We start from the raw sequence: 56,598 nt of genomic DNA, 5'->3' as shown, positions 1-56,598 counted from the left end.
CGTCACGCCCCGATGGCGGTGGAGCGCACCTTTTTCTTCTTGTCGCCGAGCTTGAGGAAATTGACGCCGATCTGGTCGCCATTGACCCAGGCCAGCTCGCAGCGCCGGTACGCAAGTCCGGTGGACGACAGCAGGAGAAAAAATTCCTTCAGATGGAGGCCTTCGACCGAGCCGTCGATGGTCAGCTTGGCGCCGGTATCGGAAACGTCCTCCATGGTGCAGTCACGCCGCCAGGTGCCGTCGATGCCCATCATCTGGGCCGGAACCCCGCGCTCGAAAACGACCCGGTTATTGCCGCGCTGATCCGCTTTCGCCGTCATCACCCTTGCTCCAGCCCCGTAACGATCCGGCTGCCTCGCGGCCAGAATAGCGACATCTTGGCTAACGGCTGGTAAATCGGGCCCGGATCAGGGTTGCGGCGGCGGGACGTTGGCGAGATACCAGTCGCGCAAAGAGCCGAGCGCGGGATGCGCCAGCGAGCGTTGGAGATAGGTCCAGATCCGCGGCTGGTGACGCAGATAATGCGGCTTGCCATCGCGGCGATTCAGCCGGGCGAAGGTGCCGAGCAGGCGGGTATTCCGCTGCGCCGACATGATGGCGTAGAGCTCGGCGAAGCCGGCGGCGTCGAAGCTTGCGTCGCTGGCGCGGCGTGCCTTGATATAGCGCGACAGCAGCGTCAGCTCGAGGCTTTCGGGCACGTCGATGCGGGCGTCCTGGAGCAACGACACCACATCGTAGGATTTCGGTCCAAGCACGGTGTCCTGGAAATCGATCACGCCGACGCGTTCGATGCCGCTGCGATTCCCAAGCCAGATCAGATTGGGCGAGTGGTAGTCCCGGATGATCCACGTCCGCGGCGCCGCCAAGGGCTTCTTCAGCAGCTCGCGCCACATCGCGAGAAACTCGGCGCGCGCCTCTTGGCTGAGCGGAGCATTGCGATCGGGCAGATACCATTCCGGCATCAGGCCGATCTCGATCAGCAGCGCCTCGGCGTCGAAGACCGGTATCTCGTAGCTCTGGCCGGCGAGCGGTAAGGTTTCCGGCAGCGTCCTGCCGTGCAGCATGGCCAGCACATCGATCGCAGCCTCATAGCGTTCGGGAATCGGGCGCGGCGGATCGCCTTCGATCACGCCTTCGCTGCCGAAATCTTCGGTGATCAGAAAGCCGTGGTCGAGATCCGAATGGTGGATCGCGGGCGCAGAGATTCCCTGTGCACGCAGGCCTTCGTCGATGGCGACGAAGGGCTTTACATTTTCGGCGAGATGCACTGCGGCGCTGTAGGACTTTCCGTCATAAAGGGCGGCGCCGTCGGGGCGCTGCGGAAAGTTCATGAGAATGACGGTCTCGCCGTCGCGCAGCAGCCGCGCATAGGAGCGGGTCGAGGCATCGCCGGCCATGCGCCGACGCGTCGCGTCGAGATAGCCGGAGGCGTCGAGGAATTCGCGCAGGGCCTTCAGTCGCACGACTTGCGCGGCGCCCTTGCCGTAACCGGTGATGTCGGCCGCGCGCGCATTCGAGCCCAGCGCCGGCCGGTGCGTCAGCGCGATGTCGATGCGGTCTTCGGGCATCGCCGACGGCGCACGCTCTGGCCATTCGATCAGAACGAGGGTTGCGTCCGGCAGCGGCGACAGCCCGATCTCCTCGAGCTCGCTCTCGTCCTCGACGCGGTAGAGGTCAGCATGCATCACCGGGAAGGGTGGCAGCTCGTAGCCCTGCACCAGCGTGAAGGTCGGGCTCGGAACTTCCAGCGTCTCGTCACCGGCGAGATAGCGGATCAGGGCGCGCGCGGCTGCGGTCTTGCCGGCCCCGAGATCGCCAGTGAGCGTGACGGCGTCGCCGGGGCCGACCAGCAGCGCGAGGTCGGCCATCAATTGCGCGGTAGCCGTCTCGTTGTGGAGCGCGACGGAGAATGTGGTTGCTTCGGTCATTCGGCGGCGTCGCGATGCGCCGCCTGGTCGGTCGGGAAGTCGCAGATCACGACCGTGCCCCGGCCGACGATCGAGTCCACCCGTACTTTGCCGCCATGCAGCTCGACGAAGGAGCGCACCAGCGACAGGCCGAGCCCGGCGCCGCGGTGACGCGAGCCCTGCGAGCGGCTTTCGAACCAGTTGAACACCTTGTCCTTCATGTCGGCAGGTATTCCAGGCCCTGAATCTGTCACGGTGAAGACCACGCTGCGCTCGGTGCGGCGTGCGCTGATGCCGACGGTGGAATCCTGTGGAGAAAACCCGACTGCGTTGGCAAGGAGGTTATAGAGCACCTGCACCACGCGCTTCTCGTCGCCGATGAAGCTGCCGATGTCGGGCGCGATCTCGACCTTGAGGCGGATGCGGTCAGTGGCGAGGCGGTCCTGGATACCCTCGGCCGCGAGCTCGATGGCCTTGCTGACGTCGACCGGGCCGAGTTCCAGCTTCATCGCGCCGGCGTCGATGGTGGCGAGATCGAGGATGTTGTTGGTCAGCGCCAGCAGCGCATTGGTCGATTTGGTGACGTAGTCGAGATATTCGGCCTGCTTCGGCGTCAGCGGTCCGGTCGAGGGATCGCTGAGGAAATGCGCGAAGCCGATGATGGTGGTAAGGGGAGAGCGCAGCTCGTAGGAGACGTGGTGGACGAAATCCACCTTCATCTGGTCGGCGGCCTCCAACGCCTCGTTGCGCTCGCGCAGCGCGCGTTCGACATTCTCGGTGTCGGTGATGTCCTGGAACGTCAACATGGTCGCGCCGTCATGCAGCGGGCGGATCATGCCATCGAGCACGCTGCCGTCCTTGCGTTCCAGCTTCAGCGGCACGTCGGCGCGGTTCTCGATCGAGGTGATGGCTTCGCGGATCTGGCGCCAGACCACGGGATCATCGTAGAGCTGATGACACCAGCCTTCGACCGTCTGGATGTGCGGTTCGTCGCGCATGGCATCGCTGGACAGCTTCCACATCCGGACAAAGGCCGGGTTGAACAGCTGCGCCTTGCCGTTGCTGCCGAACACCGCGACGCCTTCCGCGAGGCTGTCCAGCGTCTCGCGCTGAACCCGGATCATGCCGTCGAAGCGGCGGGCGAGCTCGAGGCTCTCGGTGACATCGTCGAACAGATAGGTGACGCCGCCTTCGGGATTCGGCGTGGTGACGACGGAAAGCGCGCGGCCGTCGGGAAGGTACCAGGTGTCCTTGGCGGTCTCGACCGCGCGATAGGCTTCGTGCAGCTTGGCCTTCCAGGCGCGGAAGTCCGGCTGCTCCGGCAATTTGCGCGCGGCGCGGAGCTGGTCGAGCACACCGGAATCATCAGGGTTGGCGTCGAGGAAGGTGCGGTCGAGGTCCCACAGCCGCCGATAGGAATCGTTGTAGAAGGCGAGGCGCCGCTGGCCATCGAACACGGCAACGCCCGAGGAGAGCTGGTCCAGTGTGCGGCGATGCGCTTCCGCCATGCGTACGAGGGCCGAGCTCAGCGCGTCTGCCTCGCTGGCATCGATGGCGACGCCGACACTGCCGCTGCCGACATTGACCGCGCGCACGTCATACATGCGCCGCTCACCACCGATCACGATCGGCAGCCGCGAGGTGAAATTGGCGGCGTCCTTCAGCCCTCGGTCCATCGCGGTGCGGTTGGCGCTGTCGAGCAGCTCGAGCTTGCGCTCCTGGGCATCGATGATGCTGTTCGCCTCAGTCGCTCGGACATAGGCGGGGTTGGCGTAGGTCAGTGCGCCATTCTCCCCCTTGGCCCAGATCGGCCAGGGTGCTGCGGCGGCGAAGCCGCGCAGCATCTCGGTCTCGTCGGAGAGCGCCTTGTAACGCAGATTGGTCTCGGCCAGATCGCGCCGGAGCCCGGAGAGTTCGCGAATCCGCACAATGGCCTGGCCGCCGATGGCGCGGCCGATGGCCTCGAGCGTGTGGCCATGCGCAGTCGTCAGCGTCAGCTGGAACCCATCGCCGCGCTCGCGCAGCGCATCGACCGCATGATCCATCTGGAGCGCGGGTTCCGGCGGCAGCCAGGTTCCGAATGCGAGCACGCGTTGCGGCGAGGAATCGCGCGGCAGCACCATGGAGATGTCACCGGAAATCTGCGCGCGATTGTCGCCGGCCGCCCAGGAGATCAGGATCTGCGGCTCGGCGAACAGCAGGGCGCCGAAGCGATCGGCCTGAAGTTGCAGTTCCCCGATTCGCGCGCGCAGCCGCGCCTCGTTCTTCGCCGTGCGCACGCGCGTGCGCATCAACAGGATCGCGGCCATCACCGAGAAGCCGAGCAGGGCCAGCGCAGTGGCGAGCACCGCGAGTTCCTGCCGGTTGAAATCCAGCATGATGGAGAGAGTGTCGACGAGGTCGGCGGCCTCAGCCGGCGCAGCCGGCAGCAGCGCCGCCAAAGCGCCTCCCAACAAGCCGTTGCGCACCAACGATGTGCACGACAGCAGCGTCCGACGCATCGACACGATCACGCCTGACATAGTTGCCCCAAGATCGCACGGATTTGCGCGCGGCGACCCCCGTCGCGCGCGAATCAAAAGACAATACCCTCACCGTGACTCCGCCGGTAAGAGTCCAGATCGTGAACGCAAAGGCGGCCCCCCAAAAATGCCGGGCACGTTGTTCCAACGCACGTAGTTCTTCGGGTGATTCGGCCGGAGCTATCGTGCCTTAGCGGCCGGTCGAGCCGAAGCCGCCGGCGCCGCGATCGGTCGTCGACAAGGTCGCCACGGGAACCAGCGCGGCCTGCACCACGGGCGCGATCACCATCTGTGCGATGCGCTCGCCGCGCTTGATCACGAAGGGCGCCTGGCCATGATTGATCAGGATCACCTTGATCTCGCCGCGATAGTCCGCGTCGATCGTGCCGGGCGAGTTCAGCACGGTGACGCCGTGCTTGGCCGCAAGCCCCGAGCGCGGCCGCACCTGCGCCTCGTGCCCGGCCGGCAAGGCGATCGCGAGGCCCGTCGGTACCGGCGCATATTGACCGGGCGCGAGCGTCAAGGGCTCGCTGTCCGGAACCGCAGCCATCAGGTCGAGGCCGGCGGCCTCGGCGGTCTGATAGGCGGGCAGCGGCAGGCCATCGGCATGCGCGAGGCGTTGCAGTTCGACCGTGACTTTCGTGCTCAAGATGCCGGCTCCCGGGATTTGTCGGTCACGGTCCTTGCGACATGCGCGACCAGTTCGATGGCGACCTGTTCCTTGGTCATCACCGGCCAGGAATCAACTGCAAACTCGCCGTCCTTCGCGCCATTCTTGCGGCTGATCAGGTGCACGGTGTTGCGATCGCCGCCCATCACGCCGGTGGCCGGCGAGACGTCGTTGGCGACGATCCAGTCGCAACCCTTGCGGGCAAGTTTTGATTTGGCGTTGTCGATGAGATGCTCGGTCTCGGCGGCAAAGCCGATCACCAGCGGCGGGCGCTTGTCGGCCAGCTTGGCGATGGTGGCGAGAATGTCGGGGTTTTCGACGAGCTGAAGCGGTGGCATGCCGGCCGAGGTCTTCTTCAGCTTCTGTTCGCCCTCGTTGGCGACGCGCCAGTCGGCGACCGCGGCGGCGAAGATCGCGACGTCGACGGGAAGCGCCGCCTGCACCTGCTCCAGCATCTGCCGTGCCGATTCCACATGCTTCACCGTCACGCCCTGGGGATCGTCGAGGTCGACCGGACCGCTGACCAAGATCACCTCGGCGCCCGCGGCCTGCGCGGCGGCGGCAATGGCAAAGCCCTGCTTGCCGGAGGAGCGGTTGGCGATGTAGCGCACCGGATCGATCGGCTCATGCGTGGGACCTGCGGTGATGAGCACGCGCTTGCCGGCGAGCGGGCGCGGCACCGGCGGCCGCAGCAGCCGCTCGGCGGCATTGGCGATCTCGATGGCTTCCGACATGCGGCCGATGCCAGCCTCGCCGGCTTCCGCCATCTCGCCGGAATTGGGTCCGATCAACACCGCACCGTCGCGCTGAAGCTGCGCGACGTTGCGGCGTGTCGCCGCGTTGTTCCACATCAGCGGATTCATCGCCGGCGCCAGCAACACCTTGCGATTGGTGGCGAGCAGGATGGCGCTGGCGAGATCATCGGCATGACCGTTTGCCAGCTTGGCCAGGAGATCGGCGGTTGCCGGCGCCACCACGATCAGGTCGCAGTCGCGCGCCAGCCGTATATGGCCGGCGTCGAACTCGCTCTGCGGGTCGAACAGGTCGGTGTAGACGCGCTCATGCGACAGCGCGCTCACCGCCAGCGGCGTGACGAATTGCTGCGCCGCCTTGGTCAGCACGCAGCGAACCTCGACGCGGCGTTCCTTCAGCCGGCGGATCAGGTCGAGCGATTTATAGGCCGCGATACCGCCGCCGATGATCAGGGTGACGCTGGCTTCGGGAACGGCGCTGGTACGTTGTTGTGTCGGAGCTGAGGAGGATGCCGCAGGTGGGACCGCAAACGGCGTCAGCGGCTCCTCGCGGCCCTCGATCAGCTCCCGCAGGATGACCCGGACCTCTTCCTCGACCGACCTGCGGTTCTTGGCCGAGCGCAGCCGGAGATAGGTTTTGACGGCATCGTCGAGCTTGCGGATGGTCAGGCTTGCCATGACGCCCTCCAACACGGAATGATCGCGATGCTATCATTCGTGTGATTGCAGTGCAATCATAGATTCCGGACGGCGATCAGGATGCCGATGAAGGTCGCGGCGATGATCCAGAGCGCCACGGTGCGCCAGCGGTTCTTGCGGCCCTCGCTGCGGCCCATCGCCGCGATGCTCTCCGGCGACAGCCTTATGCCGTCCCGCGTCATGGTCTCGAGCTGCTCCAGCACCTTCACCGACCGCTCGGCGATCTCCGGCAGCCGCATCAGCACCCGCGCAATGTCCCCGGTGCCCGCCAGCGCGCCCTGGACCCGGCCGATCGGACCGAGGTTGCGCTCGATCCATTCGCGCACCACGGGGTCGGCAATCTTCCAGATATCCAGCTTGGGATCGAAAGCCCGCGCCACCCCCTCGACCACGACCATGGTCTTCTGAAGCAGGATCAGCTCGGGCCGCGTCGTCATGTCGAACAGGCCGGTGACCTCGAGCAGCAGCGTCAGCAGCCGCGCCATCGAGATTTCCTCGGCGGTGCGGTTGTGGATCGGCTCACCGATGGCGCGGATCGCTTGCGCGAAGTTCTCGACCGAATGATGCGCGGGCACATAGCCGGCCTCGAAATGCACCTCGGCGACGCGGCGATAATCGCGGGTGATGAAGCCGAGCAGGATCTCGGCGAGGAAGCGCCGCTCCTTCATGCCGAGCCGGCCCATGATGCCGAAATCGACTGCGACGAGACGGCCGGCATCGTCCAGGAACAGATTGCCCGGATGCATGTCGGCGTGGAAGAAGCCGTCGCGCAGCGCGTGCCGCAAAAAGCTTTGGATCACCTTGCGGCCGAGATCGGGCAGGTCGACCTGCGCCTCCGCAAGGCGCTTGTGATCGTTCAGCGCGATACCGTCGATCCACTCCAGCGTCAGCACGTTGTGTGTGGTGCGGTCCCAGTCGACGGCCGGCACGCGAAAATCAGGATCGTCGCGCGTGTTCTCCGCCATCTCCGACAGCGCGGCGGCTTCGAGCCGGAGGTCCATCTCCATCGCGACCGAGCGCGACATGGTGTTGATGACTTCGACGAGGCGCAGGCGCCGCGCCTCGGCCGAATAGGCTTCGGCCTTGTGCGCGACGAAGAAAAAGTCGGAGAGGTCGCGGCGGAAACGTGCGGCGACATTGGGCCGGAGCACCTTGATCGCCACCGGCCTACGGATGCCGCCCCGCAAGACCTCGCCGCGATGCACCTGTGCGATCGAGGCGGCCGCGACCGGCGGGCCGAAGCTTGCAAACACATCCTTCAGCGGCCGTTCCAGCGATATCGTGATCGTGGCTTCCGCTTCGGCTTGCGAAAACGGCGGCAGGCGGTCCTGGAGGCTTTCGAGGTCGCGCGCGATGATGACGCCGACGACGTCGGGGCGCGTTGCCAGGAACTGCCCGAGCTTGAGATAGGCCGGGCCCATTCGGGTGAGGGCGCGCGATATTCGCGGGCCGTGCTTGACGCCGCGCCGCTCGATCAGGCGCGCAAGCTTCAGCGCGAGTTGCCCGGGCGGCGGCACCAGGCTCGGATCGACCGAACCGAACACGCCCTCGCGCGCGAACACGAACGCGGCGCGGATCAGGCGCGAAATGTGGGTGATGGCAGAGATCACAAACGCCAGCCTGAATGCAGTGCGACGATACCCCCGGTGAGTGTCTGCCAGCTGACGCGAGAAAAGCCGGCGTCGCGGATCATGTCGGCGAAGGCGCCGGGCTTTGGAAACTTGCGGATCGATTCGACCAGGTACTGGTAGGACTCGGCGTCGCCCGTGACCATGCGGCCAAGCGGCGGGATCACCTTGAACGAGAACAAGTCATAGAGACGATCGAGCCCGGGCATTTCGACGGTCGAGAATTCCAGGCATAGGAAGCGGCTGCCCGGCTTCAGCACCCGATAGGCCTCGCGCAGCGCCAGATCGATCCGCGGCACGTTGCGGATGCCGAAAGCGATCGTGTATGCGTCGAAGCTGCGATCGGCAAAGGCGAGTGCTTCGGCGTTGCCCTCAACAAAATCGACCTGAGTCTCGAGATGCCGCTTGGCGGCGCGCTCGCGGCCGACGGCCAGCATGTCGGTGTTGATGTCGCAGACAGTGGCGTGGAAGCCAGCGCCTGCCGCCTTGGCGGCGCGGAACGAGATGTCGCCGGTGCCGCCGGCGACGTCGAGCAGCGCGAACGGCCGATCGCTCCTCGGCGGGTCGAGCGCGTTGATCATGATGTCCTTCCAGACCCGGTGCAGGCCACCGGACATCAGATCGTTCATCAGATCATAGCGCGCGGCCACGCTGTGAAACACGTCGTTCACCAGCGTCTGCTTGTCCCCTAAGGGCACGTCCCTGAAGCCAAAATGCGTGGTTTCGCCCGGCCGATCCATTACTCTACTCCACTGGCGGACCATAGCGCGCCCGCCGCAATGGCGCTATCACACCGCTCTCATAAGGTGAATGCCCGACCATGCCTGAATTGCCCGAAGTCGAGACCGTCCGCCGCGGCCTTCAGCCCGTCATGGAGGGAGCGAAAATCCTCAAGGCGGAGGCCCGGCGGGCGGATTTGCGCTTTCCGTTCCAGCCGGACTTCGTCGCGCGGCTCAAGGGGCAGGTCGTCACCGGCCTCGGCCGCCGCGCAAAATATCTCATGGCCGATCTCGCCTCCGGCGACGTGCTCTTGATGCATCTGGGCATGTCGGGTTCGTTTCGTGTCATCAGACCGGACAACGACGCGCAGCCTGGCGAGTTTCACTATCCGCGAGCCAAGGATTCCGCGCACGACCACGTGCTGTTTCGGATGTCCTCCGGAGCGGACATCGTCTTCAACGACCCGCGCCGCTTCGGTTACATGAAAGTGATCGCGCGCGATGCGCTTGATGAAGAGCCGCTGCTGCGCGGACTCGGTCCCGAGCCGCTCGGCAACGAGTTCGATGCCGCGATGCTGGCGCAGTCCTGTGCCGGCAAGACCACGAGCTTGAAGGCGGCGCTGCTCGACCAGCGTGTGGTGGCGGGGCTCGGCAACATCTATGTCTGCGAAGCGCTGCATCGCTCGCACCTTTCGCCGCGCCGGATCGCCGCGACGCTATCGACCAAGAAGGGTGAGCCGACGGACCATGCCAAGCGCCTGGTCGGCGCGATCCACACCGTGCTGAACGATGCGATCAAGGCCGGGGGCTCGAGCTTGCGGGACCATCGCCAGACCTCGGGCGAGCTCGGCTATTTCCAGCACTCCTTCAAGGTCTACGACCGCGAAGGCGAGAAATGCACGATGCCTCGCTGCGGCGGCACGATCAAGCGGTTTACGCAGAATGGCCGGTCGACCTTCTGGTGCCCGAAATGTCAGAAATAACTCGGCCATGCTGATCGAGGTGTGGTGCGCTCCCTCTCCTGCAAGCTTTGCGGGAGAGGGTCGGGAGCTCGCGGCTACATCGGTCTCACCAACTGCCATCAACGCCTGGGACACGAGAATGGAGATGCTTGCAGCACCCTACTTCCGCACGCAGATCACGCGTACGACCGCGGCTTTCGCATCCGTCGATGTGCCATTCGCCGCAACACCGTTCGCCTTGAGGAAATCGCGCACCGTCTCGGCGGCGATCATCACCCCCTGTGACGCCGGCACCGATGTGGCGGGACCCGCGACCGTCGCCGGCTTCAGCAGCGCGATGCCCGCAAACCTGCCGTCGGCGCCGATGGCCGGGCTGCCGGAGAAGCCGAGCGCCGGCGGAGGCGACAGCGCGGAATTGCTGTTTGTCACCGGTGCCAGCGCAGCCTTGAGGCTCGACACGCCGGTGGCGCCGCCCTGGCTCTGTGGATCGGCGATGCCGATGACATCCGCACTCGCCTTCGCTGCGTCGCCGGCGAGGCTGAGCGGCTTCAGGCCGCGTGCGCCGTAGACGTGCAGGAGCGCCAGATCGTGCTCCTTGTCCTCGGCGAGACGGTCGGCACTGCCATAGCCGCCGATCGTGATGGTGAGACAGCCATCGGTGACGAGGCGGTCGGCGACGATCGCGCCATCATCGCTGACGACAATTCCGGTGCCGTAGTCGACGGTCTTGCGCGGCGGCGGCGCGGCTTGCGGCCCCGACGGAAACGCATTGAAGGCGCTCGACATCGCGATCACGACCGGCTCGACAACGTTCTCGGCTGCCTGGTCGTAGAGGATCGTCATGGTGCGAACCTCGTCGCCTTTGAAGGTGCCGCGGACGTAGAACTTCTTCAGACCCTGCAATCCCGACAGCACGAAGAAGTCGGGCTTCACCACAGTGTAATCGACCTTGCGCCCAGACGGCTCCTTCTCCAGATCGGCGAGCCTCGCCGATGTCGGATTCACCTCCTGGCGGCGGCTGAGCAGCACCTGAACCGTGCCGGTCGGGGAAGTCCATTTCGCGCCGCTGGCGTCGCTCGCCTGCTGCGGCACCAGCTTGCCGGGGATGCCGAGCCGGGCGCCGGTGGTCGGCTCGGTCACGATCTTCCAGCCGACGCTCTCCTGTTTCTTTCGTGCCGCCTCAGCCAGCGCGGCGCGCTCCTGCGCATTGAGCACGCCGGTCGGCTTGCTGCCCTTGGCCTTCTGGTACTCCTTGATGGCATTGACCATGCGCTCACTGGCGTCGCCGGTGATGGCGCCATTATACTGGCCGACCCAGGCGAGGTCTGACTGAAGCGCCAGCCGCTCAGCTCTTGCCATGGCATCCATTGTGGCCGACGGAGTCTGCATCGCGGGAGGCCGGGTCGGTACGGTCTGGACCGTCTTCGGCTTGGTACCGGGGACCTGTGGCGCCGTCATCTGGGCGTTCGCGCCTGTGGCGGCCGCAAACATCAGTGTTGCCGCAAGCATCGATCTCATGACAAATCCAGCCAGCCCATTGAACGCCATGTCATTGAAGCACATCTCGTTGGTCGCGAACAATCTCGCGGTGGTTCAGACGGTGCCGCTCATCCTGAAGGAGCCGCGCAAGCGGCGTCTCGAAGGATGGCCGCAGGCGAGATCCGGGCCTTCATGGTTCGCCGGGCGATGCGAAGCATCGTCCGGAGAGCGCGTTCCGCGCTCCGCACCGCGAGGGTCGATAGCGAGGGTGTAGAGAGGCGTACGACGATGCTGAGCCCGGACGAACTCGAACGCTATGCCCGTCATATCGTGCTGCGCGACGTCGGCGGTCCCGGACAGGCTGCGCTGAAGCGGGCCTCGGTGCTGGTGATCGGCGCCGGCGGGCTCGGCGCGCCCGCCTTGATGTATCTGGCCGCCGCCGGCGTGGGCACGCTCGGCGTGGTCGATGACGACGTGGTGTCGCTGTCCAACCTCCAGCGACAGGTGATCCATACGACGCCCGACATCGGCCGGCACAAGGTCGAAAGCGCGGCCGAGCGGATCGCGGCACTCAATCCACATGTCCGGTTCGTCGGCCACGCCACCTGGCTCAACGCCGACAATGCACTCGGCCTGATCGGCGATTACGATCTCGTGCTCGACGGCTCCGATAATTTCTCAACGCGCTATCTGGTCTCGGACGCCTGCTTCTTTGCAAAGCGGCCGCTGATCACCGCGGCGCTCGGAACCTTTGACGGCTCGCTCACCACCATCCGTGCACATGAGATGAACGAGCAGGGCGAATTCAATCCGACCTATCGCTGCCTGTTTCCCGAGGCGCCGCCGCCTGGCACGGTGCCGGCCTGTGCGGAGGCCGGCGTCATGGGGGCGCTGGCGGGCGTGCTCGGCTCGATGATGGCGCTGGAGGCGATCCGCGAGATCGTCGGCTTTGGCGACGGCCTCATCGGCCGCCTCCTGATGATCGATGCGCGCGCGATGCGCTTCGAAACGCTGCGCTATGGGCGCGATCCCGCCAATCCGCTCAACGGCGATGGGCCCGTCATCACTGATCTCAGCGCTCATCGCACCTGATCGCCGCTACCGCGTGGCCGGCTTCTCGCTGTCGAGATGCGCCATCTGTTCGGCCGCATAGCGCGTGCCGGCGGCGACATCCGGCGGAAATGCCTTTGCCAGCGCTGCGAGATGAGCCTGTGTCAGCGTCACCTTGGTTGCGCCGAGTGCTTCGGCCAGACGGGTGCGGGTTCTCGCGCCGACCAGCGGTACGATCTCCTGGCCCTGCGCCGCCACCCAGGCGATCGCAACCAGTGCCGGCGTTGCGCGGATGTCGTTCGCGACCGCGCGAAGCTGCTCCACCAGCGCGAGATTGGCGTCGAGGTTCGCGCCCTGGAAACGTGGTGTCATCAGCCGGTAGTCCTTGCCGGCCTTGCCGCTGTCCTTCGTCCAATGGCCGCTGATCAGTCCACGCGCCAGCACGCCATAGGCCGTGATGCCAATGCCGAGCTCGCGGCAGGTCTTGAGGATATCGCGTTCGATGCCGCGCTCGATCAGCGAGTATTCGATCTGGAGGTCGGCGATCGGGTGCACGGCATGCGCGCGGCGGATGGTGTCGGAGCCGACCTCGGACAGGCCGATATGCCTGATGTAGCCGGCCTTCACCAGTTCGGCGAGGCCGCCGATCGTCTCCTCGATCGGTACGTTCGGATCGAGCCGGGCCGGGCGGTAGATGTCGATATACTCGGTGCCGAGACGTTGCAGCGAATAGGCCAGGAAATTCTTGATCGCTATGGGGCGGCAATCCATGCCGGCGAATTCGCCGGCCGGGCCGCGCAGCGCGCCGAATTTGACGCTGATCTGGACCTTGTCGCGCGAAGTATCCTTCAGCGCCTCGCGGACCAACATCTCGTTGTGGCCCATCGCGTAGAAGTCGCCGGTATCCAGCAGCGTGATGCCGGCATCGAGTGCCGCATGGACCGTGGCGATGGCCTCGCCGCGATCGGCGGGGCCGTAGACCTCTGACATGCCCATACAGCCGAGCCCAAAGGCGGAAACCGTGGGGCCGGTTGAACCGAGTTTGCGCTGTTCCATGATGGCTCTCCTCGAAAGGTGCGGCAGGCTGAATGCGCCGCGTGACGAGGCCAGATATGCCCTTGGTCCATTGCCCCGATAAGCTGGACAATCCAGAATAGCTTGTTCATTCTGGCGAATAATGGCCGAGCCTGACCTGCGCGATCTCGATGTCTTCGTGGCGGTCGCCCGCACCCGCAATTTCCGGCGTGCGGCGCAGGATATTCGCGTGTCGGTGTCGAGCCTTAGCCAGCGACTACGGGACCTGGAGGAGCGCCTCGGCGTCCGCCTGATGAACCGCACCACCCGCAGTGTCGCGCTGACCGAGGCGGGCGAACTGCTGCTATCGCGCGTCGCACCGGCCTTGCGCGACGTCGGCGATGCCTTGGATCTGGTGCGGGGCCTGCGCGAGGTCGCCTCGGGCCGCCTGCGTATCAATGCGCCGCCGCCGGCGGTCGACCTCGTGCTGGCGCCGATGGCGGGGCCGTTCCTCGCAGCATATCCGCAAATCGATCTCGACATCGTCTCCGAGAGCGGTTTCGTCGACATCGTCAGCGCCGGCTACGATGCCGGCGTGCGCTATGGCGAACATCTCGCGCAGGACATGGTGGCGATTCCGCTAAGCGGCTCGCAGCGCTATATTGTCGTCGCATCGCCCGACTACGTCGCGCGCCGCGGCAGGCCGAAACATCCGAGGGACCTGCTCGACCATGATTGCATCCGCGCACGCTACTCAAGCGGCGTCATGCACGATTGGGAATTCGAGAAGGCCGGCCAAATCGTGAAGGTGGATCCGCCGGCCAAGCTGATTTCGACCAATATGAATCTTTCCATGCGCGCTGTACTCGACGGCGCCGGCATCTGGGCAACGCTCGATGGCTACGTCCATGACGCCGTGAAGTCCGGCGCGCTGGTCAGCCTCATGGAGGACTGGTGCGAGCCGTTTCCCGGACCGTTCCTCTACTATCCGAGCCGCCGCCAGGTGCCGCCGGCGCTGCGGGCCTTCATCGATTTCGTCGCAGGTTGGCGGAAGCGCAAGACGGATCGATCCTAGAGCATGCTCGGCAGCACGCGATCCGGCGGCTTGTGGGCATCGAGGAAGGTGCGGATGTTGATGATGACCTTCTCGCCCATCTCGACGCGGCCTTCGATGGTGGCGGAGCCCATATGCGGCATCAGTGTCACCTTGCCCGCCTTGGCGAGCCGCACCAGTTTTGGGTTGACCGCAGGCTCATGCTCGTAGACATCGAGGCCGGCGCCGCCGAGCTCGCCGCCTTCGATCAGCTTTATCAGCGTGTCCTCGTCGGTCACTTCGCCGCGAGCGGTGTTGACGATGTAGGCGTCTTTCCGGATCAGCTTCAGTCGCCGCGCCGAGAGCAAATGATAGGTCGCCGGCGTGTGCGGACAGTTCACCGAGATGATGTCCATCCGCGCCAGCATCTGGTCGAGGCTCTCCCAATAGGTCGCGCCCAGCTCTTCGGCGATCTTCGGCGCGACCGGGCGGCGGTTGTGATAGTGGATCTGCAGGCCGAAGGCGCGGGCGCGGCGCGCCACCGCCTGGCCGATGCGGCCCATGCCGATGATGCCGAGCCGTTTTCCCCCGATGCGATGGCCGAGCATCCAGGTCGGCGACCAGCCTGCCCAGGGCTTTCCTTCCGTCAGGATCGAAGCGCCTTCTATCATCCGCCTGGGTACGGCGAGGATCAGCGCCATGGTCATATCGGCGGTGTCTTCGGTCAGAACTTTTGGCGTGTTGGTGACGGTGATGCCGCGGGCATGCGCGGCTTCGACGTCGATATTGTCCACGCCATTGCCGAAATTGGCGATCAGGCGGAGCTTGCAGTCTGGCTGATTGATGACATCGGCACTGATGTGGTCGGTCACGGTCGGAACCAGCACGTCGGCGGTGCGCGCGGCTTCCGCGATCTGCTCGGCCGACATCGGCGTATCGTCGAGATTGATCCGCGCGTCGAACAGCTCGCGCATGCGCGTCTCGACCGAGTCCGGCAGCTTGCGCGTCACAACGACGAGGGGCTTTTTCTTCACCGACATGTCCTGCCCTCATGAGGCGTCGCAGCCCGCCTCTGTCACCAAAAGCTGGCCGTTGAGGCCTCATTAACCCGGTTGTTCGACACTGCCCTAGCCGTGTCGTCCCCGGCGTTTCCTTCAAGCTCTCCCGATATTTCCGGCCGGAAAATCGGGGCAAACTGGTTGTTCAAGCGTCCGTCCTCTCTAGCAGAAGGCCGGGCCAAGACAAGAACCACGGGTCAGGGCTTGCGGACCTCGTTCTGGGGAACACCCGCGTGGGGCGGGACAGGGGCTGACGCGGCAGGGTTTTGGATTTTGGGGTGAGGACCCGCCTCGGGCGGGTCTTCGACAGGAGACGGGTTGATGGCGTTGGGGCGTTTTTGTTCGGTGATGGCGCTCGTTTGCACCTGGTTGAGCGCCTCGGTCAGCCCCTCGCATTCGGCGAAGGACACCACCCCCCAGACCGCCAGCGGACTGCCGGTGCCGCGCTATGTCAGCCTCAAGTCGGATCACGTCAACGTTCGCGCCGGCCCGACCAAGGACAATGACGTGGCCTGGGTCTATACCCGCGCCGGCCTGCCGGTGGAAATCACTGCTGAATTCGAGAACTGGCGCCGGGTGCGTGATTCCGAAGGCGCCGAGGGCTGGGTCTATCACTCGCTGCTGTCGGGCCGCCGTACCGCGGTCGTCACCATGAAGCACAAGGACGACCTCGCGCCGATCTACGACCGTCCCGATCCCGACAGCGCGGTCGCAGCCAAGCTCCAGGCCGGCGTCGTCACGCAAGTGAAGAAGTGCAGCGCAGGCTGGTGTCACGTCACCGGCAGCGGCTTTGACGGCTGGATCCAGCAGGAGCGCCTCTGGGGCGTGTACTCGGACGAGCAGGTGAATTGACGCCGCAGGCGTCGTCCAGGACGGCTGGGCAAACGAAAAATGGCCGGGACAAGCCCGGCCACGACGATCTCAGATTTATCTCAGCAAATCTCAGCGCTTCTTGCGCAGGCGCACGACCATGTCGATGCGCGAGATCTCGTAACCCTCGGGCACCTCGGGCATCTTGGACAGCGCCAGATGCGGATCCTCGATATCCACCAGCTCATGGCTGTTCTCGAGGTAATAGTGGTGGTGGGTGGTGACGTTGGTGTCGAAATAGGTCTTGGTGCCGTCGACGCTGACCTGACGGAGCAGGCCGGCATCGGTGAGCTGGTTCAGCGTGTTGTAGACGGTCGCCAGCGACACCGGAACCTTGGCCAACGTCGCTTCCTCGTAGAGCATTTCAGCCGTGAGGTGGCGCGCACCCTTGCCGAACAGGAGCCAGCCGAGCGCCATGCGCTGGCGCGTCGGACGGAGCCCGGCGGACTGGAGCATTTCGTTGACGTCGTGCCACGGGCAACCGGTCAGGGCCGGCTGGCGGCCGGACAAGAGGGCTGCGGAATGGACGTCGTCGTCGTGAGGGGGCGCGGTATTCTCGCTCATTATCCAGATTTCGGGCGCGCGTGAACTATATGTCTCTTGCAATATAAGGACAGAAAGATGCAGGTGCAAGTTTCTCGCAAGTAGAGAGGTTCTAATCAAGCTTGGAACCGCGCGAAGCGCCGGTCATTTTACCTTCATAGACGCGCTTTGCCACTCGAAATGGCCTGTGTTAGAGAGCGCGCGGTTCCGCCTAGCCGATTTGGCGCAGCCAAGCATGGTGGCCCGGTCCGCAGTCCATCCGGGCTTGCGGGAGGTGCCCCTGACGATGGCAATTGGCGTTGCTCTCCGACCGAGACGGGGCCCATTTTCGCCAAAAAACGCCGCTCAATCGGGATTAGAACAGAGGCTCGTGCATGCTGAACAGGCGCAACGGTTACGAATACGAAGATCTGCTGGCGTGTGCCCGCGGCGAAATGTTCGGCCCGGGCAATGCCCAGTTGCCGCTGCCGCCGATGCTGATGTTCGACCGCATTACGGAAATTACCGACAATGGCGGGGAGTTCGGCAAGGGCCTAGTGCGCGCCGAACTCGACGTGAAGCCCGACCTCTGGTTCTTCGGCTGCCACTTCAAGAACGATCCGGTGATGCCCGGCTGCCTCGGTCTTGATGCGCTGTGGCAGATGGTCGGCTTTTATCTCGGCTGGAGCGGCGGCGAAGGTCGCGGCCGCGCGCTCGGCCTCAGCGAGCTGAAGTTCGGCGGCCAGGTGCTGACCGACGCGCGCAAGGTTGTGTACAACGTCGATATCAAACGCGTGATGCGCGCAAAGCTCGTGCTCGGTATCGCCGACGGGTGGCTTTCGGTCGATGACCAGATTATTTATCGCGCCAAGGATCTGAAGGTCGGCCTGTTCAAGCAGGGCACGAGCCTGGGCTGAGCGCATCACCAAGAAGGCAACGATTGAGGCGAGGCTGTCATGAGGCGGGTTGTGGTCACCGGGATGGGCATCGTCTCGTCGATCGGAAACAACACCCAGGAAGTGCTTGCGAGCCTTCACGAGGCGAAGTCGGGCATTTCGCGGGCTGAGAAATATGCCGAGCTCGGCTTCCGTTCGCAGGTACAAGGCGAGCCCACACTCGATCCATCGACGGTGGTCGACCGCCGCGCCATGCGTTTCCTCGGTCAGGGCGCGGCGTGGAATCACGTCGCGATGGAGCAGGCGATCCAGGATTCCGGTCTGTCGCCCGACGAAGTCTCCAACGTCCGCACCGGCATCATCATGGGCTCCGGCGGCCCCTCGGCGCGAACCATCGTCGAGTCCGCCGACATCACCCGCACCAAGGGGCCGAAGCGCGTCGGCCCGTTTGCGGTGCCGAAGGCGATGTCCTCCACGGCCTCCGCGACGCTGGCGACCTGGTTCAAGATCAAGGGCGTGAACTACTCGATCTCCTCGGCCTGCGCGACCTCGAACCATTGCGTCGGCAATGCCTACGAGACGATCCAGATCGGCAAGCAGGACGTCATCTTTGCAGGCGGCTGCGAGGAGCTGGACTGGTCGCTATCGGTGCTGTTCGATGCCATGGGTGCGATGTCCTCGAAGTACAATGACACGCCCGCCACGGCCTCGCGTCCCTACGACGTCAATCGCGATGGTTTCGTCATCGCCGGCGGCGCCGGCGTGCTGGTGCTGGAAGAGCTCGAGCATGCCAACGCGCGCGGTGCGCGCATCTATGGCGAGATCGTCGGTTATGGCGCGACCTCGGACGGTCACGACATGGTCGCACCATCAGGCGAAGGCGCCGAGCGCTGCATGCGCATGGCGATGTCGACGGTGAAGACCAAAGTCGACTACATCAATCCGCACGCGACCTCGACGCCTGCCGGCGATCCGCCGGAGATCGAGGCGATCCGAAGGGTGTTCGGCGTCGGCGAGAAGTGCCCGCCGATCTCCGCGACCAAGGCGCTGACCGGCCACTCCCTGGGCGCTACCGGCGTGCAGGAGGCGATCTATTCGCTGCTGATGATGAACAATGGTTTCATCTGCGAGAGCGCGCACATCCAGGAGCTCGATCCCGTGTTCGCGGATATGCCGATCGTGCGCAAGCGCATCGACAACGTCAAGATCGGCACCGTGCTGTCGAACTCCTTCGGCTTCGGCGGCACCAACGCCACTCTGGTGTTCAGCCGGCTGGATGTGTGATTTTAGCGATGCTGTCATGCCCGCGAAGGCGGGCATCCAGTGTGCCGTGGCTTCTCGATCTATCACATACGGCTCTGGAATACTGGATCGCCCGCCTGCGCGGGCGATGACCCCGGAATAGTGGGAGCAAAGAAGCAATGGAAGGTTTGATGAAAGGCAAGCGCGGTCTGATCATGGGCATCGCCAATGATCATTCGATCGCCTGGGGCATGGCGAGGACGCTGCATGCCCAGGGCGCCGAGCTGGCCTTCACCTTTCAGGGCGAGGCCTTGGGCAAGCGCGTCAAGCCGTTGGCGGAGCAGCTCGGCGTCGATCTGGTGCTGCCTTGCGACGTCGAGGACATCACCAGCGTCGATGCGACCTTCGCAGCGCTCCGCGACAAGTGGGGCCAGCTCGACTTCGTGATCCACGCGATCGGCTTCGCCGACAAGAACGAGCTGAAGGGCCGCTACGCCGACACCACCCGCGAGAATTTCTCGCGCACCATGGTGATCTCCTGCTTCTCTTTCACTGAAGTCGCCAAGCGCGCCGCCGAGCTGATGACAGAGGGCGGCAGCATGATCACGCTGACCTTCGGCGCCTCGATGCGGGCGATGCCGAATTACAACGTGATGGGTGTGGCCAAGGCGGCGCTGGAAGCCTCAGTGCGCTATCTCGCCGCGGATTTCGGGCCGCGCGGCATCCGCGTCAACGCGATCTCCGCAGGCCCCATCCGTACGCTCGCCGGCTCCGGCATCGGTGAAGCGCGGGCGATGTTCGCATTCCAGCAGAAACATGCGCCGCTGCGCCGCGGCGTCACGCTCGACGAGCTCGGCGGCTCGGCGCTGTATCTGCTGTCGGATCTGTCGGGCGGCGTGACCGGCGAGATTCACTACGTCGATTCCGGGTACAACATCATCCTGATGCCGAAGCCGGACGACTTGAAGTCGCCGGACTAGCCGGCCGCGATCTTCTCTGCGCGCTGGAACGCCGGCCGGGCCATGCAGCGCGCGAGATAGGTGTCGAAGACCGGACGCGACGGCACCATCTTGAACAGACGCACCGCGAAGTTCAGGCCCGAGCCGATTGTGATGTCAGCAGCGGAAAAATTGTCGCCCAAGATCCACGGTCCCTTCTCGAGCGCCGCTTCCAGCACGTCGAAGACCTGCGTCGCGCTGCCCCAGGCCGCGGTCGAGGTCGGGATCTCGATCTTGGTGAAGATCTGGATGATGGCGGGCTCGATGCAGCTCGGCGAGAAGAACAGCCATTGCAGATAGCGCGCGCGGCGCGGATCGATCACAGCGGGCGCGAGCTTGGTCTCGGGATAGCGATCGCCGATATAGGCGCAGATCGCAGCGGCCTCGCCGAGCGCGGCGTCGCCGTCAGTCAACGCCGGCACTTTGCCCATCGGGTTGATCTTCAAATAATCCGGCGCCTTCTGCGCGCCGGTCGAGATGTCGGTCAGCACGCGCTCGTAGGGCAGACCGCTCTCCTCCATCAACCAGAGCGTCGTGAACGAGCGCGACCGGGGTGACCAATAAAGCTTGATCATGACGCGTCTCCTTTATTCTTCCATCGATAATATTTCATCACGAACCCGTTCGACGGTTCGATCTCTTCCGTCTCGAACACGAAACCTTCGCGCTCATACCAGCGCCAGGCCTTTTCGTTCTCGCGCACGCAACGCAGGTACATCTCGTCAGGCAGTTGCGTGCGTGTGAAGGCGAGCAATCGCCGGCCGAGCGATTGGCCCTGATAAGCGGGCGCGACGAAAAGCATGTCGAGATAGCGCTTCGGCAGATGCAGCGCCAGCATCGCGGCGATCGTGCCGTTGTCGTCGGCGACGAACAGGCTCCAGCCGTCCTCGATCTCGCGTCGGATCCGGACGCGGAGATTTGCCAGCAGGAAATCGCTGACCTCGGCGAGGCCGGTCGAGACCCAGCTCAGCATCCAGACGCGGGCGATCTCGTCATATTCGTCTGCGCGCGCGATGCGGATGATCGGTTGCGACATCCGGCAACTCAGGCTCTGAGGCTGCGCGCCGCCTGACGTGGGCGCGCCTTGCCGGCCGACAGGCACACCACCTCGGAGATTTGCAGCAGCTGTCGCGCCAGCGGGCTGGTCTTGCGCCAGACCATGCCGATGGTGCGGGAGGGCTCGGGGTCGCGGAAGCGCGCCAGCGAGACCGAGGCCGATCGCGTCTCCACCGGCACCGCCATCTCCGGAATCAGGGTGACGCCGATGCCGGCACTGACCATCTGGACCAGCGTCGAGAGCGAATTCGCATCCAGCATCTCGCGCGGCGGCGCCGATTGCATGTTGCAGAAGGACAGCGCCTGTTCGCGGAAGCAGTGCCCCTCTTCGAGCAGCAATAGCCGCATCTCGCGCATCATCTCGCGCGACGGCACCGGGGTGCCCTCGTCCGCGCCCGGCCGCACCAGCAGGAATTTCTCGTCGAACAGCGCGACCTCGGTGAGCGAGGGTTCGGACACCGGCAGCGCGACGATGGCGGTGTCGAGCCGGCCTTCGACCAGCTCCTGGATCAGCCGCGGCGTCATGGTTTCGCGCACGCGGATGTCGAGCTCGGGATGCATGCGCGTGAGATTCTTGGTGATCTTGGGCAGGAGATACGGTGCGATGGTCGGGATCATGCCAATGCGCAGGCGGCCGGCGAAGCGATCCTGTGAAGCCCGGGCGAAATCGCCGAGCTCATCGACCGAGCGCAAAATCTCGCGGACGCGTTGCGCGAGCTCCTCGCCGAACCGGGTCAGCGCCACCTGCCGCGCGCTACGCTCCAGCAGCAGGCCGCCGAGGGTCCCTTCCAACTCCTTGATCTGCATCGACAAGGCTGGCTGCGAGATCGAGCAGGCCTCGGCGGCGCGGCCGAAATGGCCGTGGCGCGCCAGCGCATCGAAATAGCGAAGCTGACGCAGCGTCAGGTTTATCATCAGAAAATCCTATCGCAGCGATCATTAAAGTCAACTTCCCCTGATAGGAGGCGATGCTTAGAGTGGTTCTACCTGGTCAAGGGCGCGAGTTCGCCGCCGCCAGAGGAGGTATTCATGGACGACACTTCGAAATGCCCGTTTTCGGGCGGAAAACCCGCGCGCTCAAACCGCGACTGGTGGCCGACGCAGCTCAACATCGAGGTGCTGCACAAGAATTCCGACCTGTCCGATCCGATGGGCAAAGAATTCGACTATGCCAAGGAGTTCAAGTCGCTCGACCTGAACGCGGTCATCAAGGACCTGACCGCTCTGATGACGGACTCGCAGGAGTGGTGGCCGGCCGACTTCGGTCATTACGGCGGCCTGATGATCCGCATGGCCTGGCACAGCGCGGGCACTTACCGCATCACCGACGGCCGCGGTGGCGCCGGCGCCGGTCAGCAGCGCTTCGCGCCGCTCAACAGCTGGCCCGACAACGCCAACCTCGACAAGGCGCGCCGGCTGCTGTGGCCGATCAAGCAGAAATACGGCCGCAAGCTTTCGTGGGCCGACCTGATGGTGCTCGCGGGCAACGTCGCGCTGGAATCGATGGGCTTCAAGACGTTTGGTTTTGCGGGTGGCCGCGCCGACGTTTGGGAGCCGGAAGAGCTCTATTGGGGTCCCGAAGGGACCTGGCTGGGCGATGAGCGCTACAGCGGTGAGCGTCAGCTCGCCGAGCCGCTGGGCGCAGTGCAGATGGGCCTCATCTACGTCAATCCGGAAGGTCCGAACGGCAAGCCGGATCCGATCGCCGCGGCCAAGGATATCCGTGAGACCTTCTTCCGCATGGCGATGAACGACGAGGAAACCGTCGCGCTGATCGCCGGCGGCCATACTTTCGGCAAGACCCACGGCGCGGGCGATCCGTCGCTGGTCGGTCCGGAGCCGGAAGCGGGCGCGCTGGAAGATCAGGGCCTCGGCTGGAAGAGCAAGCACGGTACGGGCCTCGCGGGCGATTCCATCACCAGTGGTCTCGAGGTGACATGGACGACCACGCCGACAAAGTGGAGCAACAACTTCTTCGAGAACCTGTTCAAGTACGAATGGGAGCTGACGAAGAGCCCCGGCGGCGCGCACCAGTGGACGGCCAAGAATGCCGAGGCGATCATTCCTGATGCCTTCGACAAGTCGAAGAAGCATCGGCCGACGATGCTGACCACGGACCTCTCGCTCCGCTTCGATCCGGCCTATGAGAAGATCTCGCGACGCTTTCTCGAGCATCCCGATCAGTTCGCGGACGCCTTCGCCCGCGCCTGGTTCAAGCTCACGCACCGCGACATGGGTCCGATCCAGCGCTATCTCGGCCCGCTGGTGCCGAAGGAGACGCTGATCTGGCAGGACCCGATTCCGGCCGTGAATCACGAGCTGGTCGGCGAGCAGGACATCGCCTCGCTGAAGACGAAGATCCTCGCCTCGGGTCTGTCCGTATCGGAGCTGGTCTCGACCGCCTGGGCGTCGGCCTCGACGTTCCGCGGCTCGGACAAGCGCGGCGGCGCCAACGGCGCGCGCATCCGTCTCGCCCCGCAGAAGGACTGGGAGGTGAACCAGCCCGCTCAGCTCTCCAAGGTGCTCGGCAAGCTCGAAGCGATTCAGAAGGACTTCAACGCCTCGTCCGGCGCGAAGAAGGTCTCGCTCGCAGACCTGATCGTGCTCGGCGGCACCGCCGCGGTCGAGAAGGCCGCCCAGGATGCCGGCGTCGAGGTCAAGGTCGGCTTCACGCCGGGCCGCATGGATGCCTCGCAGGAGCAGACGGATGCTGCTTCCTTCGCGCCGCTGGAGCCGCGGGCCGATGGTTTCCGCAACTATATCGGCAAGCGGCATCAGTTTATGATGCCCGAGGAGGCGCTCGTCGATCGTGCGCAGCTGCTTCGGCTCACCGGCCCGGAGATGACGGTGCTCGTCGGCGGCCTGCGCGTGCTCGGCGCCAATGCGAACGGTTCGAAGCACGGCGTCTTCACCGCCAAGGTGGGAACGCTAAGCAACGACTTCTTCGTCAACCTGCTCGACATGAGCACGCAGTGGACGCCGGCCGGCGCTGACGGCACCTATGAGGCCCGCGACCGCAAGTCCAACGCGGTCAAGTGGACCGGCACGCGCGTCGATCTCATCTTCGGCGCGCACTCGCAGCTCCGCGCCTTCGCCGAGGTCTACGCCACGTCGGATTCCAAGGAGAAGTTCGTCAAGGACTTCGCCAAGGCCTGGACCAAGGTGATGAATCTCGACCGGTTCGATCTCACGGCTTGAGGCTCTGCACCTCTCCCGCTTGCTTGCGGGAGAGGGAGCGCAGCGCTCCCCAGGGGCGAGAAAAAGGGCGGCCTCTCGGCCGCCCTTCGTGTTTTTGTCCGTGTGGCGAGACTTACTCGCCCGCCGCTTCGCGCGGGGCCTTCTCGCCCTCGGCAGCCTTCTCCTTGGCCTCGAGGTCCTCGCCGGTGGTCTGGTCGACCACCTTCATCGACAGGCGGGTCTTGCCGCGGTCGTCGAAGCCGAGCAGCTTGACCTTAACCTTGTCGCCTTCCTTCACCACATCGGAGGTCTTCTGCACGCGGTTGGACGCGAGCTGGCTGATGTGGACGAGGCCGTCCTTGGAGCCGAAGAAGTTCACGAAGGCGCCGAATTCCATCACCTTGACGACGGTGCCGTCATAGATCTGGCCGACTTCCGGCTCGGACGCGATCGACTTGATCCACTTGATCGCGGCCTTCATCGCCTCGCCGTCGCTGGAGGCGACCTTCACGGTGCCGTCGTCCTCGATGTTGACCTTGGCGCCGGTCTTCTCGACGATCTCGCGGATTACCTTGCCGCCGGTGCCGATCACTTCGCGAATCTTGTCGGTCGGGATCTTGAAGGTCTCGATACGCGGCGCGTATTCGCCGAGTTCGGCGCGGGCATTGGTGAGCGCCTTGGCCATTTCGCCGAGGATGTGGATACGCCCATCCTTGGCCTGGCCGAGGGCGACGCGCATGATCTCCTCGGTGATGCCCTCGATCTTGATGTCCATCTGGAGCGAGGTGATGCCCAGCTCGGTGCCGGCCACCTTGAAGTCCATGTCGCCGAGATGGTCCTCGTCACCGAGGATGTCCGAGAGAACCGCAAAGCGCTTGTCTTCGAGGATCAAGCCCATCGCGATGCCCGCGGTCGGCCGCTTCAACGGCACGCCGGCGTCCATCAGCGCCAGCGAGGCGCCGCAGACCGATGCCATCGACGAGGAGCCGTTGGATTCGGTGATCTCCGACACCACGCGGATGGTGTAGGGGAACTCGTGATGCGGCGGCAGCACCGGGTGGATCGCGCGCCAGGCGAGCTTGCCGTGGCCGATCTCGCGGCGCTTGGTGCCGCCGAGGCGGCCGGTCTCGCCGACTGAGTAGGGCGGGAAGTTGTAGTGCAGCAGGAACGTTTCCTTGTACGTCCCCGACAGCGCGTCGATGTACTGCTCGTCCTCACCGGTGCCGAGCGTGGTCACGACCATCGCCTGGGTCTCGCCGCGGGTGAACAGCGCCGAGCCGTGGGCGCGGGGCAGCACGCCGACTTCGGCGACGATGTTGCGCACGGTCTTGGAGTCGCGGCCGTCGATGCGCTTGCCGGTGTCGAGGATGTTCCAGCGGACGATCTTGGCCTCGAGCTCCTTGAACACGCCGGCGATGCGGAGCTTGTCGTATTTCGCCTCCTGCCCTTCCGGGAAGTAGTGGGCCATCACCTTTTCCTTGGCGAGGCCGACGGCGGCATAGCGCTCCTGCTTCACGGGGATCGCGTAGGCGGCGCGCAGCTCCTGCTCGATCAAGCCGAGCATTTCCTTTTCGATCGCCGAATTGTCGATCACGGTGACTTCGCGCGGCTCCTTCGCGGCCTTCTCGGCGAGCTCGATGATCGCGTTGATCACCGGCTGGAAGTGGCGGTGACCGAACATCACCGCGCCGAGCATGATGTCTTCGTTGAGCTCCTTGGCTTCCGATTCCACCATCAGCACGGCGTCGGCGGTGCCGGCGACGACAAGGTCGAGCTGGGTGTCGACCATCTCGTCCAGGGTCGGGTTGAGGACGAATTCGTCATTGGCAAACCCGACGCGGGCTGCGCCGATCGGGCCCTTGAAGGGCGCGCCGGACAGCGTCAGCGCGGCGGAGGCCGCGACCATCGCCACGATATCGGGATCGTTTTCCATGTCGTGCGAGAGCACGGTGACGATCACCTGGGTCTCGTTGCGCCAGCCGTCGACGAACAGCGGGCGGATCGGACGGTCGATCAGGCGGGAGACCAGTGTCTCCTTCTCGGTCGGACGGCCCTCGCGCTTGAAATAGCCGCCGGGAATGCGGCCCGCAGCGTAGGTCTTCTCCTGGTAATCGACGGTGAGCGGCAGGAAGTCGACGCCTTCGCGCGGTGTCTTCGCCGCGACGACGGTGGCAAGCACCACGGTCTCGCCATAGGTGGCGACGACGGCGCCGTCGGCCTGGCGGGCGATCTTGCCGGTTTCAAGCTTGAGAGGGCGTCCGCCCCAGTCGATCTCGACTGAATGCTTATTGAACATAGGAGGTCTTCTTTCATGGGTTCTCGAAAGAAGGGACGCTTCGAAAAACAAAAACCATGCGCAAGATTGCGGGACGCTGATCGGCGTGATGACCAGCGGCCTGCGATCCTGCCATGGTTTTTGAATTTCGGATGGCGTCCATCCTTTCGGGTCATACGGGCGCCTTGCCCGTTGTGCCCAGCCGCCGGATTGCTGCTGGACTGTCAGTCGGTACGAACGCGAACACCGAACCGTGGTCTTCGCCATCATGCCCGGATGCCAACCGTCAACGGCTCGCATCCGACGCGCACGCAGCCTCAATCAAAAACCTTTAAAGAAGCGCTTTCGTTCGAAACCACGCGCGAAAACGCGCGCCAGTGGCGCGCGCAGGAACTCTTTAGCGACGAATGTTGTGCTTCTCGAGCAGCGCCTTGTACCGCGCCTCGTCCTTCTTCTTGAGGTAGTCGAGGAGCGAGCGGCGGGTCGAGACCAGCTTCAAGAGGCCGCGACGCGAATGGTTATCCTTCACGTGGGTCTTGAAATGGTTGGTGAGGTTGTTGATGCGTTCCGACAGGATCGCGACCTGAACCTCAGGCGAGCCGGTGTCACCGGCTTTGGTGGCATTCGTCTTGATGACTTCCGCTTTGCGTTCTGCGGCAATCGACATCGTCAATTTCTCTCGTTGCGACCGGGGCTGGCAGTCAGGCCGGTCAGGTTGAACACACGCTTGGGGATGATTTCGCCATTGCCAACTTCGGCAAGCGCCAAAAGACGGCCTGCCACCGTGACATAGACTGTGCCGCTACAAGTGGGCGCATCCCGTCCGCGCAACAAAACGGCCTGGCCCCGGTGGAGCCTTGCCGCATCAGCCCGAGTGACGGCCAGTGCCGGGATGTCGTCCAGCGCGGTCTCAACGGGCAAAAGCGCGTCGGCGAGGCTGCCCTCGCCGGACGCGGCTCTATGGCACAAAGCCTCCAACTGATCCAGCGGAATCATGTCGTTTTCGCCAAATGGGCCGACCAGGGTCCGCCGCAGCGCGCAGATATGGCCAAAAGTGCCGAGAATCCGACCCATATCGCGGGCCAGCGCCCGCACATACGTGCCCTTGCCGCACTCCGCCTCGAACACGGCCCGGTCGGTATCCAGTTGATCGACAAGGGTTAAATGATGAATCTCGACGGGGCGGGGCGCCAGCTCTACGACCTCGCCGTCGCGCGCGAGGTCATAGGCGCGCTCGCCCTGGACCTTGATCGCGGAATAGCGCGGCGGGATCTGCTCGATCACCCCGGTAAACCGGGGCAACAGGGCCATGATGGCTTCCCGGGTCGGGCGCTGGTCGGAGGTCGCGGTCACCCGCCCTTCGATGTCGTCGGTATCGCGCTCCTCGCCCCAGCACACGGTGAACTGATAGCGTTTGCGGCCGTCCATCACGAAGGGGACGGTCTTGGTGGCTTCGCCGAGTGCGATTGGCAGGCCGCCCGAGGCGAGCGGATCGAGCGTGCCGGCGTGTCCCGCGCGCTTGGCGTTGAACAGGCGCTTCAGCACCGCGACCGCTTGCGTCGAGGTCATGCCGATCGGCTTGTCGAGCACGACCCAGCCGTGGACGTCGCGCCGGTCGCGGCGCGGCTGGTTGCCCTTCTGCTGCTGCTTGGCGCGGGGATCATTGTTGACGCGGCGCGGCTCCTGGTGCGGCTGAGAATTGCTGCCCAGATCCGCAAAATTATTTGTCTGCACGTCGCGTTGATCGGCCTGTTCGCCGCTGATCGTGTCGTGAGCCGGGTCCATCGTCATCGTTCTTCTTCCCGATCCGAATCCGGATCCTGTTCCAGGTCCTTCTGCACCGCAGGTGTTCGCAAAAGCTTCTCGATCCGTTCCGCTTCATCGAATCGCTCATCGACGCGGAAGCGAATGTCAGGTGCAAATTTCAGGTTAACGCGCCGCGCGACTTCGCCACGCAGGAACTTCTTGTTGCGCTCGAGTGCGCTGATGACGATCTCGGTGTCGCGGCCACCGAGCGGCATCACGTAGATCGTTGCGAGCTTCAGGTCGGGCGACATCCGCACCTCCGGCACGGTGATGTTGTGACCTTCGAGATCCGCATCATGCACGTTGCCTTGCGCCAGAATCTCGGCCATCGCATGGCGAACCTGCTCGCCGACGCGCAACTGGCGTTGCGAGCCTCCGCCGGGCGCGGAACTCTTCTTCTGATGATGGCGTGGCATTCTCGAAAATCACCTCGTCATGCCCGTGTTTGGGACACGGGCATTGTCGTTTGTCTTGTTGAAACGAAGAGGGGTGGAGGGCCGGAAAAATCCGGCCATCGCACTCCCGCAATCTCAGTTCAAAAAGATCCGAACGCTTCGGTAAGATTTGGACTTACAGGGAGCGCTGGATCGTCTCCACGCGATAACACTCGATTACGTCACCGGCTCGCATGTCGTGATAGTTCTCGAAGGCCATGCCGCATTCCTGGCCCGACTGGACTTCCTTCACTTCGTCCTTGAAGCGCTTCAGCGTCGAGAGCTTGCCTTCGTGCACGACCACGTTGTCGCGGATCAGGCGCACATTGGCGCCGCGTTCCACGGTGCCGTCGGTGACCCGGCAGCCGGCGACCTTGCCGACCTTGGAGATGTTGAAGATCTCCAGGATCGCGGCATTGCCCAGCATGGTTTCGCGCAAGGTCGGCGCGAGCAGGCCGCTCATCGCCTTCTTCACGTCGTCCACGAGGTCGTAGATGATGTTGTAGTAGCGGATCTCGATGCCGTTGCGCTTGGCCGCCGCGGCCGCTTCCTTGTTGGCTCGAACCGAGAAGCCGATGATCGCGGCGTTGAAGCCTTCCGCGAGCGTCACGTCGGATTCCGAAATGCCGCCGACGCCGGCATGCAGGATGCGGGCTGCGACTTCGTCGGTGCCGAGCTTCTCCAGTGAGCCGAGGATCGCTTCCAGCGAGCCCTGCACGTCGGCCTTGATGATCAGCGGGAATTCCTTGCGGCCCGCGGTCTTCAATTGGGACATCATCTGCTCGAGCGAGCCGCGCATGCCGGAGATCGAGGCAGCCGCGTTCTCGCGCTTCTGATGCGCGCGGTAGCTGGTGATCTGGCGGGCGCGGGCTTCGTTCTCGACCACCGCGAGACGATCGCCGGCTTCCGGCGGACCGTTGAAGCCGAGCACCTCGACCGGCACCGAAGGACCGGCCTCCTGCACCGTCTCGCCCTGATCGGAGATCAGCGCGCGGACGCGGCCCATCTCGGCGCCTGCGACGATGATATCACCGACACGGAGCGTGCCGCGCTGGACCAGCACGGTCGCGACCGGACCACGGCCGCGATCGAGCTTGGCCTCGATCACGGTGCCTTCGGCCGGACGCTCCGAATTGGTCTTGAGGTCGAGGATTTCGGCCTGCAGCGCGATCATCTCGAGCAGCTTGTCGAGATTGGTCTTGTTCTTGGCGGACACCTCGACGTCGACGACTTCGCCGCCGAAGGATTCGACCTGAACCTCGTGCTGGAGCAGCTCGGTGCGGACGCGCTCGGGCTTGGCATCAGGCTTGTCGATCTTGTTGATGGCAACGATGATCGGCACGCCTGCCGCCTTGGCGTGGTTGATGGCTTCGACCGTTTGCGGCATCACGCCGTCATCGGCCGCGACCACCAGCACGACGATGTCGGTGACCTTGGCGCCGCGGGCGCGCATCGCAGTGAACGCAGCGTGGCCGGGCGTGTCGATGAAGGTGATCTTCTTGCCGCTCTCCGGCGACAGCACCTGATAGGCGCCGATATGCTGGGTGATGCCGCCGGCTTCGCCGGAAACCACGTTGGCATGGCGCAGCGCATCGAGCAGCGAGGTCTTGCCGTGGTCGACGTGACCCATCACGGTCACGACAGGCGAACGCGGTTCGGTGTCGGTGGAATCGTCGACCTGGTCGAACAGGCCCTCTTCCACGTCCGAGGCGGCAACGCGCTTGACGGTGTGGCCGAGCTCTTCCGCGATCAGCTGCGCGGTGTCGGCGTCGATCACGTCGGTGATCTTGTGCATCGCGCCCTGCTTCATCAGCATGCGGATGACGTCGACCGCGCGCTCGGACATGCGGTTGGCGAGCTCCTGGATGGTGATCGCTTCCGGAATCGTCACCTCGCGGACGAGCTTTTCCTTGGGCTCGTTCGAGGCGTGGCCCTTGAGGCGCTGGGTGCGGCGGCGGAACGAGGCGATCGAACGCTCGCGCACCTCATCGGCATTGAGCGCGGTGACGACGGTGAGGCGGCCGCGCTCCTTCTGTGGACCGGGCTTGTGGGTGGTCTTGGGGGCGGCCGCAGGACGCGCAACACCGCCGGGACCGCGACGGATCTGGCGCGGACCATCGTCCTCGTCGGGTCCGGCCGCAACCGCGGGAGCGCGCCCCGCCGGGCCGGCCGGCCGCTGAGTGGTCGTTGTCGGGCGCGCAGTGGTGGTCGCCGCAGGTCGCGCCGTACCTGGCGCGGAGCGGGGAGCGCTAGTCGCCGGAGCTGCCGTTGCGGGACGTGCGGCAGAAGGCTGTTCGCCTTCGCCAAAACGCTTCTTGGCCTCGGTCTCGGCCTTCCGCTTGGCTTCGTCCTCGTGGCGATGACGCTCATCCTCGGCCTTGCGACGGGCTTCGGCGGCTTCGCGCTCGGCGCGTTCGGCAGCCTCGCGGGCAGCGCGGCGCTGCGCCTCTTCCTCGGCCTGACGGCGTTCCTCGACCTCGCGCAGCTTGGCATCGGCCAGCGCGCTGGCGCGGGCCGAACGCTCGTCTTCGGTCAGGGTACGCAGCACCACCCCGGAACCGGCGTTGCGCGGTGGGGCGGGCGGCGGGGCAGGGCGCGACGGCGCGGGTGCGGCCGGGGCCGGTTTCGCCGTCACCTCAGGCGTGTGCGGCTCGGGGCCGTCGCCAATGCGGCGCTTGCCGCGCTTCTCGACCACGACCTGCTTGCTCCGGCCGTGGCTGAAGCTCTGGCGCACGGTGCCCGTTTCGACGCGCGGCTTGAGCGATAGCGTCTTGCTCGGAACGCTCAGCTTCTTGTCGCCAGGGGTCTTGGTATCAACCATTCAGCAGTCCTAATCCTGATCTGTTGTCGTTGTGCGTTGCCGCACCGTCATATCGGTTCGTCTTGTCTCTCAGAAATCCTGGCCGTGTTTTTCGGCCGTCTTGTCATCGTCCGCCATCCGGTATCGGACCAGCATCTGGCTACGTGACAGGAATGACCTGCTCGCCGGGCCCGCGAGCAGCGCAGCATGTATCACATTTGACCGGGTCAGTGCCAAATCCAATTCTATCGATTTCAGCGCGGTGACGACGGGAATCTGCGGCTTGGCGCCGCGATTTCCGGCATTTTGACGCGCCAGCATGTCCAATTTGCGGATTCCGTCCGCGGCCCCGTCGCTGGCGTGGATCAGGACCTCGACCGTACCTTCCCGAAGGGCGCTCTCGACCTTGCCGAAGCCGGCCACGACCTGGCCCGCCTTGGCGGCGATCCCAAGGGCTTCCGTCACGCTCCGAACCAGGAGCGCTTCGATGTCGGCGGGAAGCGTCTGAGGGGCGCGCAGCTCGCGCTTGAAGGCCTTGTTAAATTGGTGACGCCGCACGGCTTCCGCAACCACCTGCCGCGAGGCGGTGATCCACATGCCGCGTCCGGGCAGCTTGCGCTTGAGGTCGGGAACTATGTCGCCTTGCGGCGAGACGACGAAGCGGATCAGCTCGTCGATCGGCCGGACCTTGCGGCTGACCGCGCACATGCGCATGGTCGCGGACCTTTCGGTCCGCGGCCCATGGTCGAGTTCGCTGTCAGTGCTGGCGAGCATCCGGGTGACATTCTCCTTCGCCCTTAAGCCGGCTGATCTTCGGTCGCCTCAGCCTCCTCAGCGGGCTTGGCAAGATCGGCCTCGGTGATCCAGCCGGCCTTGACGCGGGCCTGCATGATCATCGCTTCGGCATCGTCGCGGGAGATGTCGATGCCGTCGAGCGCACCAGCGTGCTTGGTTGGCTCGCTGCCTTCCTTGCGCTCGGTCCAGCCGACCAGATCGTCGGTGGCGCAGCCGGCGAGATCGTCGACGGTCTTGATGTCGTTCTCGCCGAACTTCACCAGCATTTTCGAGGTCACGCCGGGCACGTCCTTGAGGGCGTCCTCGACGCCGAGTTCCTTGCGTTTGGCCTCGAGCTCGGCTTCCTGCTGCTCAAGATATTCGCGGGCGCGGTTCTGCAGCTCCTGCGCGGTCTCCTCGTCGAAGCCCTCGATGCTGGCGAGTTCCTTGACGTCCACCATCGCGAGTTCCTCGACCGAGGTGAAGCCTTCGGACGCCAGCAACTGGCCGACAACCTCGTCGACGTTGAGCGATTCCATGAAGACGCGGGTGGAGTTTTCAAAGTCGGCCTGGCGACGCTCCGATTCCTCCTGCTCGGTCAGGATGTCGATGTCCCAGCCGGTGAGCTGCGAAGCCAGACGCACGTTCTGGCCGCGGCGGCCGATCGCCAGCGAGAGCTGGTTGTTGGTGTCGGGCACGACGACCTCGATGCGCTCGCGGTCTTCGTCGATGACGACCTTCGAGACTTCGGCCGGTGCCAGCGCGTTGACCACGAAGGTCGCGATGTCGGGCGACCAGGGAATGATGTCGATCTTCTCGCCCTGCAATTCGTTCACCACCGCCTGCACGCGCGAGCCGCGCATGCCGACGCAGGCGCCGACCGGATCGACCGAGGAATCTCGGGAAATCACGCCGATTTTCGCGCGCGAGCCGGGATCGCGGGCGACCGCCTTGATCTCGACGATGCCATCATAGATCTCCGGCACCTCCTGCGCGAACAGCTTCGCCATGAATTGAGGATGGGTGCGGGAGAGGAAGATCTGCGGGCCTCTCGTCTCGCGGCGGACGTCGAAGATATAGGCGCGGACACGGTCGCCGTTGCGGAAGACTTCGCGCGGCAGCATCTCGTCGCGACGGATGATGGCTTCACCACGGCCGAGATCGACGATCACGCTGCCATATTCGACGCGCTTGACGACGCCGTTGACGATGTCGCCGATGCGGTCTTTGAATTCCTGATATTGCCGGTCGCGCTCGGCCTCGCGCACCTTCTGCACGATCACCTGCTTGGCCGACTGGGCGGCGATGCGGCCATATTCCAGCGGCGGCAGCGTGTCGGCGATAGTGTCGCCGACCTGGGCACCGGGATTGGCGCGCTGTGCATCCACCAGCGAGATCTGGTTTGAAGGGTTTTCGACCTTCTCGACCACAAGCATGTGGCGCGACAGCCGCAGCTCGCCCTTCTTCGGGTCGATCTCGGCGTGAACGTCAGTCTCACTGCCGTAACGGGCCCGCGCCGCCTTGGCGATGGCGTCCTCCATCGCGGCGATGACGATGCCGCGGTCGATCGATTTCTCGCGCGCAACGGCGTCCGCGATCTGGAGCAATTCAAGTCGATTGGCGCTGACTGCCATGGCTAGTCTCCTTCGTCAGGCTCGATCTCGCCCCGTCGCGCGCGTTCGGCGGCCAGGCGATGTTTCTTTGTATTGGTCGGTGCCGGCTTTTTTTTCGGCTTGGTGTTCTTGGTGATCTTCTCGCTAATCTGGGCGTGCGGCGCCGGAGGCGGCTCGAGGCCAAGATTGCGACGCATCTCGCGCGCCTCGGCCTTGCCGCGGCGCATGGACTCCGCAATCAGCTCGTCAGTCAGCACCAGCCGCGCCTCGCCAATATCCTCCATGGTCAGGAGAACGTCGGCGTCATCGCCAGCCTTGACGTCGTCGCGATGCAGATGCACGCGATCGCCTTCGACAGCACCGAGCGTGCCGCGGAACCGCTTCCGCCCCTCATGGGCGACCGCCATCTCGACCTTCACCAGATGTCCAGCATAGCGCTCGAAATCGGAGCGGCGCACCAGCGGCCGGTCGATTCCCGGCGAGGAGATTTCCAGCCGGTACGCGCGATCGATGGGGTCGGCGACGTCGAGCACAGGCGACAGCGCCCGCGAGATCGCCTCGCAATCCTCAATCTGCATCGAGCCGTCCGGCCGCTCGGCCATGATCTGCACCGTGCAGCCGGCCTCTCCGGAGATACGGATACGCACCAGGCGATAGCCCATGCCCTGGAGCACGGGAGCTGCGACCGCGGACACCCGGGCCGCGACGCCCGGCTCGACCACGAGCCGCGGCTCGGACAGCAATTCGGCATCCGTGGAACCAGAGTTCGGTTCGGTCATAGCAGGGGTCAGGCGCTCGATTGGTTAAGGCTGGGTTAATGTCAAAGCCCGCTTCGGAACTCTCCCGACAACGCGTCGGGCCGCATCCTCCGCCAAGCCGCGTTCAGGTAATAAAAAAGAGCGGGTCCTTTCGGGCCCACTCTCACTACGCGGATCGTATGAGAAGATGAATTGCCGCTGATATAGCCCTTTCGCCCCTCCCGGACAAGGCCCATTGCAGGGCAGAGGACGCTTTTTGCGTCCTTTGGGCGGCTCGCCCCGCAACGCTTCCTTCATCAAGCAGGCCTAGATTCCCCGATTGTGGGGCGGCTTGAGCTATGGCGCGCCCACGGCGTGCCAGATCCCCGAGTTGCGTTCCATGACCGTTGCCACCTCGCTGATTCCTGGATTGGACGATATCGTCAAACGCGGCGACCCCCGACGTCGCGGCGAGATCGCGCGGGCCATCTCCGCATTATTTTTCCGGGATGCCGAAAAACTCCGTCCCGAGCTGATCGATCTGTTCGACAATCTCCTGATCGATCTCGTCCCGCATGCCGAACTCGCTTCGCGCGCCGATCTCGCCGAGCGCTTCTCGCGCCTCGGCAACGCGCCGCCGCATCTGGTGAACCAGTTCGCACGCGAAAACGAGATCACGGTGGCCGGCCCCGTGCTGCGCCGCTCGCCCGTGCTCGACGAGGGCGCCCTGGTCGAGATCGCGCGGCTGAAGGGTCAGGGCCATCTGCTGGCAATAACGGAGCGCCCCACCTTGCCGGCCGTCGTCACCGACGTGCTGGTCGAGCGGGGTGATCGCGACGTGGTGCGTCGCGCAGCCGGCAATGCAGGTGCTGTCTTCTCGCCCGGCAGCTATTCCGAGCTGATCAAGCGAGCCGCGCAGGACGGCGTGCTGACGCTCAAGATCGGTCAGCGCAACGATCTCTCCGGCGAGCACCTGAAGGAGCTTCTCAACGGCACGCTCGACGTCATCCGCCGCCGCCTCTCCAGCGTGGTCAATCCCGCGCGCCAGGTCGAGATCAAGCGCGCGATGGAGGCCATCGAGGAGGCGGCGCGGCCGCCGGGGCCGCGCCGTGACTTCTCGGCGGCACAGCGAACGGTGACGGCCCTGCATCGCGAGGGCCATCTCGGTGAGAGCGCGCTGCTCGGTTTCGCCAAGGCACTCAAATACGAGGAATCGATCGCCTCGCTCTCGGCGATGACCGGCGTCCGCCTCGCGATTCTCGACCGCCTGATCGCGGGCGATCGCTACGATCCGATTCTGATCCTGGGGCGCGTGCTCAATCTCGGCTGGCCCACGGTGCGCGCGCTCATCCTGCTGTGGTACGGGCCGCATCGCACCCCGGCCGATGCCGACATCGAGGCCGCGCGCATGAACTTCACGCGCCTCATGCCGACGACCGCCGAGCGCGTCGTGAATTTCTGGCGCAACCGGCAGACGATTTGAGGTCCTATCGTCCCCGGGCGGTGCGCAGCATCGAACCCGCAACCTCGAGATCCGGGTTCGCGCTGCGCGCGCCCGGGAATGAGGACTACACTCTCCTGAACCGCAGATAGGCCGCCTTACGTCCTTCGCGCGCGGCCTTCCGGCCGTAGCGGGTCATGGTGTAGCCCACCCATGGCTGCCGGAAATCGTCGGCGCGTTCGGCAAGCCAAACGAAATCCGAAGAGCGGGCAAGATGCGACAGCGTCCAGGCGCAGTAATCGTCGATGTCGCAGACGAAACGGAATTCGCCGCCAGGCTTCAGCACGCGCGCCATTGCGGCAATGGTCCTGTCCTGGACGAAGCGCCGCTTCCAGTGCCGCCGTTTCGGCCAGGGATCGGGATGGATCAGGTCGATCCGCGACAACGAGGCCTGCGGAAGCCAGGCCAAGAGCTCGGCGGCATCTCCGGCGAACAGGCGGATGTTGCCGATGTTGGCCGCCTCGATCTGCGCGAGGATTTTGGCCATGCCGTTGACATAGGGCTCGCAGCCGATGAAGCCGGTAGCGGGAAAGCTTTGCGCCTCGGCCGCCAGATGCTCGCCGCCACCGAAGCCGATCTCGAGCCGCACCTCGCTCGCCGCGGGGTCGAAGATCTCGCCGGCATTCGCCGGTGCCTCGCTCGCGATGTCGAGCGCAAGATGCGGCAGCAGCTGATCGATCAGCCCGGCCTGGTGCTGCCTGAGCTTGTGACCCTTGCGGCGTCCGAAGAAGGCGCGCTCGCTGTCATCGCGCGCGGGATCTGATTTGCGCTCGCTCATCGCAGCGTCTGGTACAGGCGATGGAGCAGCCGCGCGCGCGGCGCGAGCGAGGAGACGTAGAGCTGCTCATAATGCGTGTGTGCGCCCTTGCCGTCGACGCCGAGCCCGTCGAGCGTCGCGGTGTGCGCAGCGGTAAAGTTGCCGTCCGAGCCGCCGCCGGTGTGGGTGTCGATCAGCTCGAAGCCGATCTCGGCGGCAAGCGTCTTCGCATGCTCGTAGAGCGCCGCGCCGGCATTGCTCTTCTCGTAAGGCGGGCGATTGAGCTCGCCGGCGACCGCAACGGTGACGCCGTCGGTCTTCGACGTGAGCGCGAGGATCTTGCCGACGAACTCGTCCGCATCCTTGAGGCTCAACACGCGCAGATCGACTTCGGCATAGGCCTCTTCCGGCGTCACGTTGGGGCGCGTGCCGCCGCGCACCACGCCGACATTGACGGTGACGCCACGCTTGAGGTCGTTCATCCCTTCCAGCGCCAGGATCACGTTGGCGAGCTCGCGGACGGCGCTGCGGCCGTCCTCCGGCCGGGAGCCCGCATGCGCGGGCACGCCTTTGATGAGGACCTGGAAGCGTCCGACGCCCTTGCGTCCGGTGACGATCCTGCCCCCGTCGCGCGCCGGCTCCGTCACCAGCACGTATTTGGCCAGGCGACCTTCCTGCTCGATCAGCGCACGTGAGGTCGGGCTGCCGATCTCCTCGTCGGAGGTGAACATGTGGGTGATGCCGAGCGGCGAACGGTCGCCGGCGGCGCAGAGCGCGCGAAAGGCATGGTAGGCGATGTAGGCGCCGCCCTTCATGTCGTAGATGCCGGGACCGAACGCGCTGTCGCCTTCGACCTTGAAGGGCAGGCGCTCGATGAAGCCCAGGGGATGAACGGTATCGAGGTGGCTCAGCACCAGGATGCCCGGCCGGTCCTGGCCCCAGGTCGAGCGCGCCACGAGATGATCGCCGCAGCCATTGACCCCAGCGACGCGCTCGAGCGTGGCGGGCAACCCGCGGTATTGCTCGGCGACCACGGAGATCAGCTTGTTGACCTGCTCGGGCGCTTCCGTCGGCGTCTCGATCTCAACCCAGCGGCGGATGCCATCGAGAATGGTTTGGGAATCGAACCAATTGGAGCTGGCCATGAACGCATCTATGCCCTTGAACTGCATCATCGGAGAGAACGCGCATCGAGGGCGCGGTCGGAAATGACGACATAGGCCAGATTTGGCGCAGTCTCAAATCGCCAATTGCGATGGGCACGTCAGCGCTTGTCGGGGCCTTCGCGCGCGGCGATCTGCTCGACGAGATCGACGATGGAGCGGCGCATCTTGGAATCGGTGATTCGGGTGAACGCCTTGGTCAAGGCGAGTCCCTCTGATGTCGCGAGGAAGTCAGAGACGTAAGAGGGCGAGGCGCCTTCGCTGAAGCCATCCGGGCCCGGCACACCGCTCGGCCCGCCCTCGAACAGGAACGACACAGGTACCTGGAGAATCTCGGCGATCTGCTGAATGCGGCTCGCGCCGACCCGGTTGGTGCCCTTCTCGTATTTCTGGATCTGCTGAAAGGTCAGGCCCAAAGCTTCACCGAGCTTTTCCTGGCTCATGCCCAACATGATGCGGCGCATACGCACGCGACTGCCGACATATTTGTCAACAGGGTTGGGCGCTTTCGACATTTCCTCAGCCCTCCAAACATCACCCTCGGCGCAATCATCAGGCCTGCCTCGGGTGCCAGCACCGTCAAATCGAACCCTCTTATTGGGAAACATTGCGGAGAAATTTAGCAATGTACCGCTGTCTTTCGCAGCCGGCGCAGATTGAGGAGCCCGCCTGCAGTCTGTCAACCGTGGGACTACGGTTGTCAAGGATACAGCCACGTCCGCGGCGAGGCGATCAGGGGTGCCGTTTGGCGACACGCCGGCGGACCGCCACAATCACCGCGAGCGCGACGAGCATGGCCGCGGGCACGTCGCCGACGCGCGCATAGACAGTCGATGGGATCGCGGCGGGCAGGTTTGCATCCAAAATGCCTTCGATTCCGAGACCGAGGCTGGCGATGGTGCGTCCCATCGGATCGATCACTGCGGAGATGCCGGTGTTGGCGGAGCGGACCAGCGGCAGGCCGAGTTCGATCGCGCGCATCCGCGCCTGCTCGAGATGCTGATAGGGGCCGGTCGAGATGCCGAACCAGCCGTCATTGGTGAGGTTCACGATCCAGCCCGGAGGTTCGCTGCGTGCAGCCACCTCACCGGGGAAAATGACTTCATAACAGATCAGCGGCAGCGCGGGCGGCGCGCTGGCGACCGGCAGCGCATGTCGCACGGTGCCGGCAATGAAGCCACCGCGCACGCGCGTCAGCTGCTCGAAACCGAGCTTCTCCATCAGCTCCTGATAGGGAAGAAATTCGCCGAACGGCACCAAATGCAGCTTATCGTACATTGCGAGCACGCTGCCATCGTGGTCGATCACGTAGATCGAATTATAGGCGCGCGTGATCGGTGTGCCCCGCGGCAGGTCCGGCGCGCGGACCGACCCCGTGATCAGCACAGTGCCCTTCGGCAGCAGATCGGCGATTTGCGCCATCGCGTCGGCTTCGCGGGTCAGGAAGAAGGGAAAGGCGGATTCCGGCCAGATCAGGATGGTGGCATCGCGAACGCCGGTCGATTGCGGACCAGAGGCGCGGTCTGACAGCGCCAGATATTTCTTCATCACCTCCGCCTTGGCGGCGTAGTTGAATTTCGCGTCCTGCTGCAGGTTCGGCTGCATCAGGCGCAGCTTGGCGCCAGCAACCATCGTGGTCGGATGCAGCGACAGGCGGATCGCGCCGAAGATGCTCATGACGATCAGAAGCGCGATTGCGGCGGCCGGTGCGCGCCATTGCAGGCGGCGATCGGGCGCGCGATCGATCAGCGTCGCAGGGCTCGCGAAGATCGCGACGGTCAGGAACGTCATGCCCCACAGGCCGATCAGCGATGCCGTCTGCGCCAGCGGCAGCGGCTCGGACAGCGCGTAGCCGAACGCGTTCCAGGGAAACCCGGTCAGCGCGTGGCCGCGCAGCCATTCGCTGATGGTGAGGCTTGCTGCGAGCGCCAGCACGCGCGTGGCGTTCTTGGTCCAGAGCAGGCGCGCCAGCGCAAAGCCCATTGCCGTGAAGATCGAGAGATAGGCCGGCAGGCCCAGCACGGCGAATGGTGTGAGCCAGGCGAACACGTCGGCGTCGACGAAGAATGCGTAGCCGATCCAGTAGAGACCGGGGACGAAATAGCCGAGCCCGAACCAGTAGCCGGTCAGCGCGGCGGCCGGAACGCCGCCATATCGTCCGGCGCCGGCGCCGTCGATCAACCAGACCAGCACCGGGAAGGTGAGGAACAGCACCGGAAACAGGTTGAACGGTGCCAGCGCCAGCACCGACAGTGCCCCGGCCGCCATGGCGATGACGGCGCGCTTCCATCCCCAGGTGAGGATGACGGCAAGCGCAATCTGCCAAAATCGTTCTAATGGGCTCACTGCGGACCGGTCCCGTCGCTTGGCGGCGGGGTGGGCGTGTCACTGGCCGGTGGTTGGCCGCTCTCCGGCGCAGCCTCGCGGCGTCGGCTCTCGCGCTGGGTGCGGGGCGCGGGACGTTCCTTCCGCGTCGAGATGCGCAGCCGCTTGACGCGGCGCGGATCGGCATCGAGCACCTCGACCTCGTACGTGCCGGGGCCCGAGATCACTTCGCCGCGCACCGGCAGGCGCCCGACGAAGCTGACCAGATAGCCGCCCAGCGTCTCCACTTCCTCGCCGGCCTCGCCGGTGACGAAATCCTCGCCGATCACCGAGCGGACATCGTCGAGGCTGGCGCGGGCATCGGCGATGAAGGCGTTGTCCGGCAGGCGCACGATCGAGGGCGGCTCGTCGCTGTCGTGCTCGTCGTCGATCTCGCCGACGATCTGCTCGACGATGTCCTCGAGCGAGACCAGCCCGTCGCTGCCGCCATATTCGTCGACCACCAGCGCGAGGTGGATGCGCGTGGCCTGCATCTGCGCGAGCAGGTCGATCGCCCGCATCGAGGGCGGCACGTACAGCAGCTTGCGGATGATGCGCGCATCGTGAAGCGGCAGCGCGAGATCGACGGCGCGCAAATCGAGCCCGGCCGGCAGCGGTTTCTTGCGCTTGGTCTTGGTGGCCTCCGACACGCGCGCACGGGCGGTCATGAAGGCGAGCAGGTCGCGGATGTGGACGATGCCGACGGGATCGTCCAGCGTCTCGTTGTAGACGACGAGACGCGAATGGCCGGCGCTCTCGAAGCGGTCCATCAATTCGCCGAGCGGGATGTCGCGCTTCACCGCGATGATGTCGGCGCGATGGACCATGACGTCGGCGATGCGGCGCTCGTGCAGGCCGAGGATGTTGCGCAGCATGGTGCGCTCGACCGCGGAGAAGCCGGTGTCGTCAGGGGTGGCCGCGTTGAGCACGACCTGGAGATCGTCGCGCACCGATCCCGCCTTCCAGCCGAACAGCGTCCGGATGGCGCGCAGCAGCCAGCCTTCCGCGGTCGGCCGCATCACCTCACCTTGGGTCACGACGGCGGGCAAATTGCGCGTGTTGCGCGGGTTGTCCTGGATTGGATCGGAATCCGGCATCTCAGTTCGTCCCCGGGCGGTCAGCATAGGGGTCGGGGATGCCGAGATGCGCCAGGATCTGCGTCTCCAGCGCTTCCATCTCCTCCGCGTCGTCGTCGTCCTCGTGGTCGTAGCCGATCAGATGCAGGAAACCGTGCACGGCGAGATGGCTCAAATGATGATCGAATGGCTTGTGTTCCTCGTCCGCCTCGCGCCGCATGGTCTCGTAGGCGATCGCGATGTCGCCAAGCATGCGCGGCGCATCGCCCGGCTTCCATTCGCCCTCGGGCTGGAGCGCGGGGAATGACAGCACATTAGTTGGCTTATCGATGCCGCGCCAGTTGCCGTTGAGGGTGCGGATGCCGGCGTCATCGGTCAGCATCACAGCCACTTCCGCGTCGGCGACGTCTTCGTCGACGCTCTCGGCGGCTGCCGCAAGCGCGCGCTGGATCACGGTCTCGGAATCGGGCTCGCTCTGCCAGCAATCGGCGACGACGAGGACCTCGGTGATGGGAAGGTTGGGATGGGACATTGTGCTGTCTGGGACGAAAAGGCGCCGTCCGCGCCCGCTTGGTCCGGCTGTTGTCTCGTCAGGATTGACCGGTGGCCGGCCGCTGCGGCGACCCTTCGTAGGCGGCGACGATCCGCGCCACGAGCTCGTGGCGGATCACGTCCTCGGCTTTGAAATGCACTTGCGCAATCCCCTCGACCCCGTTCAGGAGCCGGGTTGCTTCCGCCAGTCCCGAGGTCTGGCCGTTCGGCAGGTCGATCTGAGAGGGATCACCCGTCACGATCATGCGGCTGTTCTCGCCAAGGCGGGTCAGGAACATCTTCATCTGCATCGACGTGGTGTTCTGCGCCTCGTCCAGGATGATGGCGGCGTTGGTGAGCGTGCGGCCGCGCATGAAGGCGAGCGGTGCGATCTCGATCTCGCCGGTCTGGAGCGCCCGCTCGACGATGCGCGCATCCATGAGATCGTAGAGCGCGTCGTAGATCGGCCGCAGATAGGGATCGACCTTCTCGCGAAGATCGCCGGGCAAAAAGCCGAGCCGCTCGCCGGCTTCCACCGCCGGACGCGACAGGATGATCTTGTCGACCTCCTTGCGCTCGAACAGCTGCGCGGCATGCGCGACCGCGAGCCAGGTCTTGCCGGTGCCGGCGGGACCGATGCCGAACACCAGCTCGTGGCGCTTCAGCGCGCGAATGTAGGAATCCTGCGCGGCCGTGCGCGCGCGCACCGGGCGCTTGCGCAAATTGATGCTGTCGAAGGTCGATTTGGCCGATTTGGCGTCGAACTCGAAGAGCGAGCCCTGGGCGATCACGGCCCGGATCGCGCCGTCGACCTCGCCCTGGTCGAGATCCTGTCCCTTCACGGCTTGCGCGTAGAGCGTCTCCAGCACGCGGCGTGCGGCATCGCAGCCGTCGCGCGTGCCGCCGATGGTGATGTGGTTGCCCTTGGAGTCCACGACCACGCCGAGGCGCCGCTCGATCTGCGCGAGATGCTGGCCGTAGGGGCCGACCAGCGCGGAAGCGGCACGGTTGTCGTCGAAGTCGATGACGACCTGGGTCTCGGGCGGAACTTGCATGTCGCGGTCAAATTTGCGGCTGGGAGCGAACGAAGGCGAATCCGATGCGCTTTTTGGCAAGGGTTCAGGCTCCAGTGGCTTGCGATAAAGCGGGCTCGCGCGCGTTGCGCGGCGTCACGAGCTCGCCGAGAAAGCTGTAGCGTTCGAGGCTGTCGATCCGGACCGACAGGATCTGTCCGATGATGTCGGCCGAGGCCATCACATGCGCGGGCTGGAGGTAAGCGGTGCGGCCGACGATCTGGCCTTCCTTGCGGGCTGGACGCTCGAACAGCACGTCCACCGTTGAGCCAATCGCAGCCTTGTTGAAGGCCGATTGCTGGCTGTCGATCAGTTCCTGGAGCCGCTCCAATCGCTGGTCCATCTCGGCGGGGGACACCGTCTCCTGCATATCCGCGGCCGGCGTTCCCGGCCGGGCGGAGTATTTGAACGAATAAGCCGCAGCGTAGCCGATTTGCGTGACGAGCGCGAGAGTGGCGAGAAAATCTTGCTCGCTCTCGCCGGGGAAGCCGACGATAAAATCTGATGAAAAAGCAATGTCTTGGCGTGCGGTGCGGAAACGATCGATGACCCGCCGGTAATCATCGGCGGTATGTTTGCGGTTCATGGCGGCCAGAATCCGGTCCGAGCCCGACTGCACCGGCAGGTGCACGAACGGCATCAGCGGGCCGAGATCGCGATGGGCCGCAATCAAACTGTCATCGACGTCGCGGGGATGGCTGGTCGAATAGCGCAGCCGCGCGATGCCCGGGATTTGCGCCAGATGCTCGAGCAACCGGCCGAGCGGCCAGGTTTTTCCGTCCGGCCCCTCGCCGTGATAGGCGTTGACGTTCTGCCCGATCAGCGTCAGCTCGCGCACGCCGTTGTCGGCGAGCCGCTTCACGTCCTCCACGATCTTTGCCACCGGACGGGAAACTTCGGCGCCGCGCGTATACGGCACGACGCAGAACGTGCAGAACTTGTCGCAGCCTTCCTGCACAGTGACGAAGGCGGAGATGCCGCGCGCGCGAATCGCGTCGGGCTTCGGCTGCGCCAGGAAGCCGAACTTGTCCTGAGCGGGAAATTCGGTCTCGATCGCGCGACCCTCGTCGCTCGCGCGCTTCAACAGCTCGGGCAGATGATGATAGCTCTGTGGTCCGACCACGACGTCGACGACGGGCGCGCGGCGCACGATTTCTTCGCCCTCGGCCTGTGCCACGCAGCCCGCGACCGCAATCTGCATCGCGCGGCCGCCCCGCGCCGCCTCGTCCTTGGCCACGCGCAGCCGGCCGAGTTCGGAATAGACTTTTTCCGAGGCCTTCTCGCGGATATGGCAGGTGTTGAGGATAACGAGGTCGGCGTCATCAACGCTGGCCGTCTCCACGAATCCTTCCGGAGCCAACGTGTCCACCATGCGCTGCGCATCGTAGACATTCATCTGGCAGCCATATGATTTGATGTGCAGCTTGCGCGGCGGCGTCATGGAACCCGGAATTGAGGTGGAGGACGGCCCTCAGATATAGGCTGGAGCGGCGAAAATCCAGCGAATGGCGCCCCCTTGGGCCGTCATTCCGGCGCGACGCAGTCGCAAAGTCCGGAATCCAGAGGTTTTGGCGCGATTCCGGGTTCACGCGCCTCGCGCCGACCCGGATGGCGGTCAGAGACCGAAAATCAGCCCGCCAGGGCCTTCGCCTCGGCCCGCCGGATCAGCTCCGGCAGCCGATGCATGTCGGCAAAGAGCAGGTCGGCGCCGGCTTGGCGCAGCGTTTCGGCGTAGCCGTCGCGGCAATGGCTGCCACCGTAAAAGCCGAACACCGCCATCCCGGCCGCCCGGGCGCCGGCAATCCCGGCCAGGCTGTCCTCGATCACGACACAGCGCCCCGGCGGCACGCCCATCTGCTTTGCCGCGAACAGGAACAGGTCCGGCGCCGGCTTGCCGTTCTTCACCTGCGAGGCCGAGAAGATGTTCGGCGCGAGGCGTTCGTAGAGGCCCGTGCTCCCCAGGCTCACGCGCATGCGCTGGTGCGAGCCGCTCGAGGCGACGCAGACGTGCTGGGTAACGATATCGAGCGCATCATGGATGCCGCGGATCGCTTCGAGGTCGGCCTCGAAGGAGCGGAATAGCTCGTCCTGCAGATCGCCGTGATAGGCCTCGGGCAGCTTGCGACCGAGCTCGGTCTCAATCTCGAGATTGGCCTGCCGCGTCGAGCGGCCGAGGAAGCGCTCGAACACCTGATCCGACGTGATCGGATAGCCGTGCCTGGTCAGCACATCCGCATGCGCACGACAGGAGATCACCTCGCTGTCCACGAGCACGCCGTCGCAGTCGAAGATGATGAGATCGATAGGCACTAAACTAAGACGTCGGCTTGTCGTCGTCGAGCGGGACGCAATAGAGCTCGAGCCGGTGATCGACCAGCTTGTAGCCGAGCTTGCGGGCGATCTCGGCCTGGAGCTTCTCGATCTCCTCCGAGGTGAACTCGATCACCTTGCCGTCGCGCAGGTTGATGAGGTGGTCGTGATGGCTGTCGCGCATCGTCTCATAGCGCGCGCGGCCCTCGCGGAAATCGTGGCGTTCGATGATGCCCGCATCCTCGAACAGCTTCACCGTTCGGTAGACCGTCGAGATCGAGATCTTGTCGTCGACGGCGACGCAGCGCCGGTACAGTTCCTCGACGTCAGGATGATCGACCGATTCCGCGAGCACGCGGGCGATGACGCGGCGCTGCTCGGTCATGCGCATGCCGGTGGCGGCGCACCGTGCCTCGATGCCGGACGCCTTGGATGCGGAAGAAGTTTTCAGTGCGGTCATGATTGTCTGCCTGACGGGGCGCTTTCTGCCATCAATGTTACGCCAAGTCACGTCGCATCAGAAGGGCGTTCAGCTGTTCCCCGGTCGGCTGCTTATAGTAGCGTTCGCGCCGTCCGACCACCGTGAATCCGGCCCGATCGTAGAGTCGGCGCGCCGGTTGGTTATTTTCCTCGACTTCGAGAAATATTGTGCGCACGCCGCGTCCCGCGAGATGGCCGAGATGGGTCATCAGCAGCGTGCGGGAGAGACCCCGGTCGCGATGAGCCTGATCGACCGCGATCGAGAGGATTTCCGCTTCGTCCGCGCCGATCCGCGACACCGCAAAGCCGATCGTCTTGCGGCCGAGACGCAAGCGATGCACCAGCGTGTTGCGCTCGCTGATCATGGTCTCAAACTCGCCTTCGCCCCAGCCGCGTGCGAAGCAGGCGCCGTGAAGCTGCGCCAGCCGTGCGGCATCGCGCGCGGACGCGGGCTCAACGGCGGCGGTGCCGCCGCGCCACCATTGCGATAACCATCTCATCATGAGGTTGCGGCTTTTGCTGCGAGCTGTGGCTGCGCGGCCGGCTTGGCATCGGGCGCGCGCAGATAGAACGGCCGCGCTGGGGTCGTGTCGGGATTGGCCGCGGCGCCGAGCCAGGCGACCCAGCCGATATCAGGCGCAGCCTGTGCGTCGACCGCGACGGGTTGCGGTGCATCCTTCGGCCAGCGCTCGGCGAGAATGTTTGCGGCATTGCCGACTAGATGCGGCGCGCCGAATTGCGAGGCCGCGATCGCCTCATCGATGCCGGCGACCCTCGGTCGCACCAGCTGGCTGCCGTCGCCGGCGACGATCTGGAAATAGACATGGTCGTGCCGCGCGTCGATCGCGGAGATCACGGGCGCCGATCTGTTCTGGCCGACGACGGCGGCCGCATAGGCCGACAAGGTGGTCAGGCCGATGGCCGGCCGCTTCGCCGCGAGCGCAAAGCCGCGCGCCGCCGAAATACCGACGCGCAGGCCGGTGAAGCTGCCGGGACCGACCGTGACCGCGATGCGGTCGAGCACGGTGAAGCTGAGCTCTGCCGATTTCATCACCCGCGCGATCAGCGGCATCAGCGCTTCGGCATGCCCGCGCTTCATCGGCACCGATTCCTGCGCGCGCAGCTCGGCCGTTTCGGTGTCGAGCACCGCGGCCGCGCAGGCGTCGAGCGCAGTATCGATGGCGAGGATCAGCATAACGCGATCATAGCATTGGCAATTGGATGATGCCTAAAGTTCTGGCCGTCATGGCCGGGCTTGACCTGGCCATCCACGACTTTGCGGCCCCAAAAAACGTGGATGCCCGGGACAAGCCCGGGCATGACGGCGCGAAATCGATGCGCAGACCGTGCAACTCACATCGGCCGGACTTCGATGACGTCGGGCACGAAATGCTTCAAGAGGTTCTGGATCCCGTGCTGGAGCGTTGCGGTGGACGACGGGCAGCCCGAGCAGGCGCCCTTCATGTTGAGATAGACGATACCGTCCTTGAAGCCGCGGAAGGTGATGTCGCCGCCGTCATTGGCGACCGCCGGCCGCACGCGGGTCTCGATCAGGTCCTTGATCATGTCGACCGTCTCGGCATCGGCCTCATCGAAGAACTCGTCCTCGTCGTCGAGCTCGGCATCGCTTTGCGCTGTGCCGTCGGCGAGCAGCGGCGCGCCGGACATATAGTGCTCCATGATGGCGCCGAGGATTGCGGGCTTGAGCTGCTGCCACTCACCGCTCGCCTTGGTCACGGTGATGAAGTCCGATCCGTAGAACACGCCGGTGACGCCGGGCACGTCGAACAGCTTTTCGGCGAGGGGCGAGCGGCTTGCGGCTTCGCGGCTCGAAAATTCCATTGGGCTGCCGTCGACGACGACGCGGCCGGGAATGAACTTCAGCGTGGCGGGATTGGGGGTGGCTTCGGTTTGAATGAACATGGTTCTCTCCAGACGTCGCCGGTTCAAGGCCGGCGCGTGCTCTCTTCCCTAGCAGATGGCGATGGGGAACGCACGATCAAGGGGAGAAGAGACATTAGTTAATGAAAATCAGAGACTTGGGCCATTTACCCTCCCCTGGAGGGGGAAGGTCGCTACGCATGAAGCGAAGCGCAATGCATAGCGGGGTGTCTCTCCAGGGATGCGGTGCCCGAGCGGAGAGATCACCCACCCCGTCACCCGTCTCGCTTCGCTCGATCGCGTGCCGACCCTCCCCCTCCAGGGGAGGGTAAGAGGCACCGCTACGACAGCGAGTCCACGCTTTGGTCACTCAGCGCACCCGAGATGATCGTCACAGGAACGGGAAACGTTCCAAGCGCATGCGTAAGCAGCGAGACCAATGGCCCCGGTCCCTCCGCACCAGGACTTGCGGCCAGCACCAGCATGGCGATGTCGGGGTCCTCGTCGATCACTGCGAGCAGCTGTTCCATCGCGGCGCCTTCCCGGATCACCCGTTCCGGCGTGATCGCCGCGATCCCGTTGGCTCTCCCGGCGGCGCGGTCGAGCGCGGCTTCCGCCGCTTCATGCGCCTCGGCGCGCATGATGTCGGCGACGCCCAGCCATTCTTGGCTCTGCTGGTCGGGCTCGATGATGCGAAGCATCACCACGCCGCCGCCGCCGCGGATCGCCCAGCGGCTGGCGTAATAAACCGCGCGATCCCATTCGGCGGTGTCATCGACGACGACGAGGCATTTGGGCTTGTGACCCGGCTCGAAGCAAAGTCGCTTGCTGGTCATGCATGTCCCGGCGTGTGCACGGCTGGCATGCTGCCACACTCCCGCAATGTTTGGGAGAGGGGAGTGGCCGGCGCTATGACGCCGGCCAGACGCGTTGATCAGCGCCGGCGGATGAAGCCGACGATGTCTTTCGAAAGCTTCATCGTTTCGTCGGCGATGGCGCGGGCCCGGTCCGAGCCTTCGTTCAGGATCGCGTCGATATGGCCGGGGTCGGCCACGAGGCGCTTCATCTCGCCCGCGATCGGCGCGAGCTTGGTCACGCACAGCTCGGCCAGCGCGTTCTTGAAGCTGGAGAACTGGCCGCCGCCGAAATCGCGCAGCACGTCGGCTTTGGAGCGGCCGGAGAGCGCGGCGAAGATGCCGACGAGATTGTCGGCTTCGGGGCGTGCCTCCAGGCCCTTCTCCTCGGTCGGCAGCGGCTCCGGATCGGTCTTCGCCTTGCGGATCTTCTGCGCGATGGTGTCGGCATCGTCGGTCAAATTGATGCGCGAATTGTCCGACGCATCGGACTTCGACATCTTCTTGGTGCCGTCGCGCAGGCTCATCACGCGCGTTGCCGGACCCGTGATCAGGGGTTCCGGCAGCGGGAAGAACAGGCCGTCATTGCCGCCCTGGCTGCGGATCGAGTCGCCGAAATCGTTGTTGAACTTCTGCGCGATGTCGCGCGACAGCTCGAGATGCTGCTTCTGGTCCTCGCCGACGGGCACGTGGGTGGCGCGGTAGAGCAGGATGTCGGCCGCCATCAGCACGGGATAATCGAACAGCCCGACCGAGGCGTTCTCGCGGTCCTTGCCGGCCTTCTCCTTGAACTGGGTCATGCGGCCGAGCCAGCCCATGCGCGCGACGCAATTGAAGATCCAGGCGAGCTCGGCGTGTCCCGAGACCTGGCTCTGGTTGAACACGATGTGCTTCCTGGGATCGATGCCGGCAGCGATGAACGCCGCGGTCACCTCGCGGGTGTTGCGCGTGAGCTCGGCCGGCCCGCCCCAGACGTCGACCCCTTGCGTGATCGCGTGCATGTCGACGACGCAATAGATGCAGTTGTGGGTCTCCTGCATCTTCACGAAATTGACGATCGCGCCGAGGTAATTGCCGAGATGCAGATTGCCCGTCGGCTGGACGCCCGAAAATACCCGTTCAACGAATGGCATGGTTAGTTTTCCTGGCAAGCCTTCCTGAAGCTATTCGGCCGTCGTTTCCAACAGCGGCGCAGCCCCGTCAAGGGCAATTCGGGCGGCTCGCGATTTAGGCCGGTCGTTTCAACGCGTTAACCGCCTCGCGCCAGGAGGCTGCGCCGAGAATTTGCAGGAGCAGGCCGTAGACGACGATCCCGGTCGCGATCTGCACACCCAGCGCGACGAATTTGATGAAGCCATGGGTCTCGGCAGGTACGAGACCCCTGGTCAGCCAGAGCAGGGCGCCCATCGCCGAGGCGGCCAGCACGATCCGCGGCAATCGCGTGCGGGCGCTCGCGTCAACCGAGAAGCCGAACTCGCTCGTGCCTTTCCGGAGCAGCGAGAGCGCGCTGCTCCAGGCACCGGCCGCGATACTCGCCGCGATCCCGCTCGCGCCGAAGACATGACCGAGCAGGAGCGCGAGTACGACGGTCACCACGAAACCGTTGGCGATTGCGCGCAGCGGCGTCATCGTGTCGCTGCGGCCATAGAAGGCCGGTGACAGCGCCTTGATCAGCACATGCGCCGGCAGGCCCAGCGCCAGCCACACCAGTGCTTGCGCGGTGGCCGCGCTGTCATCGGCGCTGAAGGCGCCGTGCTCGAACAATAGCCGTACGATCGGGTCGGCCAGCACGATCAGACCGAACGTGGCCGGCACGGCGAGGCCAGTCGCCAGCTCCAGCGCACGCGATTCCGCGTGCGCCACCGCGACGTGGTCGCCGCTACCGACCGCGCGGGTCAGCTCCGGCACCAGCACCGTACCCATGGCGACGCCGACGATGCCAAGCGGCAGCTCGACCAAGCGGTTGGCGAAATAGAGCCAGGATACGGCCGACGGTGTTGCGGAGGCGATGATCGCGCCCGCGACGATCAGCCATTGCGGGCCCGAGCTTGCGATCATGCCGGGAATAGCTTTGGCAAAAAAGGCCCGCATCTCCTTGTCAAAACTCACGCGCAGTGGCGTTGCAAGGCGCGCGCTTCGCTGCGATAGCAGCATCAGCAATTGCAGCAGACCGGCAATACCGACGGTGGCGGCGAGCATCCACCCAGCGAGGGCCGCATCGGCGTGCCACAGCAACAGCGCCGCGATCGCGGCGATCAGCGCGATGTTGAACAGCAGCGGCGAGAACGCCGTCAGCGCAAACCGCCCTTGCGCGTTGAGCAGCCCCATCAGCACGGTGACGGGGCCGGCGAAAGCGAGATAAGGCAGCATCAGCCGCGCGTTCTGCACGGCGAGATCGAGCGTCCCGCTACCGAGAAATCCCGGCGCGATCACCGTGATGATCAGCGGCATCAACACTGCAATGCCGATCGAGATCGCGACCAGGGCCGCGCAGACCGTGCCGAGCACCCGTCCCGCGAATGCCGCCGCAGCCGTCTCGTCATCGCGGTCGCGGACGCGCAACCAGGCCGGGACCAGCGCCGCATTCAGCGCCCCCTCGCTGAGCAGCCGGCGCACCACGTTGACGAGTTGAAACGCGGCCAGGAACGCGTCCGCCACGGCGCCGGTGCCGAGCAGCGCCGCAATCAGGGAATCGCGGGCAAAGCCCAGCAGCCGCGAGGCCAGCGTTCCCGTCGAGACGGTCAGGAAGGAGCGGATCATCGGGCGCAATAATACCGTTGCTTGCCCGCGAAGGGCTGGTCGTGATAGGCCGCGAACCGGATTTCAGGCCGACAGGAAGCGGATTTCCCCGGTAATCGCAATCGGGCAACAGGATCAAGGTGAATGGCTGACGTGAAATATGACGTTCTCGGCATCGGCAACGCGCTGTTCGACGTGCTGGTCAGGACCGACGAGGCCTTTTTGGCCAAGCATGGCATGACCAAGGGCAGCATGTCCCTGATCGACGAGGCACGGGCGGCCGCCATCTACAAGGACATGGGCCCGGCGACGGAAGTCTCGGGCGGCTCGGCCGCCAACACCATCGTCGGCATCGGCAGCTTAGGGGCACGCGCCGCTTATGTCGGCAAGGTCAAGGACGACCAGATCGGCAAGCTCTATATCCACGACATCCGCGCCGCCGGGGTCGCTTTCAACACGCCAGCCGCAACGGACGGCCCCGCCACCGGCTGCTCCTACATCCTGGTCACCGGCGACGGCGAGCGCACCATGAACACCTATCTCGGCGCGGCGCAGGATCTGTCGCCCGCCGATATCGATCCAGCCGAGGTCGCTGGCGCCAGCATCGTCTACCTCGAAGGCTATCTCTGGGACCCCAAGAACGCCAAGGACGCCTTCGTCAAGGCGGCCAAGATCGCCCATGACGCCAAGCGCAAGGTGGCGCTGACGCTGTCGGATTCCTTCTGCGTCGATCGCTATCGCGACGAGTTCCTGTCTTTGATGCGTAACGGCACCGTCGACATCGTGTTCGCCAACGAGGCCGAGCTGCATTCGCTCTACACGACGTCCGACTTCGATGCCGCGCTGAAGCAGCTGCGCAACGACGTCAATCTCGGCGTCGTCACCCGCAGCGAGAAGGGCTGCATGGTGGTGTCAGCGGAAGATTCCGTTGCCGCGCCGGCATTCCCGGTCGACAAGGTGGTCGACACCACCGGCGCCGGCGACCTCTTCGCCGCGGGTTTCCTCTATGGCGTGGCGCGCAACCTGCCCTACAAGCAGTGCGGCCAGCTCGGCGCGCTCGCCGCCGCCGAAGTGATCCAGCATATCGGCGCCCGCCCGCAGGTATCGCTGAAGGAGCTCGCGGAGCAGCGCGGGGTGACGGGGTAGCTCCTACCTCCCCTGGAGAGGGAGGGTCGATCGCGCGCAGCGCGAGCGGGGTGGGGTGAAGGTCTTTCAGCGCGTTCGGTGGTGCGTTCTGGCTCGCGTGCATTCGCGGCCTTTACATGGCCTTCTACATGAGATCTTCGCCGCGGTTTCACCCCACCTCGGTTCGCATGCAGCCTTGCTACATGCGAACCGATCCTCCCCCTCCAGGGCAGGATGGGAGTTCACGTCTCTGCCGCCGTCTCACTTCGACACAGCCGATCCGCCGCGAATGGCGAGAGCATCAGCTCCTCACGCCGCCTTCTGCCCGCTCCCAGCAGCATCGAGCCCGGCGTAAACCCCTCGCTCGAAGCCCGCGAACGCCTCCAAACACTTCGCGTCGGCGAACGGCAACAGCTGCATCAGGATGACGCCGGTGACGTCGCGCGAAGGGTCGATCCAGTAATAGGTGTTGGCGAGGCCCGCCCAAGCCAGGCTGCCTGCGCTACGCCCTTCCGCGGTCTTGGCGGTGTTGATCATGAAGCTGAGACCCCACTTCTTGATCTGCTCCGGGTAGAGATCGACGTCATTGGTGTACATCGGCGCCGCCGTGGTCATCTTGCCCATGGCAAGATCGCCGATGTGGTTCTGCCCCATCGTCGCGACCGTCTCCGCCTTCAGCACCTGGTTGCCGTTGCCGCGGCCCTTGTTGAGAATCATCTGGGTGAATTTGATATAGTCGCCGGCGGTCGAATAGAGGCCGCCGCCACCCATGTGGAATTCCGGCTCCTGCTCGAGTTCGAACGGGATCGATGCGAACTGGCCGTCCTCGCCGCGCGCATGCATGCCGACCAGGCGCTTGCGCATGCTGTCGGTGATCTTGAAGGCGGTGTCGCTCATGCCGAGCGGCGCGAACATATTATCGCGCAAATAGGCATCGAGCCGCTTGCCGCTGACGGCCTCCACCGCCTTGCCGACGAAATCGATATTGGTGCCGTATTCCCAGCGCGTGCCGGGATCGGTCATGATAGGCGTCTTCAGCGCCGCGTTCTGGCAGGTGGTAATGGCGGGAATGCCGGTCTTGTCCAGATAGACCGCGAGATCGCCGTTCCACATGTTGTAGCAGAAGCCGGCGGTGTGGGTCATGAGCTGGCGCAGCGTGATCTGCCCCTTAGCTGGCCGCAACTTCGGCTCGCCCTTGGCGTCGAAACCTTCGAGCACTTGCGGCTCGGCAAGGTCGGGCAGCACTTCGCCGATCGGCGCATCCAGCGACAGCTTGCCCTGTTCGACGAGCTGCATCGCGCCGGCAGTGGTCACCGCCTTCGTCATCGATGCGATCCAGAACACGCTGTCCGCAGTCATCGCGTCGGGCTTCGATAGGTCGCGCTTGCCGAACGCACCCTGATACAGCACGTCGTTGCCGCTGGCGGCGATGGCGACGACGCCGGGAATTTCCTTGGCGTCGCTCTTCTGACGCAGAACTTCGTCGATCTGGGCTTGGCTTTGCATGCGGGTTTCCTCCGGTTTGATTATTGTTGGAAGTGATCGATTGTCCTCCCGGAGGTCGCGTGCAGCAAGCATCTCAACTGCCGCGGCGGTCGCGATGTCGTGACTTGACGGCCCCCGACCAGCGCAGCACGACAGCGGCTGAACGGTGACACAATCTGCGGTGGACGACCGCACTTCGCGCTCACCTTGAATGGCTTCAGGCAATATGTTCGTGAGTTTTCGAGCGCTTGAAACATTTCGTGAGCTGTCGCGTTCAGCACCCGGCCCGATCGATGGACCGATTAAGACTTGATGCAAATGTTGCCGACCGGCGAGGGGGACCTCAGATGATTTCGACCTGGAGTGAATGGAAGCGCTATCCCCGTCCCGGACGGGGCGAGAATCTGGAGGCGCCTATTTCGCCAGGGATCTACGAAGTCCGCATCGCCGGTACCGGCGCGCTGTATTCCTTCGGCGCGGTCGACAACCTGGCGCAGGCGCTCGCATTGCTGCCGGTCGGTTCAAAATCCTGGTTCGGTCGCCGCGACACCTCTCATGTCCCCGATCTCGAATACCGCACCTGTGCGACATCCTCGAAGGCCGACGCCAAGGCCGCAGCCGAGCGCATGATCGGCCGCCGCGAGACTTACCTGAGCGGCGCGGCCTAGCTATGTCGGCGATCGCGATGCCTTACCTCTCCCGGCTGGAGAGAGATAAGGGACCTGCGGCTCTCAGTTTAACTCCCAGCAGATGTGCGTTGCCGGGCGGTGCATTGCGCGCCGTCTGTCCCTATATTCCGGGCCGATCCGATCGCCCCCTGAGGAGTAACGCCATGACCCCGACCGCCGCCGCCCGCGCCCCGCAAGCCTCGTCCAATCTGCGCGACCGGTTGAAGGACCCGTCGCTGCTGAAGGAAGCCTGCTACATCGATGGCGTCTGGGTCGGCTCGCCGGTTTTCGCCGTCAACAATCCCGCCACCGGCATCGAGCTTGCAAAAGTCCCGCAACTTGGCGCGGACGATACCACCAAGGCGGTAGAAGCCGCCGAGCGCGCGTTTCCGGCCTGGGCCAAGCTCACCGCCAAGCAGCGCTCTAACATCTTGCGCAAATGGTTCGAGCTGATCGTCGCCAACCGCGAGGACCTGGCGCTGATCCTCACCTCCGAGCAGGGCAAGCCGCTCGCCGAGGCGCTCGGCGAGGTCGATATCGGCGGCGCCTATGTCGAGTTCTTCGCGGAGGAAGCGAGGCGCGTCTATGGCGAGACCATTCCGACGCAGCGGAGCGATGCGCGGCTGCTCGCGATCAAGCAGCCGATCGGCGTCTGCGGCGCGATCACGCCGTGGAATTTCCCGAACTCGATGATCACGCGAAAGGTCTCGCCGGCGCTCGCGGCCGGCTGCACCGTGGTGCTGAAGCCCGCGAACGAAACGCCACTCTCGGCGCTGGCGCTCGCGGCGCTTGCCGAGAAGGCTGGTGTGCCCAAAGGCGTGTTCAACATCATCACGGGCGACGCGCCGCCGATCGGCAAGGTGCTGTGCGAGCATCCGGCGGTGCGTTTCGTCGGCTTCACCGGCTCGACCGCCGTCGGCAAGATCCTCTACCAGCAGGCCTCCGTCGGCGTGAAGCGGCTCGGCCTCGAGCTTGGCGGCAACGCGCCGTTCGTGGTGTTCGACGATGCCGACATCGACGCGGCAGTCGAAGGCGCCATCGTCTCGAAATACCGCAACATGGGCCAGACCTGCGTCTGCGCCAACCGACTCTACGCCCAGGACGGGATCTACGACGAGTTCGTGCAGAAACTGTCGAAGAAGGTCGCGGCGATGAAGATCGGCGACGGCACCGAGAGCGGTGTCATGCAGGGTCCGCTGATCAACATGAAGGCGGTCGACAAGGTCGAGCGCCATATCGCCGACGCCGTCAAGCGCGGAGCAAAGGTCGTCACCGGCGGCAAGCGCAGCGAGCTTGGACGCTCGTTCTTCGAGCCGACGGTGCTTGCCGACGTCAAGCCGGACTCGCTGGTGTCGCAGGAGGAAACCTTCGGTCCGCTCGCGCCCGTCATCCGCTTCAAGGACGAAGCGGATGTCATCGCGATGTGCAACGCCTCGCCGTTCGGCCTCGCCTCTTACTTCTACTCCCGCGATCTCGGTCGCGTCTGGCGCGTCGCCGAAGCGCTGGAATCAGGCATGGTCGGCGTCAACACCGGCCTCATCACCACGGAAGTGGCCCCCTTCGGCGGCGTCAAGGAGAGCGGCCTCGGGCGCGAAGGCTCACATCACGGCATGGACGAATATGTCGAGATCAAATACGTGATGATGGCGGGGGTGTAGGCCCGCCGTTGTCGTCGCGAATGTGAGCCAGGCAGGAATGCTGGAGCGGCCGACCGGCCTCTCCGCGTCATTGCGAGCGGAGCGAAGCAATCCAGAATCCCTCCGCGGAAAGACTCTGGATTGCTTCGCTGCGCTCGCAATTGTCGATGTTCAATAATTCGCTGATTGGATCGCGGTGGTCTTGGTAGCGGCGAAGGCCTTGGGAGTTTGTCCTGCCAAGGCCTGATGGGGTCTGTGGTT

At 64.9% G+C, this 56,598-nt stretch carries 51 protein-coding genes; 12 read left to right on the top strand and 39 right to left on the bottom strand.

The genetic code is table 11. The annotated features are described in order from the left end of the window. Positions 1–2: 2 nt before the first annotated feature. From IVA92_RS14060 to ubiE, 7 genes are all read right to left on the bottom strand, one after another. Complete coding sequence (locus IVA92_RS14060; protein WP_247276508.1) at positions 3–320, bottom strand: PilZ domain-containing protein; 318 nt, start codon at positions 318–320, stop codon at positions 3–5. Positions 321–407: 87 nt separating this feature from the next. Then, positions 408–1,928: a tRNA (adenosine(37)-N6)-threonylcarbamoyltransferase complex ATPase subunit type 1 TsaE gene (gene tsaE, locus IVA92_RS14055; RefSeq protein ID WP_247276507.1), complete on the bottom strand. Its 1,521-nt coding sequence runs from the start codon at positions 1,926–1,928 to the stop codon at positions 408–410. Then, positions 1,925–4,429, bottom strand: coding sequence for a PAS domain-containing sensor histidine kinase (locus IVA92_RS14050; RefSeq protein WP_247276506.1), 2,505 nt, complete (start codon positions 4,427–4,429; stop codon positions 1,925–1,927). The genes tsaE and IVA92_RS14050 overlap by 4 nt, the downstream gene beginning before the upstream one ends. 190 nt (positions 4,430–4,619) lie before the next feature. Beyond that, on the bottom strand, positions 4,620–5,078 hold the full coding sequence (gene dut / locus IVA92_RS14045; protein WP_247276505.1) for a dUTP diphosphatase: 459 nt from the start codon (positions 5,076–5,078) through the stop codon (positions 4,620–4,622). Continuing rightward, complete coding sequence (gene coaBC, locus IVA92_RS14040) at positions 5,075–6,529, bottom strand: bifunctional phosphopantothenoylcysteine decarboxylase/phosphopantothenate--cysteine ligase CoaBC (protein ID WP_247276504.1); 1,455 nt, start codon at positions 6,527–6,529, stop codon at positions 5,075–5,077. Before coaBC ends, dut begins: the two co-directional genes overlap by 4 nt. A 56-nt stretch (positions 6,530–6,585) precedes the next feature. Then, positions 6,586–8,160 carry a 2-polyprenylphenol 6-hydroxylase gene (ubiB, locus tag IVA92_RS14035; RefSeq protein WP_247276503.1) on the bottom strand — a complete coding sequence of 525 codons (1,575 nt, stop codon included), beginning with the start codon at positions 8,158–8,160 and terminating at the stop codon, positions 6,586–6,588. Next, complete coding sequence (gene ubiE, locus IVA92_RS14030) at positions 8,157–8,918, bottom strand: bifunctional demethylmenaquinone methyltransferase/2-methoxy-6-polyprenyl-1,4-benzoquinol methylase UbiE (RefSeq protein WP_247276502.1); 762 nt, start codon at positions 8,916–8,918, stop codon at positions 8,157–8,159. The genes ubiB and ubiE overlap by 4 nt, the downstream gene beginning before the upstream one ends. A gap of 80 nt (positions 8,919–8,998) precedes the next feature. On the opposite strand from ubiE, the gene mutM reads away from it, so the two are divergent. Then, positions 8,999–9,880, top strand: a complete 882-nt coding sequence (gene mutM, locus IVA92_RS14025) for a bifunctional DNA-formamidopyrimidine glycosylase/DNA-(apurinic or apyrimidinic site) lyase (protein WP_247276501.1) — start codon at positions 8,999–9,001, stop codon at positions 9,878–9,880. Positions 9,881–10,018: 138 nt separating this feature from the next. Here the strand turns inward: mutM and IVA92_RS14020 are convergent, their stop codons facing one another. Continuing rightward, positions 10,019–11,377 carry a serine protease gene (locus IVA92_RS14020; protein WP_247276500.1) on the bottom strand — a complete coding sequence of 453 codons (1,359 nt, stop codon included), beginning with the start codon at positions 11,375–11,377 and terminating at the stop codon, positions 10,019–10,021. A gap of 249 nt (positions 11,378–11,626) precedes the next feature. On the opposite strand from IVA92_RS14020, the gene moeB reads away from it, so the two are divergent. Continuing rightward, positions 11,627–12,430, top strand: a complete 804-nt coding sequence (gene moeB / locus IVA92_RS14015) for a molybdopterin-synthase adenylyltransferase MoeB (protein WP_247276499.1) — start codon at positions 11,627–11,629, stop codon at positions 12,428–12,430. 6 nt (positions 12,431–12,436) lie between these two features. Here the strand turns inward: moeB and IVA92_RS14010 are convergent, their stop codons facing one another. Then, entirely contained in the window at positions 12,437–13,444 is a 1,008-nt protein-coding gene (locus IVA92_RS14010) for an aldo/keto reductase (RefSeq protein ID WP_247276498.1), read from the bottom strand. Between the two features lie 121 nt (positions 13,445–13,565). Here IVA92_RS14010 and IVA92_RS14005 point away from each other — a divergent pair, with 121 nt between their 5' ends. Continuing rightward, positions 13,566–14,477, top strand: coding sequence for a LysR family transcriptional regulator (locus IVA92_RS14005; protein WP_247276497.1), 912 nt, complete (start codon positions 13,566–13,568; stop codon positions 14,475–14,477). Here IVA92_RS14005 and IVA92_RS14000 read toward each other — a convergent pair. After that, positions 14,474–15,475, bottom strand: a complete 1,002-nt coding sequence (locus IVA92_RS14000; protein WP_247276496.1) for a D-glycerate dehydrogenase — start codon at positions 15,473–15,475, stop codon at positions 14,474–14,476. The genes IVA92_RS14005 and IVA92_RS14000 overlap by 4 nt on opposite strands. A gap of 339 nt (positions 15,476–15,814) precedes the next feature. On the opposite strand from IVA92_RS14000, the gene IVA92_RS13995 reads away from it, so the two are divergent. After that, positions 15,815–16,345, top strand: a complete 531-nt coding sequence (locus IVA92_RS13995; RefSeq protein ID WP_247276495.1) for an SH3 domain-containing protein — start codon at positions 15,815–15,817, stop codon at positions 16,343–16,345. 90 nt (positions 16,346–16,435) lie between these two features. Here the strand turns inward: IVA92_RS13995 and irrA are convergent, their stop codons facing one another. Further along, entirely contained in the window at positions 16,436–16,927 is a 492-nt protein-coding gene (irrA, locus tag IVA92_RS13990) for an iron response transcriptional regulator IrrA (RefSeq protein WP_247276494.1), read from the bottom strand. Positions 16,928–17,280: 353 nt separating this feature from the next. Between irrA and fabA the strand changes: the two genes are divergently transcribed. The 3 genes from fabA to fabI all read left to right on the top strand — a co-directional run bounded on the left by fabA (position 17,281) and on the right by fabI (position 20,003). Further along, positions 17,281–17,802 carry a bifunctional 3-hydroxydecanoyl-ACP dehydratase/trans-2-decenoyl-ACP isomerase gene (gene fabA / locus IVA92_RS13985; protein WP_247276493.1) on the top strand — a complete coding sequence of 174 codons (522 nt, stop codon included), beginning with the start codon at positions 17,281–17,283 and terminating at the stop codon, positions 17,800–17,802. A 39-nt stretch (positions 17,803–17,841) separates the two neighbouring features. Beyond that, positions 17,842–19,065 carry a beta-ketoacyl-ACP synthase I gene (fabB, locus tag IVA92_RS13980; protein WP_247276492.1) on the top strand — a complete coding sequence of 408 codons (1,224 nt, stop codon included), beginning with the start codon at positions 17,842–17,844 and terminating at the stop codon, positions 19,063–19,065. Positions 19,066–19,202: 137 nt separating this feature from the next. Continuing rightward, on the top strand, positions 19,203–20,003 hold the full coding sequence (fabI, locus tag IVA92_RS13975; RefSeq protein WP_247276491.1) for an enoyl-ACP reductase FabI: 801 nt from the start codon (positions 19,203–19,205) through the stop codon (positions 20,001–20,003). On the opposite strand, the gene IVA92_RS13970 is transcribed toward fabI, so the two are convergent. The 3 genes from IVA92_RS13970 to IVA92_RS13960 are packed head-to-tail and all read right to left on the bottom strand — an operon-like array spanning position 20,000 to position 21,992. Then, positions 20,000–20,596, bottom strand: a complete 597-nt coding sequence (locus IVA92_RS13970; protein WP_247276490.1) for a glutathione S-transferase family protein — start codon at positions 20,594–20,596, stop codon at positions 20,000–20,002. The two genes, fabI and IVA92_RS13970, sit on opposite strands and share 4 nt — an antisense overlap. Further along, complete coding sequence (locus tag IVA92_RS13965) at positions 20,593–21,057, bottom strand: GNAT family N-acetyltransferase (protein ID WP_247276489.1); 465 nt, start codon at positions 21,055–21,057, stop codon at positions 20,593–20,595. Before IVA92_RS13965 ends, IVA92_RS13970 begins: the two co-directional genes overlap by 4 nt. A gap of 8 nt (positions 21,058–21,065) precedes the next feature. Next, entirely contained in the window at positions 21,066–21,992 is a 927-nt protein-coding gene (locus IVA92_RS13960; protein WP_247276488.1) for a hydrogen peroxide-inducible genes activator, read from the bottom strand. A 114-nt stretch (positions 21,993–22,106) separates the two neighbouring features. On the opposite strand from IVA92_RS13960, the gene katG reads away from it, so the two are divergent. Then, entirely contained in the window at positions 22,107–24,275 is a 2,169-nt protein-coding gene (gene katG, locus IVA92_RS13955) for a catalase/peroxidase HPI (protein ID WP_247276487.1), read from the top strand. A gap of 112 nt (positions 24,276–24,387) precedes the next feature. Here katG and pnp read toward each other — a convergent pair whose 3' ends face one another. From pnp to rimP, 8 genes are all read right to left on the bottom strand, one after another. Then, complete coding sequence (gene pnp / locus IVA92_RS13950; RefSeq protein WP_247276486.1) at positions 24,388–26,550, bottom strand: polyribonucleotide nucleotidyltransferase; 2,163 nt, start codon at positions 26,548–26,550, stop codon at positions 24,388–24,390. A gap of 376 nt (positions 26,551–26,926) precedes the next feature. Then, a complete protein-coding gene (rpsO, locus tag IVA92_RS13945; RefSeq protein WP_008540131.1) occupies positions 26,927–27,196 on the bottom strand; it encodes a 30S ribosomal protein S15 in 270 nt (89 codons plus the stop codon). A 2-nt stretch (positions 27,197–27,198) separates the two neighbouring features. Then, positions 27,199–28,320, bottom strand: a complete 1,122-nt coding sequence (truB, locus tag IVA92_RS13940; RefSeq protein ID WP_247276485.1) for a tRNA pseudouridine(55) synthase TruB — start codon at positions 28,318–28,320, stop codon at positions 27,199–27,201. Next, on the bottom strand, positions 28,317–28,751 hold the full coding sequence (gene rbfA, locus IVA92_RS13935) for a 30S ribosome-binding factor RbfA (protein ID WP_247276484.1): 435 nt from the start codon (positions 28,749–28,751) through the stop codon (positions 28,317–28,319). Before rbfA ends, truB begins: the two co-directional genes overlap by 4 nt. Positions 28,752–28,905: 154 nt before the next feature. Next, positions 28,906–31,590 (bottom strand): translation initiation factor IF-2, encoded by a 2,685-nt coding sequence (gene infB / locus IVA92_RS13930; protein ID WP_247276483.1) that lies wholly within the window; start codon positions 31,588–31,590, stop codon positions 28,906–28,908. 69 nt (positions 31,591–31,659) lie between these two features. Then, the gene (locus IVA92_RS13925) at positions 31,660–32,343 is read right to left on the bottom strand and encodes an RNA-binding protein (RefSeq protein ID WP_247276482.1); all 684 of its coding nucleotides are present in this window, start codon (positions 32,341–32,343) and stop codon (positions 31,660–31,662) included. Positions 32,344–32,366: 23 nt separating this feature from the next. Next, complete coding sequence (gene nusA / locus IVA92_RS13920; protein WP_247276481.1) at positions 32,367–33,977, bottom strand: transcription termination factor NusA; 1,611 nt, start codon at positions 33,975–33,977, stop codon at positions 32,367–32,369. Positions 33,978–33,979: 2 nt separating this feature from the next. Further along, positions 33,980–34,735: a ribosome maturation factor RimP gene (gene rimP, locus IVA92_RS13915; protein WP_247276480.1), complete on the bottom strand. Its 756-nt coding sequence runs from the start codon at positions 34,733–34,735 to the stop codon at positions 33,980–33,982. Positions 34,736–35,093: 358 nt separating this feature from the next. Here rimP and IVA92_RS13910 point away from each other — a divergent pair, with 358 nt between their 5' ends. Beyond that, a complete protein-coding gene (locus tag IVA92_RS13910) occupies positions 35,094–36,176 on the top strand; it encodes a DUF2336 domain-containing protein (RefSeq protein ID WP_247276479.1) in 1,083 nt (360 codons plus the stop codon). 85 nt (positions 36,177–36,261) lie between these two features. Here IVA92_RS13910 and trmB read toward each other — a convergent pair whose 3' ends face one another. The 16 genes from trmB to murJ form a co-directional block, all read right to left on the bottom strand. After that, on the bottom strand, positions 36,262–36,972 hold the full coding sequence (gene trmB, locus IVA92_RS13905) for a tRNA (guanosine(46)-N7)-methyltransferase TrmB (RefSeq protein WP_247276478.1): 711 nt from the start codon (positions 36,970–36,972) through the stop codon (positions 36,262–36,264). Continuing rightward, positions 36,969–38,126 (bottom strand): M20 family metallopeptidase, encoded by a 1,158-nt coding sequence (locus IVA92_RS13900; protein ID WP_247276477.1) that lies wholly within the window; start codon positions 38,124–38,126, stop codon positions 36,969–36,971. Before IVA92_RS13900 ends, trmB begins: the two co-directional genes overlap by 4 nt. An 89-nt stretch (positions 38,127–38,215) precedes the next feature. Then, on the bottom strand, positions 38,216–38,629 hold the full coding sequence (locus tag IVA92_RS13895) for a helix-turn-helix transcriptional regulator (protein ID WP_018319423.1): 414 nt from the start codon (positions 38,627–38,629) through the stop codon (positions 38,216–38,218). Positions 38,630–38,846: 217 nt separating this feature from the next. Next, positions 38,847–40,460, bottom strand: a complete 1,614-nt coding sequence (gene lnt, locus IVA92_RS13890) for an apolipoprotein N-acyltransferase (protein WP_247276476.1) — start codon at positions 40,458–40,460, stop codon at positions 38,847–38,849. Beyond that, the gene (locus tag IVA92_RS13885; protein WP_247276475.1) at positions 40,457–41,575 is read right to left on the bottom strand and encodes a hemolysin family protein; all 1,119 of its coding nucleotides are present in this window, start codon (positions 41,573–41,575) and stop codon (positions 40,457–40,459) included. Before IVA92_RS13885 ends, lnt begins: the two co-directional genes overlap by 4 nt. Position 41,576: 1 nt before the next feature. Then, on the bottom strand, positions 41,577–42,086 hold the full coding sequence (gene ybeY, locus IVA92_RS13880) for an rRNA maturation RNase YbeY (RefSeq protein ID WP_247276474.1): 510 nt from the start codon (positions 42,084–42,086) through the stop codon (positions 41,577–41,579). A 58-nt stretch (positions 42,087–42,144) separates the two neighbouring features. Beyond that, on the bottom strand, positions 42,145–43,140 hold the full coding sequence (locus IVA92_RS13875; RefSeq protein WP_247276473.1) for a PhoH family protein: 996 nt from the start codon (positions 43,138–43,140) through the stop codon (positions 42,145–42,147). 64 nt (positions 43,141–43,204) lie between these two features. Next, positions 43,205–44,599 (bottom strand): tRNA (N6-isopentenyl adenosine(37)-C2)-methylthiotransferase MiaB, encoded by a 1,395-nt coding sequence (gene miaB / locus IVA92_RS13870; RefSeq protein ID WP_247276472.1) that lies wholly within the window; start codon positions 44,597–44,599, stop codon positions 43,205–43,207. A 188-nt stretch (positions 44,600–44,787) separates the two neighbouring features. Next, complete coding sequence (locus IVA92_RS13865; protein ID WP_247276471.1) at positions 44,788–45,468, bottom strand: HAD family hydrolase; 681 nt, start codon at positions 45,466–45,468, stop codon at positions 44,788–44,790. 4 nt (positions 45,469–45,472) lie between these two features. Next, positions 45,473–45,928: a Fur family transcriptional regulator gene (locus IVA92_RS13860; protein ID WP_247276470.1), complete on the bottom strand. Its 456-nt coding sequence runs from the start codon at positions 45,926–45,928 to the stop codon at positions 45,473–45,475. 37 nt (positions 45,929–45,965) lie between these two features. Beyond that, a complete protein-coding gene (rimI, locus tag IVA92_RS13855) occupies positions 45,966–46,451 on the bottom strand; it encodes a ribosomal protein S18-alanine N-acetyltransferase (RefSeq protein ID WP_247276469.1) in 486 nt (161 codons plus the stop codon). Then, positions 46,448–47,143 carry a tRNA (adenosine(37)-N6)-threonylcarbamoyltransferase complex dimerization subunit type 1 TsaB gene (gene tsaB, locus IVA92_RS13850; protein WP_247276468.1) on the bottom strand — a complete coding sequence of 232 codons (696 nt, stop codon included), beginning with the start codon at positions 47,141–47,143 and terminating at the stop codon, positions 46,448–46,450. Before tsaB ends, rimI begins: the two co-directional genes overlap by 4 nt. A 158-nt stretch (positions 47,144–47,301) precedes the next feature. Then, positions 47,302–47,871, bottom strand: a complete 570-nt coding sequence (locus IVA92_RS13845; protein ID WP_247276467.1) for a NifU family protein — start codon at positions 47,869–47,871, stop codon at positions 47,302–47,304. 299 nt (positions 47,872–48,170) lie between these two features. Then, entirely contained in the window at positions 48,171–48,665 is a 495-nt protein-coding gene (locus IVA92_RS13840; protein ID WP_247276466.1) for a universal stress protein, read from the bottom strand. 98 nt (positions 48,666–48,763) lie between these two features. Next, on the bottom strand, positions 48,764–49,816 hold the full coding sequence (gene trpS, locus IVA92_RS13835; protein ID WP_247276465.1) for a tryptophan--tRNA ligase: 1,053 nt from the start codon (positions 49,814–49,816) through the stop codon (positions 48,764–48,766). Positions 49,817–49,910: 94 nt separating this feature from the next. Beyond that, on the bottom strand, positions 49,911–51,443 hold the full coding sequence (gene murJ / locus IVA92_RS13830) for a murein biosynthesis integral membrane protein MurJ (RefSeq protein ID WP_247276615.1): 1,533 nt from the start codon (positions 51,441–51,443) through the stop codon (positions 49,911–49,913). A gap of 123 nt (positions 51,444–51,566) precedes the next feature. On the opposite strand from murJ, the gene IVA92_RS13825 reads away from it, so the two are divergent. Continuing rightward, positions 51,567–52,568 (top strand): adenosine kinase, encoded by a 1,002-nt coding sequence (locus IVA92_RS13825; RefSeq protein ID WP_247276464.1) that lies wholly within the window; start codon positions 51,567–51,569, stop codon positions 52,566–52,568. A gap of 288 nt (positions 52,569–52,856) precedes the next feature. On the opposite strand, the gene IVA92_RS13820 is transcribed toward IVA92_RS13825, so the two are convergent. Next, positions 52,857–54,053, bottom strand: coding sequence for a serine hydrolase domain-containing protein (locus IVA92_RS13820; protein ID WP_247276463.1), 1,197 nt, complete (start codon positions 54,051–54,053; stop codon positions 52,857–52,859). Between the two features lie 326 nt (positions 54,054–54,379). On the opposite strand from IVA92_RS13820, the gene IVA92_RS13815 reads away from it, so the two are divergent. Next, on the top strand, positions 54,380–54,700 hold the full coding sequence (locus IVA92_RS13815; RefSeq protein WP_247276462.1) for a hypothetical protein: 321 nt from the start codon (positions 54,380–54,382) through the stop codon (positions 54,698–54,700). Between the two features lie 164 nt (positions 54,701–54,864). Then, the gene (locus IVA92_RS13810; protein WP_247276461.1) at positions 54,865–56,358 is read left to right on the top strand and encodes an NAD-dependent succinate-semialdehyde dehydrogenase; all 1,494 of its coding nucleotides are present in this window, start codon (positions 54,865–54,867) and stop codon (positions 56,356–56,358) included. Positions 56,359–56,598 lie beyond the last annotated feature (240 nt).

This window comes from Bradyrhizobium sp. 154 (assembly GCF_023073875.1).
Taxonomy (GTDB): domain Bacteria; phylum Pseudomonadota; class Alphaproteobacteria; order Rhizobiales; family Xanthobacteraceae; genus Bradyrhizobium.
The sequence above is the reverse complement of the archived record's forward strand: the minus strand, read 5'-3'. Positions and strand labels throughout refer to the sequence as shown.

Coding starts and splice junctions, on each gene's coding strand:
- IVA92_RS14060 (WP_247276508.1), bottom strand. CDS start 320: ATGACGGCGAAAGCGGATCAGCGCGGCAATAACCGGGTCGTTTTCGAG.
- tsaE (WP_247276507.1), bottom strand. CDS start 1,928: ATGACCGAAGCAACCACATTCTCCGTCGCGCTCCACAACGAGACGGCT.
- IVA92_RS14050 (WP_247276506.1), bottom strand. CDS start 4,429: ATGTCAGGCGTGATCGTGTCGATGCGTCGGACGCTGCTGTCGTGCACA.
- coaBC (WP_247276504.1), bottom strand. CDS start 6,529: ATGGCAAGCCTGACCATCCGCAAGCTCGACGATGCCGTCAAAACCTAT.
- ubiE (WP_247276502.1), bottom strand. CDS start 8,918: ATGGATCGGCCGGGCGAAACCACGCATTTTGGCTTCAGGGACGTGCCC.
- mutM (WP_247276501.1), top strand. CDS start 8,999: ATGCCTGAATTGCCCGAAGTCGAGACCGTCCGCCGCGGCCTTCAGCCC.
- IVA92_RS14020 (WP_247276500.1), bottom strand. CDS start 11,377: ATGAGATCGATGCTTGCGGCAACACTGATGTTTGCGGCCGCCACAGGC.
- moeB (WP_247276499.1), top strand. CDS start 11,627: ATGCTGAGCCCGGACGAACTCGAACGCTATGCCCGTCATATCGTGCTG.
- IVA92_RS14010 (WP_247276498.1), bottom strand. CDS start 13,444: ATGGAACAGCGCAAACTCGGTTCAACCGGCCCCACGGTTTCCGCCTTT.
- IVA92_RS14005 (WP_247276497.1), top strand. CDS start 13,566: ATGGCCGAGCCTGACCTGCGCGATCTCGATGTCTTCGTGGCGGTCGCC.
- IVA92_RS14000 (WP_247276496.1), bottom strand. CDS start 15,475: ATGTCGGTGAAGAAAAAGCCCCTCGTCGTTGTGACGCGCAAGCTGCCG.
- IVA92_RS13995 (WP_247276495.1), top strand. CDS start 15,815: ATGGCGTTGGGGCGTTTTTGTTCGGTGATGGCGCTCGTTTGCACCTGG.
- irrA (WP_247276494.1), bottom strand. CDS start 16,927: ATGAGCGAGAATACCGCGCCCCCTCACGACGACGACGTCCATTCCGCA.
- fabA (WP_247276493.1), top strand. CDS start 17,281: ATGCTGAACAGGCGCAACGGTTACGAATACGAAGATCTGCTGGCGTGT.
- fabB (WP_247276492.1), top strand. CDS start 17,842: ATGAGGCGGGTTGTGGTCACCGGGATGGGCATCGTCTCGTCGATCGGA.
- fabI (WP_247276491.1), top strand. CDS start 19,203: ATGGAAGGTTTGATGAAAGGCAAGCGCGGTCTGATCATGGGCATCGCC.
- IVA92_RS13970 (WP_247276490.1), bottom strand. CDS start 20,596: ATGATCAAGCTTTATTGGTCACCCCGGTCGCGCTCGTTCACGACGCTC.
- IVA92_RS13965 (WP_247276489.1), bottom strand. CDS start 21,057: ATGTCGCAACCGATCATCCGCATCGCGCGCGCAGACGAATATGACGAG.
- IVA92_RS13960 (WP_247276488.1), bottom strand. CDS start 21,992: ATGATAAACCTGACGCTGCGTCAGCTTCGCTATTTCGATGCGCTGGCG.
- katG (WP_247276487.1), top strand. CDS start 22,107: ATGGACGACACTTCGAAATGCCCGTTTTCGGGCGGAAAACCCGCGCGC.
- pnp (WP_247276486.1), bottom strand. CDS start 26,550: ATGTTCAATAAGCATTCAGTCGAGATCGACTGGGGCGGACGCCCTCTC.
- rpsO (WP_008540131.1), bottom strand. CDS start 27,196: ATGTCGATTGCCGCAGAACGCAAAGCGGAAGTCATCAAGACGAATGCC.
- truB (WP_247276485.1), bottom strand. CDS start 28,320: ATGACGATGGACCCGGCTCACGACACGATCAGCGGCGAACAGGCCGAT.
- rbfA (WP_247276484.1), bottom strand. CDS start 28,751: ATGCCACGCCATCATCAGAAGAAGAGTTCCGCGCCCGGCGGAGGCTCG.
- infB (WP_247276483.1), bottom strand. CDS start 31,590: ATGGTTGATACCAAGACCCCTGGCGACAAGAAGCTGAGCGTTCCGAGC.
- IVA92_RS13925 (WP_247276482.1), bottom strand. CDS start 32,343: ATGCTCGCCAGCACTGACAGCGAACTCGACCATGGGCCGCGGACCGAA.
- nusA (WP_247276481.1), bottom strand. CDS start 33,977: ATGGCAGTCAGCGCCAATCGACTTGAATTGCTCCAGATCGCGGACGCC.
- rimP (WP_247276480.1), bottom strand. CDS start 34,735: ATGACCGAACCGAACTCTGGTTCCACGGATGCCGAATTGCTGTCCGAG.
- IVA92_RS13910 (WP_247276479.1), top strand. CDS start 35,094: ATGACCGTTGCCACCTCGCTGATTCCTGGATTGGACGATATCGTCAAA.
- trmB (WP_247276478.1), bottom strand. CDS start 36,972: ATGAGCGAGCGCAAATCAGATCCCGCGCGCGATGACAGCGAGCGCGCC.
- IVA92_RS13900 (WP_247276477.1), bottom strand. CDS start 38,126: ATGATGCAGTTCAAGGGCATAGATGCGTTCATGGCCAGCTCCAATTGG.
- IVA92_RS13895 (WP_018319423.1), bottom strand. CDS start 38,629: ATGTCGAAAGCGCCCAACCCTGTTGACAAATATGTCGGCAGTCGCGTG.
- IVA92_RS13885 (WP_247276475.1), bottom strand. CDS start 41,575: ATGCCGGATTCCGATCCAATCCAGGACAACCCGCGCAACACGCGCAAT.
- ybeY (WP_247276474.1), bottom strand. CDS start 42,086: ATGTCCCATCCCAACCTTCCCATCACCGAGGTCCTCGTCGTCGCCGAT.
- IVA92_RS13875 (WP_247276473.1), bottom strand. CDS start 43,140: ATGCAAGTTCCGCCCGAGACCCAGGTCGTCATCGACTTCGACGACAAC.
- miaB (WP_247276472.1), bottom strand. CDS start 44,599: ATGACGCCGCCGCGCAAGCTGCACATCAAATCATATGGCTGCCAGATG.
- IVA92_RS13860 (WP_247276470.1), bottom strand. CDS start 45,928: ATGACCGCACTGAAAACTTCTTCCGCATCCAAGGCGTCCGGCATCGAG.
- rimI (WP_247276469.1), bottom strand. CDS start 46,451: ATGATGAGATGGTTATCGCAATGGTGGCGCGGCGGCACCGCCGCCGTT.
- tsaB (WP_247276468.1), bottom strand. CDS start 47,143: ATGCTGATCCTCGCCATCGATACTGCGCTCGACGCCTGCGCGGCCGCG.
- IVA92_RS13845 (WP_247276467.1), bottom strand. CDS start 47,871: ATGTTCATTCAAACCGAAGCCACCCCCAATCCCGCCACGCTGAAGTTC.
- IVA92_RS13840 (WP_247276466.1), bottom strand. CDS start 48,665: ATGACCAGCAAGCGACTTTGCTTCGAGCCGGGTCACAAGCCCAAATGC.
- trpS (WP_247276465.1), bottom strand. CDS start 49,816: ATGCCATTCGTTGAACGGGTATTTTCGGGCGTCCAGCCGACGGGCAAT.
- murJ (WP_247276615.1), bottom strand. CDS start 51,443: ATGATCCGCTCCTTCCTGACCGTCTCGACGGGAACGCTGGCCTCGCGG.
- IVA92_RS13825 (WP_247276464.1), top strand. CDS start 51,567: ATGGCTGACGTGAAATATGACGTTCTCGGCATCGGCAACGCGCTGTTC.
- IVA92_RS13820 (WP_247276463.1), bottom strand. CDS start 54,053: ATGCAAAGCCAAGCCCAGATCGACGAAGTTCTGCGTCAGAAGAGCGAC.
- IVA92_RS13815 (WP_247276462.1), top strand. CDS start 54,380: ATGATTTCGACCTGGAGTGAATGGAAGCGCTATCCCCGTCCCGGACGG.
- IVA92_RS13810 (WP_247276461.1), top strand. CDS start 54,865: ATGACCCCGACCGCCGCCGCCCGCGCCCCGCAAGCCTCGTCCAATCTG.